This window comes from Amycolatopsis sp. NPDC003861 (assembly GCF_053605405.1).
The window spans coordinates 1-54,598 of the sequence record NZ_JBSGJD010000027.1 but is presented as its reverse complement, the minus strand read 5'-3'; the positions used below and the strand labels follow the sequence as shown (position 1 = coordinate 54,598).

At 72.4% G+C, this 54,598-nt stretch carries 47 protein-coding genes and 1 tRNA gene; 21 read left to right on the top strand and 27 right to left on the bottom strand.

Annotation, left to right across the window (positions count from 1 at the left end):
- Positions 1-12: 12 nt before the first annotated feature.
- From ACWEVN_RS10290 to ACWEVN_RS10280, 3 genes are read right to left on the bottom strand one after another with little or no spacing between them, the layout of a single operon-like run.
- Complete coding sequence (locus tag ACWEVN_RS10290) at positions 13-903, bottom strand: ROK family protein (RefSeq protein WP_310975516.1); 891 nt, start codon at positions 901-903, stop codon at positions 13-15.
- On the bottom strand, positions 900-3,713 hold the full coding sequence (locus ACWEVN_RS10285) for a glycosyl hydrolase 2 galactose-binding domain-containing protein (RefSeq protein WP_452051012.1): 2,814 nt from the start codon (positions 3,711-3,713) through the stop codon (positions 900-902). Before ACWEVN_RS10285 ends, ACWEVN_RS10290 begins: the two co-directional genes overlap by 4 nt.
- Complete coding sequence (locus ACWEVN_RS10280; protein ID WP_449685222.1) at positions 3,710-5,134, bottom strand: APC family permease; 1,425 nt, start codon at positions 5,132-5,134, stop codon at positions 3,710-3,712. The genes ACWEVN_RS10285 and ACWEVN_RS10280 overlap by 4 nt, the downstream gene beginning before the upstream one ends.
- Positions 5,135-5,270: 136 nt before the next feature.
- Here ACWEVN_RS10280 and ACWEVN_RS10275 point away from each other — a divergent pair, with 136 nt between their 5' ends.
- Positions 5,271-6,443, top strand: a complete 1,173-nt coding sequence (locus tag ACWEVN_RS10275) for an ROK family protein (protein ID WP_452051013.1) — start codon at positions 5,271-5,273, stop codon at positions 6,441-6,443.
- A gap of 22 nt (positions 6,444-6,465) precedes the next feature.
- Here the strand turns inward: ACWEVN_RS10275 and ACWEVN_RS10270 are convergent, their stop codons facing one another.
- The gene (locus ACWEVN_RS10270) at positions 6,466-6,696 is read right to left on the bottom strand and encodes a hypothetical protein (RefSeq protein ID WP_310975513.1); all 231 of its coding nucleotides are present in this window, start codon (positions 6,694-6,696) and stop codon (positions 6,466-6,468) included.
- Positions 6,697-6,780: 84 nt separating this feature from the next.
- On the opposite strand from ACWEVN_RS10270, the gene ACWEVN_RS10265 reads away from it, so the two are divergent.
- The 4 genes from ACWEVN_RS10265 to ACWEVN_RS10250 all read left to right on the top strand — a co-directional run bounded on the left by ACWEVN_RS10265 (position 6,781) and on the right by ACWEVN_RS10250 (position 10,837).
- Positions 6,781-8,268 (top strand): MFS transporter, encoded by a 1,488-nt coding sequence (locus ACWEVN_RS10265; protein ID WP_452051011.1) that lies wholly within the window; start codon positions 6,781-6,783, stop codon positions 8,266-8,268.
- A gap of 2 nt (positions 8,269-8,270) precedes the next feature.
- Positions 8,271-8,825: a TetR/AcrR family transcriptional regulator gene (locus ACWEVN_RS10260; RefSeq protein WP_449685220.1), complete on the top strand. Its 555-nt coding sequence runs from the start codon at positions 8,271-8,273 to the stop codon at positions 8,823-8,825.
- A 239-nt stretch (positions 8,826-9,064) separates the two neighbouring features.
- On the top strand, positions 9,065-9,616 hold the full coding sequence (locus ACWEVN_RS10255; protein ID WP_310975506.1) for a snapalysin family zinc-dependent metalloprotease: 552 nt from the start codon (positions 9,065-9,067) through the stop codon (positions 9,614-9,616).
- A gap of 108 nt (positions 9,617-9,724) precedes the next feature.
- Positions 9,725-10,837 carry an alpha/beta hydrolase family protein gene (locus tag ACWEVN_RS10250; protein ID WP_452051010.1) on the top strand — a complete coding sequence of 371 codons (1,113 nt, stop codon included), beginning with the start codon at positions 9,725-9,727 and terminating at the stop codon, positions 10,835-10,837.
- A 21-nt stretch (positions 10,838-10,858) separates the two neighbouring features.
- Here the strand turns inward: ACWEVN_RS10250 and ACWEVN_RS10245 are convergent, their stop codons facing one another.
- Complete coding sequence (locus tag ACWEVN_RS10245; RefSeq protein ID WP_452051009.1) at positions 10,859-12,742, bottom strand: RICIN domain-containing protein; 1,884 nt, start codon at positions 12,740-12,742, stop codon at positions 10,859-10,861.
- A gap of 138 nt (positions 12,743-12,880) precedes the next feature.
- Here ACWEVN_RS10245 and ACWEVN_RS10240 point away from each other — a divergent pair, with 138 nt between their 5' ends.
- From ACWEVN_RS10240 to ACWEVN_RS10230, 3 genes are read left to right on the top strand one after another with little or no spacing between them, the layout of a single operon-like run.
- Entirely contained in the window at positions 12,881-13,039 is a 159-nt protein-coding gene (locus ACWEVN_RS10240) for a ribbon-helix-helix protein, CopG family (protein ID WP_452051008.1), read from the top strand.
- Position 13,040: 1 nt separating this feature from the next.
- Positions 13,041-13,385, top strand: coding sequence for a VOC family protein (locus tag ACWEVN_RS10235; RefSeq protein ID WP_452051007.1), 345 nt, complete (start codon positions 13,041-13,043; stop codon positions 13,383-13,385).
- A gap of 1 nt (position 13,386) precedes the next feature.
- On the top strand, positions 13,387-14,262 hold the full coding sequence (locus tag ACWEVN_RS10230; protein WP_452051006.1) for a class I SAM-dependent methyltransferase: 876 nt from the start codon (positions 13,387-13,389) through the stop codon (positions 14,260-14,262).
- Here the strand turns inward: ACWEVN_RS10230 and ACWEVN_RS10225 are convergent.
- Entirely contained in the window at positions 14,216-14,845 is a 630-nt protein-coding gene (locus tag ACWEVN_RS10225; RefSeq protein WP_452051005.1) for a TetR/AcrR family transcriptional regulator, read from the bottom strand. The two genes, ACWEVN_RS10230 and ACWEVN_RS10225, sit on opposite strands and share 47 nt — an antisense overlap.
- Positions 14,846-15,002: 157 nt before the next feature.
- Here ACWEVN_RS10225 and ACWEVN_RS10220 point away from each other — a divergent pair.
- Positions 15,003-15,075: transfer RNA gene (locus ACWEVN_RS10220), tRNA-Ser, on the top strand.
- A 24-nt stretch (positions 15,076-15,099) separates the two neighbouring features.
- A complete protein-coding gene (locus tag ACWEVN_RS10215) occupies positions 15,100-17,325 on the top strand; it encodes a hypothetical protein (RefSeq protein WP_452051004.1) in 2,226 nt (741 codons plus the stop codon).
- Positions 17,326-17,367: 42 nt separating this feature from the next.
- Here the strand turns inward: ACWEVN_RS10215 and ACWEVN_RS10210 are convergent, their stop codons facing one another.
- Together ACWEVN_RS10210 and ACWEVN_RS10205 are read right to left on the bottom strand one after the other, a co-directional pair.
- Entirely contained in the window at positions 17,368-18,825 is a 1,458-nt protein-coding gene (locus ACWEVN_RS10210) for an FAD-dependent oxidoreductase (protein WP_452051003.1), read from the bottom strand.
- 1 nt (position 18,826) lies between these two features.
- On the bottom strand, positions 18,827-19,729 hold the full coding sequence (locus ACWEVN_RS10205; protein ID WP_452051002.1) for an AurF N-oxygenase family protein: 903 nt from the start codon (positions 19,727-19,729) through the stop codon (positions 18,827-18,829).
- A 107-nt stretch (positions 19,730-19,836) separates the two neighbouring features.
- Between ACWEVN_RS10205 and ACWEVN_RS10200 the strand changes: the two genes are divergently transcribed.
- Positions 19,837-21,384 carry an adenylate/guanylate cyclase domain-containing protein gene (locus ACWEVN_RS10200; protein WP_452051001.1) on the top strand — a complete coding sequence of 516 codons (1,548 nt, stop codon included), beginning with the start codon at positions 19,837-19,839 and terminating at the stop codon, positions 21,382-21,384.
- Positions 21,385-21,388: 4 nt separating this feature from the next.
- Here the strand turns inward: ACWEVN_RS10200 and ACWEVN_RS10195 are convergent, their stop codons facing one another.
- A complete protein-coding gene (locus tag ACWEVN_RS10195) occupies positions 21,389-22,402 on the bottom strand; it encodes a zinc-dependent alcohol dehydrogenase (protein WP_452051000.1) in 1,014 nt (337 codons plus the stop codon).
- Positions 22,403-22,473: 71 nt separating this feature from the next.
- On the opposite strand from ACWEVN_RS10195, the gene ACWEVN_RS10190 reads away from it, so the two are divergent.
- The 3 genes from ACWEVN_RS10190 to ACWEVN_RS10180 all read left to right on the top strand — a co-directional run bounded on the left by ACWEVN_RS10190 (position 22,474) and on the right by ACWEVN_RS10180 (position 26,720).
- The gene (locus tag ACWEVN_RS10190) at positions 22,474-23,082 is read left to right on the top strand and encodes a TetR/AcrR family transcriptional regulator (RefSeq protein ID WP_452050999.1); all 609 of its coding nucleotides are present in this window, start codon (positions 22,474-22,476) and stop codon (positions 23,080-23,082) included.
- Complete coding sequence (locus ACWEVN_RS10185; RefSeq protein ID WP_452050998.1) at positions 23,079-24,695, top strand: CocE/NonD family hydrolase; 1,617 nt, start codon at positions 23,079-23,081, stop codon at positions 24,693-24,695. Before ACWEVN_RS10190 ends, ACWEVN_RS10185 begins: the two co-directional genes overlap by 4 nt.
- A gap of 93 nt (positions 24,696-24,788) precedes the next feature.
- Entirely contained in the window at positions 24,789-26,720 is a 1,932-nt protein-coding gene (locus ACWEVN_RS10180; protein ID WP_452050997.1) for a DNA/RNA non-specific endonuclease, read from the top strand.
- Between the two features lie 12 nt (positions 26,721-26,732).
- Here the strand turns inward: ACWEVN_RS10180 and ACWEVN_RS10175 are convergent, their stop codons facing one another.
- Positions 26,733-27,389: a GntR family transcriptional regulator gene (locus ACWEVN_RS10175; protein WP_452050996.1), complete on the bottom strand. Its 657-nt coding sequence runs from the start codon at positions 27,387-27,389 to the stop codon at positions 26,733-26,735.
- Positions 27,390-27,436: 47 nt separating this feature from the next.
- On the opposite strand from ACWEVN_RS10175, the gene ACWEVN_RS10170 reads away from it, so the two are divergent.
- Both ACWEVN_RS10170 and ACWEVN_RS10165 read left to right on the top strand, forming a co-directional pair.
- Positions 27,437-27,859 (top strand): VOC family protein, encoded by a 423-nt coding sequence (locus ACWEVN_RS10170; RefSeq protein WP_452050995.1) that lies wholly within the window; start codon positions 27,437-27,439, stop codon positions 27,857-27,859.
- Between the two features lie 92 nt (positions 27,860-27,951).
- The gene (locus tag ACWEVN_RS10165; protein WP_449685204.1) at positions 27,952-28,692 is read left to right on the top strand and encodes a sigma-70 family RNA polymerase sigma factor; all 741 of its coding nucleotides are present in this window, start codon (positions 27,952-27,954) and stop codon (positions 28,690-28,692) included.
- A gap of 33 nt (positions 28,693-28,725) precedes the next feature.
- On the opposite strand, the gene ACWEVN_RS10160 is transcribed toward ACWEVN_RS10165, so the two are convergent.
- The 5 genes from ACWEVN_RS10160 to ACWEVN_RS10140 are packed head-to-tail and all read right to left on the bottom strand — an operon-like array spanning position 28,726 to position 34,181.
- On the bottom strand, positions 28,726-29,769 hold the full coding sequence (locus ACWEVN_RS10160; RefSeq protein WP_452050994.1) for an acyl-CoA dehydrogenase family protein: 1,044 nt from the start codon (positions 29,767-29,769) through the stop codon (positions 28,726-28,728).
- On the bottom strand, positions 29,766-30,680 hold the full coding sequence (locus ACWEVN_RS10155; RefSeq protein WP_452050993.1) for an acyl-CoA dehydrogenase family protein: 915 nt from the start codon (positions 30,678-30,680) through the stop codon (positions 29,766-29,768). The genes ACWEVN_RS10160 and ACWEVN_RS10155 overlap by 4 nt, the downstream gene beginning before the upstream one ends.
- Positions 30,677-31,807: an acyl-CoA dehydrogenase family protein gene (locus ACWEVN_RS10150; protein WP_452050992.1), complete on the bottom strand. Its 1,131-nt coding sequence runs from the start codon at positions 31,805-31,807 to the stop codon at positions 30,677-30,679. The genes ACWEVN_RS10155 and ACWEVN_RS10150 overlap by 4 nt, the downstream gene beginning before the upstream one ends.
- On the bottom strand, positions 31,807-32,652 hold the full coding sequence (locus tag ACWEVN_RS10145; protein WP_452050991.1) for an enoyl-CoA hydratase: 846 nt from the start codon (positions 32,650-32,652) through the stop codon (positions 31,807-31,809). Before ACWEVN_RS10145 ends, ACWEVN_RS10150 begins: the two co-directional genes overlap by 1 nt.
- Positions 32,649-34,181, bottom strand: a complete 1,533-nt coding sequence (locus ACWEVN_RS10140; protein ID WP_452050990.1) for a FadD3 family acyl-CoA ligase — start codon at positions 34,179-34,181, stop codon at positions 32,649-32,651. The genes ACWEVN_RS10145 and ACWEVN_RS10140 overlap by 4 nt, the downstream gene beginning before the upstream one ends.
- An 82-nt stretch (positions 34,182-34,263) precedes the next feature.
- On the opposite strand from ACWEVN_RS10140, the gene ACWEVN_RS10135 reads away from it, so the two are divergent.
- The 3 genes from ACWEVN_RS10135 to ACWEVN_RS10125 are packed head-to-tail and all read left to right on the top strand — an operon-like array spanning position 34,264 to position 37,327.
- Complete coding sequence (locus ACWEVN_RS10135) at positions 34,264-35,409, top strand: acyl-CoA dehydrogenase family protein (RefSeq protein WP_449685198.1); 1,146 nt, start codon at positions 34,264-34,266, stop codon at positions 35,407-35,409.
- Positions 35,406-36,167, top strand: coding sequence for an SDR family oxidoreductase (locus tag ACWEVN_RS10130; RefSeq protein ID WP_452050989.1), 762 nt, complete (start codon positions 35,406-35,408; stop codon positions 36,165-36,167). Before ACWEVN_RS10135 ends, ACWEVN_RS10130 begins: the two co-directional genes overlap by 4 nt.
- An 8-nt stretch (positions 36,168-36,175) precedes the next feature.
- Positions 36,176-37,327 (top strand): acetyl-CoA C-acetyltransferase, encoded by a 1,152-nt coding sequence (locus tag ACWEVN_RS10125; protein WP_452050988.1) that lies wholly within the window; start codon positions 36,176-36,178, stop codon positions 37,325-37,327.
- On the opposite strand, the gene fgd is transcribed toward ACWEVN_RS10125, so the two are convergent.
- The 8 genes from fgd to ACWEVN_RS10085 form a co-directional block, all read right to left on the bottom strand.
- A complete protein-coding gene (gene fgd, locus ACWEVN_RS10120; RefSeq protein ID WP_310975468.1) occupies positions 37,328-38,332 on the bottom strand; it encodes a glucose-6-phosphate dehydrogenase (coenzyme-F420) in 1,005 nt (334 codons plus the stop codon). It abuts the gene before it with no gap.
- Positions 38,333-38,335: 3 nt separating this feature from the next.
- A complete protein-coding gene (locus ACWEVN_RS10115; protein ID WP_452050987.1) occupies positions 38,336-39,391 on the bottom strand; it encodes an NAD(P)H-dependent flavin oxidoreductase in 1,056 nt (351 codons plus the stop codon).
- Positions 39,388-40,116: a CoA-transferase subunit beta gene (locus ACWEVN_RS10110; RefSeq protein ID WP_452050986.1), complete on the bottom strand. Its 729-nt coding sequence runs from the start codon at positions 40,114-40,116 to the stop codon at positions 39,388-39,390. The genes ACWEVN_RS10115 and ACWEVN_RS10110 overlap by 4 nt, the downstream gene beginning before the upstream one ends.
- The gene (locus ACWEVN_RS10105) at positions 40,113-40,976 is read right to left on the bottom strand and encodes a CoA transferase subunit A (protein WP_452050985.1); all 864 of its coding nucleotides are present in this window, start codon (positions 40,974-40,976) and stop codon (positions 40,113-40,115) included. The genes ACWEVN_RS10110 and ACWEVN_RS10105 overlap by 4 nt, the downstream gene beginning before the upstream one ends.
- A complete protein-coding gene (locus ACWEVN_RS10100; protein WP_452050984.1) occupies positions 40,966-41,706 on the bottom strand; it encodes an enoyl-CoA hydratase family protein in 741 nt (246 codons plus the stop codon). The genes ACWEVN_RS10105 and ACWEVN_RS10100 overlap by 11 nt, the downstream gene beginning before the upstream one ends.
- Complete coding sequence (locus tag ACWEVN_RS10095; RefSeq protein WP_452050983.1) at positions 41,706-42,575, bottom strand: SDR family oxidoreductase; 870 nt, start codon at positions 42,573-42,575, stop codon at positions 41,706-41,708. The genes ACWEVN_RS10100 and ACWEVN_RS10095 overlap by 1 nt, the downstream gene beginning before the upstream one ends.
- Positions 42,572-43,339 carry an SDR family oxidoreductase gene (locus tag ACWEVN_RS10090; protein WP_452050982.1) on the bottom strand — a complete coding sequence of 256 codons (768 nt, stop codon included), beginning with the start codon at positions 43,337-43,339 and terminating at the stop codon, positions 42,572-42,574. Before ACWEVN_RS10090 ends, ACWEVN_RS10095 begins: the two co-directional genes overlap by 4 nt.
- A 78-nt stretch (positions 43,340-43,417) precedes the next feature.
- Positions 43,418-44,545 carry a PucR family transcriptional regulator gene (locus ACWEVN_RS10085; RefSeq protein WP_452050981.1) on the bottom strand — a complete coding sequence of 376 codons (1,128 nt, stop codon included), beginning with the start codon at positions 44,543-44,545 and terminating at the stop codon, positions 43,418-43,420.
- 167 nt (positions 44,546-44,712) lie between these two features.
- Between ACWEVN_RS10085 and ACWEVN_RS10080 the strand changes: the two genes are divergently transcribed.
- Both ACWEVN_RS10080 and ACWEVN_RS10075 read left to right on the top strand, forming a co-directional pair.
- On the top strand, positions 44,713-45,390 hold the full coding sequence (locus tag ACWEVN_RS10080) for a TetR/AcrR family transcriptional regulator (protein WP_310975455.1): 678 nt from the start codon (positions 44,713-44,715) through the stop codon (positions 45,388-45,390).
- Positions 45,391-45,568: 178 nt separating this feature from the next.
- The gene (locus ACWEVN_RS10075) at positions 45,569-46,228 is read left to right on the top strand and encodes a cutinase family protein (protein WP_452050980.1); all 660 of its coding nucleotides are present in this window, start codon (positions 45,569-45,571) and stop codon (positions 46,226-46,228) included.
- A 52-nt stretch (positions 46,229-46,280) separates the two neighbouring features.
- Here the strand turns inward: ACWEVN_RS10075 and ACWEVN_RS10070 are convergent, their stop codons facing one another.
- Genes ACWEVN_RS10070 through ACWEVN_RS10055 form a run of 4 tightly spaced genes read right to left on the bottom strand, consistent with a single transcriptional unit; the run spans position 46,281 to position 54,491 of the window.
- A complete protein-coding gene (locus ACWEVN_RS10070; RefSeq protein ID WP_452050979.1) occupies positions 46,281-47,501 on the bottom strand; it encodes a lipase family protein in 1,221 nt (406 codons plus the stop codon).
- A gap of 19 nt (positions 47,502-47,520) precedes the next feature.
- The gene (locus ACWEVN_RS10065; protein ID WP_452050978.1) at positions 47,521-48,492 is read right to left on the bottom strand and encodes an alpha/beta hydrolase; all 972 of its coding nucleotides are present in this window, start codon (positions 48,490-48,492) and stop codon (positions 47,521-47,523) included.
- A 9-nt stretch (positions 48,493-48,501) separates the two neighbouring features.
- On the bottom strand, positions 48,502-50,079 hold the full coding sequence (locus ACWEVN_RS10060) for an acyl-CoA carboxylase subunit beta (protein WP_452050977.1): 1,578 nt from the start codon (positions 50,077-50,079) through the stop codon (positions 48,502-48,504).
- Positions 50,079-54,491 carry an acyltransferase domain-containing protein gene (locus ACWEVN_RS10055; protein ID WP_452050976.1) on the bottom strand — a complete coding sequence of 1,471 codons (4,413 nt, stop codon included), beginning with the start codon at positions 54,489-54,491 and terminating at the stop codon, positions 50,079-50,081. Before ACWEVN_RS10055 ends, ACWEVN_RS10060 begins: the two co-directional genes overlap by 1 nt.
- Between the last annotated feature and the right edge of the window lie 107 nt (positions 54,492-54,598).

Sequence of the window (54,598 nt, the reverse complement as noted above, 5' to 3'; positions counted from 1 at the left end):
CCACCCGGACGCCTACCCGCCGAGCGCCAGCGCCACCGCGCCCAGCAGCGCCGCGTCCTGGTCGAAGCGGGCCGCCACCAGCTCGGGCGGGAACGGCACCGCGTGCGCGAGGCGGTCCGCCAACGCCGGCAGCAGCACGTCCGCCGAGCGCACGAGCCCGCCGCCGACCGCGATGCGCTGCGGGTCCAGGGCGATCGCCAGGTTGGCCACGTGCATCGACAGCTCGTCGAGCGCGGCCGTGACCAGCTCCTTGGCCTCGACGTTCTCCTTGGCCAGCGCGAACAACTCCCCCGCGGTGACCGGGCGGCCGAGCAGAGAGCTCGCCCGGCCGCCCAGCCCACGCCCACCGACGGCTTCCTCGAGCGGCGCCGCTCCGCTCGCGAAACCCTCGGTGTCCTGCGGCGAGAGCAGGTTGTACCCGATCTCGCCGGCAGCTCCGTTGGCGCCGGTCAGCACCCGGCCGCCGACCAGCACCGCCGCCGCGATGCCGGTGCCCAGTGACAGGAACACCGCCGGGTCGGCCCCGGCCAGCGTGCCCCAGCGCCACTCCGCCAGCGCCGCCGCCTTCGCGTCCGTGCCCACCGAGATCGGCGAGGCCGGGAACTCGGCGGCCACCAGCTCCGCCAGCCGCAGCTGCTCCCACCCCGGCACGTTCGGCGCGAGCAGGATCCGGTCCGGCAGCACGATCCCCGGGCTGACGACGCCGATGCAGGCGGCCGTCGCGCCCTCGTCGGCCAGGAGGGCCCTGGCCGCGGCGAGCGCGCGCACCACCACCTGCTCGGCTCCCGCGTGCGCGTCGGTGTCCAGCCGGCGCGTCGCCAGCAGGGTGCCGTCGCGGTCGGCGAGCCCCAGCGCCACCTTCGTGCCGCCGAAGTCGATCCCGAGAATCCGGTCCTCGCTCACGCGTGCGCCCCTCCCGTCCCCCGCACCACGATCCGGCCGGTGTTGAAGCCGTCGACGCTGATCACCGGGGCCGCGCCGCGCAGGTCGGCGGCCCGGTAGGTGACGGTCAGCGTCTGCGACTGGCCCGGCCACAGCGTGATGTCGTTGTCGTCCCAGGTCGCGTTCGCGAGCTGGTTGTCCCCCGACGCTTCCCGCCCGTCCGGCGTGCCGCGGCGGACGTCGGCCCGCAGGAAGAACGCCGCCCCCGGCGTCTTCGAGGTGTTGGTCACCGTCACCGTCGTGACCAGGCCCGCACCGCTCGGGCGGGTCGAGGCCACCGCGCTGACCTGCGACTTCGGCAGGTTCTGCAGCGCCTGCAGGTTGCTGTACTGCGACAGCGTCGCCTGCGGGTTGCCCAGCGTCTTGGCCCAGTCGACGACGTCCTTCTGCGTCGAGAGCCAGTAGACGTTCCGGTCGACGACCTTCCCGCCCTGGGACACCTGCAGCTCGACGAAGTAGACCTGCGCGGGCGCCGGCGCCTTCGTCTCGGCCGGGACCTTCGGCTTCAGGACGCCCGTGCGCACGCCCTGCGAACCCAGCGAGAGACCCGAAGCCGTCTGGTCGTCGAGGACCTGGCCCGCGGTGTCGAGCACCCGGGCCCGCACCGAAAGCCCGGACTGCGTGGTGGCCCCGAGGTTGTCCAGGGTGACCGACCCGTTGTCGTAGCCGTAGATCGCGTGCAGCGGCTTGTTGGCCTTCTGGGCGCCGAAGTACGCGCCCGGCTGGTCGCCGTCGTCGTTGTAGAGCGACCACAGCAGCGTCGGCCAGCCCTTGTTCAGCTGCCAGTAGACGACGCCGGTGGCCGGGTTCGCCTTGTCCGTCGAGTGGTGCAGGAAGGCCTCGAACTGCGAGCGCGTGTTCTCGTAGTTCGCGATGTTGGCCAGGTCCACATAGGACTTGAGCGAGTTCCACTTCCCGTACCGCTGCAGGATGGACTGGTCCAGCGTGTACAACGTGCCGAACGCGTAACCGCCGTGGTCCGGCTCGAAGTTCGCGTGGTACTGGTTGTACTCCGGGTCCTGCCAGAGCTTCGCCTGCTCGGCGGGCGAGAGGAACCGCTTGATCGAATCGAGCGTCGGCACGGTGTGCCCGGCGCTCTGCTCGCTCGCGAAGCCCCAGGCGCCGCCGGCGTTCGTGCGGGAGGAGTCCTCGGGGTCGAAGTGCGAGCTGTCGTACCAGTAGGTCGGCGGGACCCAGTCGTACGGGCCTTCCTTCTCCCCGGACTGCCCGAGCGTCGGCGTGCTCTTGTACTCCGCCGAAGCGATCACCGGCACCTGGAAGTCGGCTTCCCCGAACGCCTTGAGCGTCTCGGACTCCTGGCGCGGCACCGGCTCGTTGTCGCTCCAGCCGTAGTTGAAGACGCTCGGGTGGTTCCGTTCCATCTGCGCGATCGTGTACGCCGAGTCGTGCATGATCCGGTAGTCGCGCTCGGTCAGCGTCGAGGCGTCCTCCGGCTGCCAGGCGTCACAGCACAGGAACCCGCCGATCACCAGCAGGCCGGCGCGGTCGGCCTGGTCGTAGAAGTCCTGCGGCATGTCGTGGCCTTCGAGCCGGACGCCGGACAGGCCCAGGTTCTTGATCAGCGCGAGCTGGTGGGCGGTGTCGGCCTTGTCGTACCGCAGGAACAGGTCCGGCGCGAAGCCGCCGCCGCGGAACACGAAGTCCTTGCCGTTGATGGTGAACTGCCGCGCGCCTTCGGGCAGCGGCGCGGACTTCCCGACCAGGCGCGAGGTCACCGTGCGGATGCCGAACGTGCTCTTCGACGACGTCGAGAGCACGCCGTCCTGCGAGACCGCGGTGGTCAGCGTGTACAGCGGCTGGTCGCCCATCGAGTACGGCCACCACACCTTCGGGTGAGCGATCTTCACCGGCGCGAACGCGACCGTCCGCTTGGTGTTCGCCGGGATCGTGACCCGCTGCTTGACGACGATCGGCGCGCCTGAGGGCGGGGTGACCGTCGCGGCGACGTCGCCGGTCTGCGCCGTGGCCGCGTTGTTGGTGACGTCCAGCTTCACCGTCAGCTTCGAGCTGGACAGGTCGGCCGCGTTGTCCTGCACGACGTGGGCGTTGTCGCCGGTCAGCGCGTCGGAGACCTGCAGGGTCGGCGGGAATTGGATGCCGGTGTCGTTGTCCGGCGGGATCTGGCCCCAGTCGACCTGGTCGAGGGTGTACATCTTCGTCGGGTCGTTCGGGTAGACCTTGATCGCCAGGGTGTTGCGGCCCGGCTTCACCTGCTTCGTGACGTCGAAGGTGTGCCCGGCGAACGCGCCGCTCACGACGTCCTTCGTGGCGACGAGCGTCCCGTTCACCCAGACGTCGCCCTCGCCGACGATGCCCGGGATGGTCAGCTTCGCGTGCTGCCCCGGCCGGATGTCCGGGGCGAAGTCGGTCCGGTACCACCACGGGTCGGAGAACGGCTTGGTGACGACAGGGCCGAGCTGGTCGACGTACCCGAAGCACTTGCGCATGTTGTCGGAGAAGAAGACGTCCGGGCACTTGCCGTTCTGCACCAAGGCGTTGATCTCGGTGCCGGGCGCGCCGGCGTCGTCCGGCTTCACCGGCAGCCAGCCGCGGGTGGCGTACCCCGGCGTGGAGACCTTGTCGCCGCCGTCCTTGACGCTCGCCGTGGTCAGCACCTGCCAGCCCTGCAGGCCGATCGTCGTCAGCCCGTGCGGCTTCGCGAGGTCCTGCTGCGCGGACGCCGGCGCGGCCACGCTCAGCACGCCGGGCACGAGGAGCAGCGCGGCGAGGACCGCGAGCTTCCGGGTCATGCCTGAGCCCCTTCCGGTTCGGTGGCGAAGGCTTCCTTGATTTCCTTGGGCCCGAACGGCCACGTGTTCTCGGCCTTGGCGTAGACGAGGTAGGCGATCGCGCCGACGGCGATCCAGCCCAGCGACAGCCAGATCGACAGCCATTCGGCCGACTTGTAGATGTACACCCAGCCGATGAGCGCGATGATCGTCGGCACCGGGTAGAGCCACTGCCGGTACGGCCGCCTCAGGTTCGGTTGCCGGCGGCGGAGCACGACGATCGCGGCGACCTGCGCCAGGGACTGGATGATGACCAGGGTCGCGACCGCCGCGTTGATCACCTCGGTCAGGGTGAACAGCGAGCCGACGATCGTGATGGCGCCCATGGTGAGCACGCCGGCGGTGGGCAGGTGCAGCTTCGGGTGCAGCTTGCCGAACACCGGCAGGAAGACCTTGTCGCGCGCGGCTTCGAAGGGCACCCGCGAGCCGCCCAGCAGCCCGGCGAAAACGGACCCGATCGCGGCGATCACGATCAGCACGGTGATGGCCTTGGCCGTCCCGGTGCCCCAGACCTGCTCCAGCACCGACGACGCGACCGACTTCGCGTCCTTCAGCTGGTCGAGCGGGATCGAGCCGAGCACGCCGACCTGCAGCAGGAAGTACAGGCCCATGATGCCGACGATGGAGAAGATGATCGAGCGGGGCAGCGTGCGGCCCGGGTTGCGCACCTCGCCGCCGAGGTAGGCGGAGGTGTTGTAGCCGAGGTAGTCGTAGATCGCGATGATCAGGCCGGCGCCGAGGCCGCCCCAGAAGGTGCCCTCGCCGGCCGAGCTGAACGCGCCGGGGGTGAAGGCGAACGCCTGGGCGCCGCTGAAGTGGGAGAACGCCGCGACGATCGTCGTCAGCACCGCGGCGAGCATGATCACGAACAGGACCGTCGTGAGCTTGGAGATCTGGCCGATCTTCCGGAACAGCGCCAGGATGATCACCAGGGTGATGCCGACGCCGATGACCTTGCCCAGCGGGGTCGTGCCCGCGTCGTCGGTGACGCCCGGGATCAGGTAGCCGAGGTACTGGACGAGGCCGATGATGCCGGTCGACATGATCAGCGGGATGAACAGCACCGCGCTCCACACGAACAGGAACGGCATCAGCCGGCCGGTGCGGTACTGGAACGCTTCGCGCAGGTAGAGGTACGTGCCGCCGGCACCCGGCATCGCGGCGCCGAGTTCGGCCCAGATCAGCCCGTCGGCCAGCGCGACGATCGCCCCGATGATCCAGCCGAACATCGCCTGCGGGCCGCCCATGGTGGCGACCATGGCGGGGATCGTGACGAACGGGCCGATCCCGCACATCTGGGTCATGTTGATCGCGGTGGCCTGCAGCGGGCCGATCTTGCGCTCCAGGGCGGGCGGCTCCCCGGAACGAGTGGGTGAACTCACGACGTGCCTCCGACTAGTAGTTAGTAAAGTTTCTTAACATAGAACGCCCCGAGCCGGAAGGGTTCGCGGATAAACTTGCGGCAACTCAGGAGGACGCGTGGGACGAAACGGGCCGCAGGTCGGGACACCGGCGCACATGCGGGCCTTGAACCAGCGCCTGGTCCTGGACCGGCTGCGCGCGCACGGCGAAGCGACGCGACCCCGCATCGCGGCCGACACCGGGCTGTCGAAACCCACGGTGGGCCAGGCTCTGCTCGACCTCGAGCAGCACGGCCTGGTCCGGACCACCGGGCGCAGCCTGACCGGCCCGGGCCGCGCGGCGGTCGTCTACCAGGCCGCACCGGACGCGGGTCACGTCGTGGGCGTCGACATCGGGCGGCGGGTCCTCCGGATCGCCGTCGCGGACCTCGAAGGCAGCATCGTCGCCCGGCTCGACGAGCCCAACCGGTGCCGTTCGGCGAGCGCGCTGGTGCGCACGGTCGGCGAATCCGTCGAACGGGCGGTGTCCTCGGCCGGCCTGAGCCCGCACGAGGTCGTCTCGACGGTGGTCGGCACGCCGGGCGTCCCGGACCCGGCGACGGGCACGGTGCACCGCGCGCCCAACCTGCCGGGCTGGGAACGGCGCGGGCTGCTGCACGAGCTCGTCTCGGCGCTGGCGGTCGCGGGTTCGGACGTGGAGGTGGAGAACGACGCGAACCTGTGTGCGGTCGGCGAGCACGCCCTCGGCGCGGCGCTGGACGTGGACGTGCTGGTGTGCCTGACCGTCGGCACCGGGATCGGGATGGGCCTGCTGGTCGACGGCAAGCTGTTCCGCGGCGCGCACGGTGCGGCGGGCGAGATCGCGGACCTGCCGCTGGATCCCCGGCCGTCGGGTGCCGGAGCGAGGCGCCCGGGACCGGTCGAGACGGCGGCGGCGGGCCAGGCGGTGCTGGCCGCGGCACGCGCCCGCGGGCTGGCGAAGGCGCGATCGGCGAAGGACGTGTTCCGCCTGGGCCGCGCGGGCGACGAGGTGGCGCTCGGCGTGGTCGAGGAGGAGGCGGAGAAGCTGGCGTACGTCGTCGCGTCGGTCACCGCGGTCCTGGACCCGCGCTTGATCGTGCTGGGCGGCGGCATCGGCGGCAACACGGACCTGCTGGCCGGACCGATGCGCCGGGCGCTGGCGGCGACGACCCCGGTGGTCCCGGAGATCGTGGCGGGCCAGCTGGGCGAGGACGCGGTCCTGGCGGGAGCCATCGCGACTGCTCTGGGGACGGCACGCGAGCTGGTGTTCGACCGCCGCGGCCTGAGCCGCGCCGCGGGCGACGCCTGAGGACCGTCGAGTCCACGGTGGACTAGTCCGACGGCCCCCGCAGGGTGAGCACGACCCGCAGCACGTACTCCACCGCCGTCGGGAAGGCCGCGCCGCGCAGCTCGCCGCGGTCGGCGAGGTTGCGGGAGGCGAACTCCAGTTCCCGGTCCGGCCCGCCCCGCCGGACGACGAGCGCGGCGATCTCCTCGAAGTCGAGGTCCGGGTGGTCCAGGCGCGTCAGGGCGAACTCGATCATCAGTTCCTCGGCCGTCACGTGCGCCTCCTCCAGCTGCCTCCAGCTTACCCGTGAGCGGCCTCACCAGGCTTACTGTACCGTCCAGACGGTATAGTAAGACGTATGACCGCCACCCTGCCGACAGGCACGCCCTTGAGCCCCCGGCGCCGCTGGGCCGCGCTGGGCGTCCTCGTCGGCGCCGTGCTGCTGCTCGCGGTCGACGGGACCGTGCTGTACCTGGCCGTGCCGTCACTGACCCGCGAGCTCGCGCCGACCGCCACCGAGATCCTCTGGATCGGCGACGTCTACTCCCTCGCCCTGGCCGGGCTGCTGGTCACGGCCGGGAACCTCGCCGACCGCTTCGGGCGCAAGAGGGTGCTGCTCGCCGGCACCGCCGCCTTCGGGCTCGCCTCGGCGCTGGCCGCCTTCTCCCCCACCGCCGGCGTGCTCGTCGTCGCGCGGCTGTTGCTCGGGGTCGCCGGGGCGACCATCATGCCGTCGACGCTGTCGCTCATCCGGACGCTGTTCGCCGACCCGCGCGAGCGCACCCGCGCCATCGCCATCTGGTCGGCCGGCTCCGGCGGTGGCATCGCGCTCGGCCCGCTGGTCGGCGGGACGCTGCTGGAGCACTACTGGTGGGGCTCGGTGTTCCTGATCAACGTGCCGATCGTCGTCGTCTTCCTGGTCCTGGGCGCCTGGCTGCTGCCGGAATCGCGCGACCCGAACCCCGGGCGGTTCGACCTGCTGTCGGCCGGGCTGTCGCTGACCGCGATCGTCCCGCTGGTCTACGCGGTGAAGCACGCCGTCAGCTCGGGTCCCGACGTCCAGGTGGGGGTCGCGGCCGTGCTGGGGCTGGTGTCCGGCTTCCTGTTCGTCCGCCGCCAGCGGCGGGCCGAGGCTCCCCTGATCGACGTCGCGCTGTTCCGCAACCCCGCCTTCAGCGGCGCGGTCCTGGCCGACTTCATCGCGGTCTTCGCACTGATGGGCCTGCTGTTCTTCTTCTCGCAGTACCTGCAGCTCGTCCGCGGCTTCTCGCCGCTGCAGGCGGGGCTCGCGGAGATGCCGGCGACGCTCGCCTCGATCGTCGTCATCGCCGCCGTCGGCGTGGTCGCCGGGCGGCTCGGGCGGGGCCGGGCCATTGCGGCCGGGCTCGCCGTCGCCGCGCTGGGCCTCGCGCTGATCTCGGTCGCCGAACGGGCACCGCAGTACTGGTGGCTGGGCCTGGCGCTGGTCCCGGTCGGGCTCGGCGTCGGGCTGGCGCTGACGCTGACCATCGATTCGGTGCTCTCCGCCGTCCCGAAGGACAAGGCCGGCTCGGCGTCGGCGATCTCCGAGACCGCCTACGAACTCGGGGCGGCCCTGGGCATCGCGCTCCTGGGTTCGGTGGTGAACCTGGTCTACCGCGCGTTCCTGCCGGCGGGTCCGGTCCCGCCCGCGGTCCGCGACTCCCTCGCCGGCGCCGCGGGCGTACTGGCCCCGGACTCGGAACTCGCCCGCGCCGCACGGGAGGCGTTCACCGGCGCCATGCAGGTGACGTCGCTCGCGGCGGCCGCCGTCACCGCCGTCGCCGCGGTGATCGCCTGGCGTACCATTCCGTCCGGAAAGGACTGAAGATGCCTCGCAAGGCCGGGCGCAGCCCGGAAGAGACGCGCCGCGCCCTGCTCGACGCCGCCGCGACGGTCATCCGCACCCGCGGTGTGTCGGCCTCCCTGGACGACATCGCGCGGGCGGCCGGCGTGTCGAAAGGCGGGCTGCTGTACCACTTCCCGGCCAAGGACGCGCTGGTGCGCACGCTGGCCCAGGACCTCCTGGACGAGTTCCGCTCCGAGGTCCACGCGGCGCTCGACCCGGCCGACACCGCCCCAGGCCGGCTGACGCGGGCGTACGTCCGGGCGTCGCTGGACACCTCCTACGACGAGGTCGCGGTCCGCGAAACCATCGCCCTGATCGCGTTGCTGATCTCGATCCCGGAGATCGCCGAGCTGGCCCGCGCGGACGCGCAGAGGTGGGAACGCGACCTCCACGACGACGGTCTCCCGCCCGACGTGGTCACCCTGGTGGTCGCGGCCGCCGACGGCGCGAGCACGGCACCGCTGTGGGGCGTGGGCATCGACGTGGCGGCCGCGCGGAAGCTGGAACAGCAGCTCCTCGCCCTCACTTTCCGGTGATCAGCACGTCGATCGCCTGCTCCCGAGTCGCCGGATCCCCCGCGGTCGAGGTCCCCGTCGTGGCCGCAGCTCCCGCCCGCACGGCGTGACCGGAGCCGTTGTCAACAGACTTCGGTACTGGGAAATCACCACTTCGCGAGCCCTACGTTAGTCGGCTCCGGCGAAGGTGTCTTCCGGGTAAATTTTCGACAGCGCGCGCAATTCCGGCAAATCCCCGTCCCCCCACGAGGAGTCTTCCGATGTCGAGGAAGTTCGCCCTGGCCGGCGCCGTTGCGCTCGCCTTGACCGTGACCCCGCTCGCCGCGGGGACCGCGTCGGCCGCCACCGAGCAGGAAGCCGCCGTCACCACGGTCTACTACAGCACCGCCAGCGCACCGACGTTCCGGTCGGTGATCAACGCCGGTGCCGCCAACTGGAACCGCAGCGTCACCAACGTCCGGCTCGTCGAGCGCAACTCCGGCGCGAGCCTGCGCTACACCGAGGGCAACGACCCCCGCGGTTCCTACGCCTCGACCAACGGGCACGGCAGCGGCACCATCTTCATCGACTACACCCAGGCCCGCCAGTACAACCCGACGCGGATCGCGGCGCACGAGACCGGGCACGCCCTCGGGCTGCCCGACCACTACTCGGGCCCGTGCTCCGAGCTGATGTCGGGTGGCGGCCCCGGCCCGTCCTGCACCAACGCGGTGCCCAACTCCGCCGAGCGCAGCCGGGTCAACCAGCTGTGGGCCAACGGGCTCGTCGCGACCAGCGCCGAGCGGGCCGTCGAAACGATCTACGGCTTCTGAACCGCTGACAGCTGTGGCCCGGGCCGGTGCCCGGGCCACAGCCCTGTCCGGGTCGATCTGGGTGATCATCCCGATGTCCCGCGTCCGCGCCGTCAATACGGTCAAAGGATGCGAAACACCCTTCTCACCGCCGGGCTCGCCGGTGTCCTGCTGCTGACCGCGCTCCCCGCGCACGCGGCCACCCGCCTCTCGTTGCCCGCCCCCACCGGTCCCTACGCCGTCGGCAGCGTCGACCTGCACCTCGTCGACCACGCGCGACCGGATCCCTGGGTCGCCGGGACGACCCGCGAACTCATGGTGACCGTCCGGTACCCCGCCCGCTCCGGCGGCGGCGCGAAAACTCCCTACCAAGCAACGGAAGCCGCTGCGGTCATCGCCGAGGAAGACGCGCGGACGCTCGGCATCGCCGCCGACCGGCTCGACTACACCTTCCCCACGCACGCCCGCACCGGGGTTCCCGCCGCCGGCGGGCGGCGGCCGGTCGTGCTCTACTCGCCCAGCGCCAAGTACCCGCGCTCGGTCGGCACCACGCTGCTGGAGCAGCTCGCGAGCGAAGGCTATGTGACGGTGGCGATCGACCACACGCACGAGCCCGCGGCGGTGGCGTTCCCCGGCGGCCGCGTCGAACGGCGGGTGCTGCCCTCCGGTCCCGATGCCGGCCGGCAGCTGATCGCGACCCGCGTCGCGGACACGCGGTTCGTGCTCGACGCGCTGGAAACCCTGGCCCGCGGCGGGAATCCGGACGCCGGGCACCGCCCGCTGCCCGCCGGGCTCGTCCCGGACGTCTCCCGCGCCGGCATGTTCGGCCACTCCGCGGGCGGCTTCACCACCGCCGAAACGATGGTGTCGGACCCGCGCCTGGACGCGGGGGCGGACCTCGACGGCAGCATGTCGTACTCCCAGTCGCACCGCGAGTACGGCCGCGCCGCCGACGAAGGTCTCGACCAGCCGTTCCTGCTGCTGAGCGCGGGCGACCACAGCGCGGCCTCCGACCCTTCGTGGCAGGAGTTCCTGGCCCACCAGCGCGGTCCGGTCCGCGCGCAGCACCTGCCGGACGGCGAGCACTTCAGCTACACCGACTACCAGGTGCTCCTCCCCCGCCTCGGCCTCGACCCGGCGGCGATCGCCCCCTTCGTCGGCACCGTGGACCCGGGCCGGAGCATCGCCACCCAACGCGCGACCCTGAGCGAATTCTTCGCCTGCCACCTCAAACGCCGGTGAAGCGGCGTCGGATGGCCGGCCTCAGCGCCGGGTCCACTGCTGGTTGGCGCCACCGCTGCAGGACCAGAGGATGATCTTCGTGCCGTTCGCGGTGGCCGCGCCGCTCGCGTCCAGGCACAGCCCGGACACCGCGTTGGTGATGGTCCCGTTGGCGTTCAGCGTCCACTGCTGGTTGCGCTGGCCGTTGCAGTCCCAGACGACGACCGCGGTGCCGTTCGCCGTTCCGCTGTCGTAGGCGTCGAGGCACTTGGTGCCGTTGACGACGAGCTGCCCGCGGGAGGGGATCCAGGTCTGGTTCGGGCCTGCCGCGCAGTCCCAGAGCTGGGTCTGGATCCCGTTGGTGATGCCGTTGTCGTCCACGTCGAGGCAGCGGCCCGACGGCACGCCGACCACCTCGGCACCGGCGGTGCCCGGGAGGGGCAGCACGGCGACGTCGGTGACCTTCGGCGGGGTGCCCGAGAACGTCAGGGAGTTCGTTCCCTTGCCCAGCGAAACCACCGCCGAGACGGTCTTGGCCGCTCCCCCGGTCGCCGGGAAGGCCACGACCGTCGGCTGCTGGCCGTTCACCGCGAGGGTGGCCGTCTGCGCGGTGGTCGAGCTGTAGGTGAAGGTCGCGACAGCCAGCCCCGTGGCGGCCGCGGTGATCGTCGAGCCGTGCGTGGCCGCCGCGTCGGTGCCCCGGACGGTCAGCAGCACCGAGTCACCGGCGGGGACGTCGACGCCGTAGCCGGTGGCGAAACTCCCGGCATCGCGTGCGCCCCAGACGTTCCGGACCTGCGCCGGGGCCGTCGTCAGGCCGAGGTCGGCCCACCGCACGTTCATCGTCGCCGCCGACGACGTCCGGTTCAGCAGCACCACCGCCCGCTTGCCGGAGCCACTGAGGACCTTCGAATAGACCTGGAGCCCGGCGGCGTCCTCGGCCACCTTGACCCCCTGCAGGCCGCGCGGGTCCTGGTCGACGGCGATGACTTCCCGGTTCGCCAGGATCGCCTTCGTGGCCGCGCTCATCGTCGCGAGGTTGTTGCCCGCCAGCAGCGGCGCGCCCGAAACCGACCACAGGCTCATCTCCGTGCGCGCCTGCGCGTCGGTGAGACCGGGCAGGCCGACGGTGAGCATGTCCGGGTCGTTGACGTAGCCAGTGTGCTGCGAAACCGGGTGCTGCGCCTGGTCGAAGTTGGTCAGCACCTGGCCCAGGTTCGCCGTCTGGCCGTAGAAGATGATGTCCGTGCTGGTGCGCCACATCGGGGCCGTGCCGGCGCCCCAGTTCCACGGGTTCTTCTTGCCCCAGTTGCAGATCGACAGCGTGAGCGTGCGCCCGGTCTGCGCGGTCGCGGCCTTGTTGGCGTCACTGATCGCCTGGTACGTGCTCTTCGGGTCGAGGCCTTCGGCGTCGCCGCCGCACCAGTCGACCTTGACGAAGTCGAAGCCCCAGCGCTGGAACTGCAGCATGTCCTGCAGGTAGTGGCCTTCGCTGCCGCTCCCGGGCGCCGCGGGCCGCCCGGTCGGGTAGTAGTAGCCGCAGCCGTCGCGGCCGGCGTCGGTGTAGATCCCGGCCTTGAGTCCCTTGCCGTGCAGGTAGTCCGCGATCGCTTTCATCCCGCCCGGCCATTCGGCGGTGTCCACGGTGATGTTCCCGGCGCTGTCGCGGGTGCCCTGCCACCAGCCTTCGTCGATGTTGACGTAGCGGTAGCCGGCGTCCTTCAGCCCGGCCGACACGAGCGCGTCGGCCTGCGCCTTGATGGTGGTGTAGTCGATCTTGGCGGCGAAGGTGTTCCAGGACGCCCAGCCCATCGCCGGCGGCGGGACGGCCTCCTCGGCGGCGGCCGGGCTCGCCGTGGCGGCTCCGGTTCCGGGGAGGACTCCGGCGACCAGCGCGAGCGCGGCCAGTCCGAGGCGCAGCTTCATGGAGGGCTCCGACTTCGTCGTCGAGAAATGTTAGCGCTAACAGAGACGAGGGGATTGTTGACCTCGCCGCGGTCCGGCGTCAAGGGGCCGGAGGGCGGGACTTGCGGTGTTAGCTTGCTAGCATGCTAGCCTCGCGGTTTGGGCGATGACGACGTCAAGCAGTTCAACGTGTACCTGCCGATCGGGCTGATCCGGGAGGTCAAGCACCGAGCCATCGAGACCGGGCAGTCACTGTCGGCGCTCGTCGCCGAAGCCCTGCGTGCCTACCTGGCGACCGATCCCGAAGAGGAGCACTGACATGACGACCGAGGGCATCGAGGCGATGTACCTGGAGACGCACAACTGGGGCAAGGCGGCCAAGTTCTTCCAGGCCCTGGGCTACGAGATCGACTTCGCGACCGACCACAACTCCGGGCAGCTGCGCAACGGCGCCGGCCCCTGGCTGTTCATCGCCGAGGTCCCCGAAAGCCAGGAGCCGCGGATGCGGATCGTGTTCAAGGTCCCGGACGCGGACAAGTTCGAGGCGGACGACATCGTCGAAGTGGTCACCCCGTTCGAAGAAACCCATTACGGGACCAGGGAAATGACCGTCCGCGACCCCGACGGGCGCACGTGGACCCTGTCGGCGCCGGGCGCGGCCTGACGTGGCCGTGCCGGACAGCACGGCGGTGCGAACCGCGCTGTGGCGGGCGTTGCACCTCGCCGTCGATCCGCCGCCCCACGTGTTCGCCGACGACCTGGGCCTGCGGCTGGCCGATCCGGGCGACGGCTGGCGGCAGCGCGACGACATGGACCCGGCGACCGCCGGCCGCTACCGCGCGGGCATGGTGGCCCGCGCGCGGTTCGTCGAGGAGCTGGTCGCCGAGCAGGCCGCCCGGGGGGTCGGCCAGTACGTGATCCTCGGGGCCGGCCTGGACACTTTCGCCCAGCGACGTCCGGAAATCGCGGCCCGGCTGCGAGTGTTCGAAGTGGACCAGCCGGGGCCGCAGGCCTGGAAACGCGACCGGCTGGCCGAACTCGGCCTCGGCGTGCCGGACTGGCTGCACTTCGTGCCGGTCGACTTCGAGACGGCCTCGTGGTGGGATCGGCTCATCGCCGCGGGCTTCGCCCCGGACGAACCGGCTATCGTCGCCTCCACCGGCGTCAGCATGTACCTGACGAAGGAGGCGAACGCGGCCACGCTGCGCCGGATCGCCGGGTTCGCCCCGGGCTCCACGCTCGCGATGACGTTCCTGCTGCCGGCGGACCTGCTCGACGGCGGCGAACGCGCCCGCCACGAGGCCACCGCTCGCCGGGCGGAGGCGGCGGGGACGCCGTTCGCCAGCTCCTTCTCCCCCGGCGAAATGCTGGCGATGGCCCGCGAAGCCGGGTTCCGCGACGTCGGCCACGTCTCGGGCGCCGAGCTGGACGAGCGGTACTTCGCGGACCGCGCGGACGGGCTGCGGATCGTGCGGGGCGAGGAATTCCTCGTCGCTACGGCCGGGGCTGCTGCCCCAGGTACGCCCGCAGCATCGTCTTGACCGGCTCGAGCAGTTCGGTGGCACCGTCGCCGCGGAAGGCCTCCTGGATCACGGCGTCGGCGGCGAGGAACGCCGTGCGGCAGGCCACCGCGGCCTCGTAGTCGTCGCGCAGGAGCTCCTGCGCGACGAGGATGCGGTGCACGCCGGTGGCCATCACGCGCTTGTGCGCGATGTCGGCCTCCCGGGTTCCGTCGGTCAGGCCGCGGCCGAACCAGAGCGCGCGGAACCCGGGTTCGGCGCGGTAGAGCCCGGCGAAGGCGTCGACGAGCAGGCCGACGGGGTCCTCCCAGGTCTCTTCGGCCGCTCGCTCGGCGAACGACGTCATGAGGTCTTCCAGGCGGGCGAGGTAGACCTCGCCCAGCGCCTCGGCGATGGCGTCGCGGTCCGGCAGGTACTGGTACAGCGCACCGACCGACACGCCGGCTTCCGCGGCCACGCGGGTGGTGGTCAGCGCCTCGACGCCCTCCGCGGCGAGCAGGCGGTCGGCGGCGGCCAGCACCTGGGCCAGCTTCTGCCGGGACCGCGCCTGGCGGGGCACCCGGCGCAGGCGGACGCCCGCTTCGATCGGCTCCGGGCCGGTCATGCGGCCTCCAACCTGAACGTGACTTTGATTCGTATTTATTCTAGCCCGGCTGGAGGCCCGCCGCAGCCCGGAGTGAAAAGTCGGTCGCGCCGGGCACCGCGGCGGATTACCGTTGCCGCTGCGGGAAATCGCCCGGCGTGCTCGGCGGTCCCCGCAGCTTGGAGTAGTTCAGCAGGCAGAACACCCGGCTCGAATCCGGGAAGGCGCAGGTTCGACCCCTGCCTCCAAGTCCGGTTCCACCAGGGGGAGTCCACATGGCACAGGAGGCGTCACCCGGTTACGCCTACGGGCAGCTCGAACGAGCGTTGCGCACCGCTTCGTCCACAACGGACGGGCCGGTCCGCCGCCGCGCCCTCGCCAAGGCCGGCCGGTGGCAGGCGGTGCTGGCCGGCATGGCCGACGGGTCGCTGACGGTCGGCTCGCGGACCCCGGTCACGGACACCCCGGCGTGGGTCACCCTCGAGGTCGCGCACGGCGGGTTCGCCACCGGCCGGTACCTCGCCGAGCTCCCGGTGCGCCCGGAGGAGCTCGCCGCCGTCCCGGCCGGCGCGCCGGGCCGCACCGACCGCGAGCGAGTCAACCTCGGCCACCTCACCGACGCCGGGCTCGCGGCTCTCCGCGCGGGGCTGGCCACCGAGGCCTACCGCGTCGAACTCCCGGAGGACGCCGCGCTGCCGGTGCTCGCCTGGCTGCTCGACCACGGGCACGCCGAGGCCGCCCTCGACCTGGTCGCCGAGGTGCGGCCGCTGCTGCCCCGGCTGCGCCTGGCCCCGCTGCCCGGCGCGGCCCCGTGGCCGTCCGGTGCGCTGGTGCGGCTGGCCACGGTCGGCGAGGTCCGCGCGACGCTGCGCTCGACGAGGACCAAGCCCGCGATCGCGGCGATGCTGGAAACGCTGCGGGTGTGGCACCCGCTGTACGACCGGCTGGTCGCCCTCTGGGCGGAGACGGTCGAGGGCGACCTGCCGCGGCTGGGCGAGGACGGCGTCACCGGTGGCTGGCCGTGCCGGACGTGGCCCGAGGGATGGGGCGCCCGGCGGGCGCAGTGGCTCGTGGACTACGCGACGGCGTGCGCGCGGCACCCGGCCTCGACGTCCCACACGCACCCGAAGAGCAACTTCGCGCGGCTGGCCCGGGCGCTGCGGCTCTGCCGGTTCGCGAGCGCGGAGCTCACCGGCCGCGACGTCGGCTGGATCCGGCGGGCGCTGGCCAACACGATCACCAAGCACGGCGAGCCGGGGTCGGAGCGGCGGGCCGCGCTCCGGTCGGTGCAGGCGGCGGTGGCCGCGCGCCCGACGCACGCCGAGCTCGCGGTCGTCCTGGCCGGCCGGCTCGACGCCTACCCCGGCGACGGCGGTCTCCCCGCGCTCGACCCGGTCGTCGCGGACGCCGTCCCGCCGCACCTGGTCGCGAAGGTGGCCCGCGCACTGGAGGCACCGGTCGAGGAGCTGGTCGCGCGCGGGGTGATCACCTCGGGCGACGTCCTCGCGGTGGTGCTGCCGCAGATCACGGCGCAGCTGATGGCGGCGAACGTCGAGGACGACCGGCTGGCGGCGTTGTACGCGCAGACGTACGCGGCCTTCCGCCGTCGCCGCGGGCTGTTGCTGCTCGACCTCGAGCAGCAGGTCCGGTTCGAGGAGCTGCCGTGGATCCGGGTGCTGGAGCCGTTCCGGGCCCGGCGTCCCGACGTCGCCCGGGCGGCGCGGCAGACGCTGACCCAGACGGTGCTGCTGGCGCTCGGCTCGTTCCCGCAGGCGATCCTGCCGAACACGCTGCTGCGCGAGCTCGGCGCGCTGGCCAAGCAGGCGGGTCTGCCGATGCCGCTGCTGGAGGAGCTGGCGGCGGACATCTTCGTGGGCACGTTCACCGACAAGTGGCGCACCGCGGCGGCGGCCACCAGCCGGATCATGGCGGGCACGCTGTACGCGCGGTACTACGACCTGCCGGCCGAGTGGCCGGCGCCGCCGCGCAAGCTGCTGCGCCGCACGGCGGACGACTTCGCGGCGGTCTGCGAGGCCCGGGCGGGCCGGCGACGGCGGTCGGTGGCGGGCAACGGGATGGTGATCGAGCAGAGCCAGATCCTCACCACGCACAACCTGGCGGTGCTCGTGGAGACCCTGGGGCTGCGCTCGCGCCTGGGTCCCGACCTGGCCGGCCAGGTGTTCACGTGGGTGGTGCGCCGCCTGGCCGGAGAGCGGTACTGGAGCCGGCAGCTGATCAAGAACGTCGCCTACGCGTGGCGGCAGGCGGTCTTCTTCTTGAGCTTCTGCCCGGAGGAAGACCAGCGGGCGGCGGTGGCTCGGCTGCGTGAACTGGTGACGCAGGCGGGGGTGGCCGAACGGTTCGGCCCGGCGGTGACGGGGCTGGCCGCGGTGGTCGAGGGCGCGAGGTTCTTGCCGGACGGCACGCTCCCGGACGGCCCGGGACGCCGGCTGCTCGGCTGGACGACCGGCCCGCACTGGTGCCGCGCCCGCACGGCCTGAAGCGGCCGGAAACCGGTTCCCACCACGGTTTCCGGCCGCCGCTCAGGCGCGGCCGAACAACCGCGCTCCCCTGCGCCGCACCGGCAGCCGCCCGGCCACCGCGTCCTCCAGCAGCGACCCCACCGTCTCCCGCGCACACGCCTTGTTCGCGCCGATCCCGCCCGACGGCCCGCGCTTGATCCAGCCCGCGACGTACACTCCCGGCCGCCCGGACACCCGGCCCGCCGAGTTCGGCACGATCCCCGCCTCGTCGTCGAACGGCAGCCCCGGCACCGGCGCCCCGCGGAACCCCGCCGCCCGGATCACGCGGCCTGCCGGGATCTCGGCGCCGTCCGCCGTCACCACCGCGCGAACCTCGGTGTCGCCGTCGAAGGCCAGCGGCGCCGAGTGGAACCGCAGCACGATCCGGCGGCCCTCCGGCGGTGGCGAAGACCAGTCCACCCGCTCCCGTGGCACCCCCTGCAGCCACGCCGCCTTGTCCCCCGGCTGCGCGCCGTCGATCGCGGCCGCCACCCGCGGGTCGTCGTCCACCACCAGGCCACCGCGGGCCGCCAGGGCCAGCAGTTCCGGCCGGGTGTACGCCGCCGTTTCCGGGCCGCGGCGGGCCAGCAGGACCACCTCGCGGACCTTGGCCGACCGCAGCCGGGCCAGCGCTTCCGACGCGATCGGCGTCTCCGCCAGCGCCTCCGGGTCCGCCGTCAGGATGCGAGCGATGTCCAGGGCGACGTTGCCCGTGCCCACCACGACCACGCGTTCGGCCGACAGGTCGACGGCGTCCGGCTCGACGTCCGGGTGGCCGTTGTACCAGCCGACCACCGTCGCGGCCGGCAGGCTGCCGGGCAGGTCCTCCCCCGGGATACCGAGCCGCCGCGCCTCGGTCGCCCCGACCGCGTAGATCACCGCGTCGTGGCGCTCCGCCAGCTCGGCGCCGGCCGAGACGCCGAGCCGCAGGCGCAGCCTCGGGTGGTCGTGGAACCGCGCGAACGTCTCGCCGATCTTCTTCGTCGACGGGTGGTCGGGCGCGACGCCGTAGCGGATCAGGCCGCCGGCCGTCGCGAGGCGGTCGATCAGCGTCACGCGGGCGTTCGTGTGCAGCAGCAGGTCCTCCACCGCGTACATCCCCGCCGGTCCGGTGCCGACGACGGCGACGTCCAAGGGCGCGAAGTCGCTCGGCAGCACCCGCGTGAACGACGGCGGGGCCCAGCGGTGGAAGTTCGGCGCCACCGAGACGTCGGCCAGCACGTCCCGGCCCGCGTAGTAGTTCGCGTTGATCTGCTCGTACGCCCGCAGCGGCCCGGTCAGGTCGCCGGCCGGGAAGATCGCGTCCACCGGGCAGGCATCGGCGCAGGCACCGCAGTCGATGCAGGTGGCCGGGTCGATGTACAGCAGGTCCGTCGTCCCGAAGTCCGGCTCGTCCGGCGTCGGGTGAATGCAGTTGACCGGGCAGACCGACACGCAGGTGGCGTCGGCGCAGCAGGTCTGGGTGATCGCGAAGGCCATGTCAGATCAGGTTCGCTCGTTTGTAGAACCACAGCGACGGCTTGGTCAGCAGCCCGGCCGAGTGCAGGAACTCCATCAGCCCGGAACAGCTCGAGCGCAGCATCGACTTGTGGTGCTCGTTGGCCTTCGCCTCGCGCCGCGCCCGCTTGCCGTCGAGCCCGGCGTTCTCGTAGACCTTGCCGTTCACCATGCTCGTCACGATGAAGTACGACGCGATCGCGACGACCAGGCCGTTGACCTGCCGGCGCAGCCACCCCGCGCCGCGCAGCCGCTCGCGGGTCTCCTCGCGGGCGAACTTCATGTGCCGGGACTCCTCGACGACGTGGATGTTGTTGATGGTGCGCACGAACGGCACCACCCGCTCGTCGCGCATCCAGTCGCGCTGCATCACGTCGAGGACCTCTTCGGCCACGAGGATGGCCGCGTAGGCGGCTTCACCGGTCGCCGTGGCCTTGAAGACGCGGCCCAGTTCGACGACGAACCGGCGCGGCCGGTACGCCGGCGCCCGCAGTTTCGCCGCGCCGCGGGCGAACATGATCGAGTGCCGGCACTCGTCGGCGATCTCGGTCAGCGCCCACTGGAACGCCGGGTCGGTGGGGTCCTTGGCGTAGAAGTCGCGCAGCACCATCTGCTGCAGGATCATTTCGAACCAGATCCCGGTGCTCGCCACCGACGCCGCCTCCTGGCGGGTCAGTTCGCGTTGCTGCTCCGGAGTCAGGTCCGCCCAGTAGGAGGTGCCGTAGAGCGTGCTCCACTCCGGACTCGCGCCGTGGTAGCCCGTGTCCAGCGGCGTCTCCCAGTCGACTTCCTTGACCGGGTCGTACGACAGCTGCTCCGACGAGTCGAGCAGCCGCCGCGCCACGGTCTCCCGGTCCGACACGCCCGATTCGCTGATGCTCGTCACGACCGACCTCCTCGTCAGGTGTTACCGAAGTTCACTGTTACCAACCGTAACACATACTTACGGCACCCGTCTCCGGGCAATTCAGTGAACGACCGTACACTCAGATGGTGATCCCAGGACGCTCCCCCGCGGAGCCGTTCGGCTCCGGCCTGCTCGGACCGCTGGACCAGCACGCCACCGCGTTGCGCCGGCGCGTCCAAGGCCTGCTCACGGCCGCGTTGATCGCCACCAACGTGATCGGTGCGCTGGTCGTGGTCGGGCTCGCGGTGCTGCTGATGCCGGCGCCCGGGATGTCCGGTGAGCTCGTGCGCGTCACCGCGGTCGCAGTACCCGTGTACGTCGTTTCGGCGGTCGTCATCGGCACGCTGTGGGGCACCCGCGGCGCCCTCCGGACCCTGCGCTGGGCGGCCGACGGACGCCGGCCGACCGACGCCGAACGCGCCGCGAGCCTGCGCGTCCCGCTGCGGCTGACGGCCGTGCAGGCGGTGCTCTGGGGCCTCGCGACGCTGGTCTTCGCCGGGCTGGCGGCGCTCGTGCAGCCGGAGGTCGTGCTCACCGAGTTCCTGGTGGTCGCGTTCGCCGCCGTCGTCGTCTGCGCGATCGCCTACCTCTTCGGCGAGTTCGCCCTCCGGCCGTACGCGGCGCTGGCGCTGGCGGGCACCACGCCGCCGCGCCCGGTGAACGGCGGCGTCAACCGGCGGATGCTGCTGTTCTGGTGCCTCGGGACCGGGGTGCCGGTGGCCGGGCTGGTGGTCACCGCGGTGCTGGCGTGGGTGCGCGGCGACGTCTCCACCACGAAGCTCGCCGTGTCGGTGATCGCGCTCGGGCTGGTGGTGCTGTGCTTCGGGCTGCTGGTCACGGTGTTCACCGCCCGCTCGGTGGTCAACCCGATCTCCTCGGTGCGCGACGCGCTCGGGCGGGTGCGGGCCGGCGACTTCACCGTCGAAATCCCGGTCTACGACGGCACGGAACTGGGCCTGCTGCAGGCCGGGTTCAACGACATGACGGCCGGGCTGGCCGAGCGCGAACGGCTGCGCGACCTGTTCGGCCGGCACGTCGGCCACGAGGTCGCGGTCGAGGCGATGCGCACGTCGACCGAGCTCGGCGGCACGGTCCGGACGGTGTCGGTGCTGTTCGTCGACCTCGTCGGGTCGACGGCGCTGGCCGCGAGCCGCCCGCCGGAGGAGGTCGTCGGCCTGCTCAACCGGTTCTTCGCGGTGGTGGTCGACGAGGTGGATCGCCACCACGGGCTGGTGAACAAGTTCGTCGGCGACGCCGCGCTGGCGGTGTTCGGGGCGCCGGCGCCGCTCGGCGACCACGCCACCTGCGCGCTGGCCGCCGCCCGCGCGATCGCCCGCCGGCTGGCCGCGGAGGTCCCGGACGGCCCGGCCGGAATCGGCGTGGCGACGGGGGACGCGGTCGCCGGCAACGTCGGCGACCCCCGCCGGTTCGAGTACACGGTGATCGGCGACCCGGTCAACGAAGCCGCGCGGCTGACGGAGCTGGCCAAGAACGCACCCGGCCGCTTGCTCGCCTCCTGGACGGCGGTCGAGGCCGCGGCCGCGGAGGAAGCGGCCCGCTGGACGGCGACCGAAGACGTCACCCTGCGCGGCCGCACCCGCCCGACGACGCTCGCCTCACCACGCCCCGGCTGACCGGTCAGCGCCGCGGGTCGATGTGCACCTTCGGTCCCTCGCCGCCGACCCGCTGCCCCGCGAGCACCGCGCCGGCCTGCTCGAGGCCGACCGTCGCCGCCACCAGAGGGCGCGGGTCGACCGCCCCGCTCGCGTATGCGGCGATCGTGTCGGCCAGGCCGGGTGACGCGGACAGCACCCCGACCGCCGTGACGTCCTTCAGCACCAGCACGCGGGTGTCGAGCTCGCTCGGCCGGCCGGACAGTCCGATGTAGACGATCCGGCCCGCGGGCTCCACCAGGTCCGCGGCGAGCGCGGGCGAGCCGGGGGCCCCGGTCGCGTCGACCACCGCGTCGAACGGCAGGTCCGGCAACGTCTCCCGGGTCCAGACGTGCGCGAAACCGAGACCGCGGGCGAACTCGAGGGGGCCGACTCCGAGCAGGTGCACCTCGGTGCCCGCCGCCCGCAGGAACAGGGCCGTGAGCAGCCCGATCGTCCCCGGCCCGAGGACCAGCGCCCGGTCGCCGGTGCCGGTGCCGGCCGCGCGGGCCGCGCGCAGGGCGTTGCCGCCGGGTTCGACCAGGGCCCCGAGCACGGCGTCCACCGCATCGGGCAGCGCGTGCAGCGACCACGCGGGAACGGCGAGCCGCTCCGCCAGCGCACCGGCCCGGCCGCCGCGGATGCCGACCTCCTGCCGGTTTTCGCAGGTGTGCTGGTGGCCCTTCCGGCAGCGGCGGCAGGTCCGGTCGCCGAGCATGGTGTCGCCGGTGACCCGGCGCCCCAGCCAGGCGGGGTCGACGCCGTCGCCGATCGCCGAGATCGTGCCGGACCACTCGTGTCCCAGCCGCATCGGGTACGCCGCGTGCCCCTGGTGCAGGTAGGTCATGTCGCCGGTGAAGAACTCGACGTCGGTGCCGCACACCCCGGCCCGCTCGACGTCGACGACGACCTCCCCCGCGGCGGCCTCCGGGACGGGCACCTCCTGCACCGAGCACTCCCGCGGACCGGTGAGCACGAAGGCCCGCATCGTCGAAGACATGGCGGCATCCTCGCACGGAGCCGAATCCCGAACACTTGCCATTTTCTTGACACCTGTCCATTATCGACGCCGTGACCGGCGACTGGACGACCGAAGCACCCGCCAAGGACCGGCGGGTCCGCCGGTCGCGCGCGGCCTTGCTGCGGGCCGCGGTCGAGCTCGTGTCCGAACGCGACTCCACCGCCGTCCCGGTGTCCGAGATCGCCGAGGCGGCGGACGTCAGCCGTCAGGTGCTGTACCAGCAGTTCGGCGACCGCGACTCGCTGCTGCTGGAGGCCGCGCTCGACCTCGTCCGCCGCGAACTGCTCGGCGAGCTCGGCGGCCTCGCCTCGGCCACCGGCGAGCACGCGTCACTGCTGGCGCTGGGCCGGCACTTCGCCCGGTACCGGCGCTTCTACCGGGCGCTGCTGACCGGGGCGTCCGCGTTCGCCCTCAACAAGGCGCTGACCGGCCTGTTCCTCCCGGTCAACCGGGAGAACCTCGGCCGCGCCCTCGGCGGCCGGCTCGACGCCGACGGCCTCGAGGACCTGGCCACCTTCCTGACCGGCGGGGCGGGGGCGGTCGTCAACGCGTGGGTCGTCGACGGGCCGGACCCGCTCGACCCGGAGGAGTTCGCCGGCCGGCTGCTGCGGATGCACTCGGTCGTCACCGCGATGATCACGAAGGAGGCCGGCCGATGATCAGCCGTCTCGTCGAACGCCTGCTGAAGCTGCCCGCGCCGGCCACCCGGCGCCTCGCCGTCCGGCGGGACCTGCGCGTCCCGATGCCCGACGGCGTCGAGCTGCTCGCCGACCGGTGGGCGCCCCGCACCGGCGGGGACGGGCTGCCGCTCGCGCTGGTGCGCACGCCCTACGGCCGCCGGGGCGTGTTCGGCGCGATCCTGGCGCGGCCGCTGGCCGAGCGCGGGTTCCAGGTGCTGGTCCAGAGCACGCGCGGCGGCTTCGGCTCCGGCGGTGTCTTCGACCCGCTGCGGCAGGAACGCGAAGACGGCCTCGCGACGCTGGACTGGGCGGTGCGGCAGCCGTGGTCCGGCGACGCGATCGTGCTCGTCGGCGCCAGCTACCTGGGTTACGTGCAGTGGGCGGCCGCCGATCGCCTGCCGCCGCAGGTGAAGGCGATGGTCCCGCAGGTCACCGAATCCGGGCTCACGCTGGAATTCCTGCGCGAGGACGGCCTTTCGCTGGAGACGCCGTTCGGGTGGGGCGTCCAGGTCGCGGTCCAGGAACGCCGGTTCGCGCTGCTCCGGCAACGCGCCCAGGCGAAGAAGCTCGTGCAGGCGCTGAACACGCTGCCGCTCGCCCAGGCCGACGTCGTCGCCATCGGCCACCGCTCCGACTACATCCAGGACGTCCTCACCCGCACCGAACACCACCCGCGCTGGGCGGAGGTCGACCACCGGCACCGCGTCGCGGACGTCACCGTGCCGGTCAGCTCGATCGCCGGCTGGTACGACATCTTCCTGCCCGGCCAGCTGCGCGACTTCCGCACGCTGCAGGACGCGGGACGGCGGCCGCGCCTGACGGTCGGGCCGTGGACCCACGCCGGCCGCTCCGACCTGCTCGGCAGCACCGGCGAGACGCTCCGGGAGACCCTCGCGTTCGCGCTCGCGCACGCCCGCGGCGAAGAACCGCCGGAGCGGGCGCCGGTCCGGCTGTTCGTCATGGGCGAGGAAGCCTGGCGCGACTTCGCTTCGTGGCCGCCGGAAGGCTATGCGCCGCAACGGTTCCACCTGCACGCCGACGGCCTGCTGGCCACGGCCGTGCCCGGGGAGTCCGAACCGGACCGCTACCGCTACGACCCGGCCGACCCGACCCCCGCGGCCGGCGGCGTGCGGATGGCCCCGGACGCCGGCCGGGTGGACAACGCGGCCCTCGAAGCCCGCGCCGACGTCCTCACCTACACCACGCCGGTGCTCGGCGAAGACGTCGAGGTGATCGGGGACGTGCAGGCGGAAATCTGGTTCCGGTCGAGCCTGCCGTTCGCCGACGTCTTCGTCCGGCTCTGCGACGTCGGCCCGGACGGCCGGTCGGTCAACGTCTGCGACGGCCTCACCAGCCTGCGCGAGGCCGGCGAGCCGGCCGCCGCCACCGTCCGGATGTGGCCGACGGCGCACCGGTTCCGGCGCGGGCACCGGATCCGGGTCCAGGTCTCCAGCGGCGCTTTCCCGCGCTACGCCCGGAATCCCGGCACCGGCGAGCCGCACGCCACCGCCGTCACCCTGCGCGCCGCGGACCAGGAGGTCCACCACGACCCGGCCCACCCGTCGGCGATCGTGCTGCCCGTGCTGAACTGAAAAAGAACTCCTGGCGACACGCCGGAATTCGGGTAACGCGCCTTTCGGCCGGGCGACTAACGCGGTGTTTCCGGCTCGCTTTCGGGAGGCATCGTGGACGTCAGGACGGACCGGCAGGCCGAGCAGGAGCGGGCCGCGGCCGCGCGCGCCGCCGAGCGCACCGGGCCGCGGCAGGCCAAGATCGCGTTGCTGCGCAAGCCCGGCGGGATCGCCGAGGCCGACGAGCCGAGCCGGGTGGCGACCCGGATCGACCGGCTCGGCCGCTACTACCCCGACGTCCGGCCGGTGAGCCCGGCGGCGATCGCGGCGGGCGACCCGGCGGCGATGACGGCCGCGGGCGCAATCCTCGAACGCATCGTGCTCACGAACGACCTGCTCGGCGTCGGCTACCTCGAAGGCGGTGTCACGGCTGCGGCCGCCGTCGGCCGGGTGAACATCCGGAACGCCCAGGGCCGGCTGATCGGCTACGGCACGGGCTCGCTCGTGTCGCCGGAACTGCTGCTCACCAACCACCACGTGCTGCCGGACGCCGAGGCCGCCGGGTTCAGCGCCATCGAGTTCGACTACCAGGACGGTGTCGACGGCCTGCCCAAGCCTGTGCGGGCCTTCCCCCTCGACCCCGGGCGGTTCTTCGCCGCCGACCGGTCCCTCGACTTCGCGCTCGTCGCGGTGAAGGCGACCGCGGAAGAACTGCGCCCGTTCGGCTTCAACCGGCTGATCGCGAGCGAGGGCAAGGCGATCGTCGGCGACTTCGTCACCATCGTCCAGCACCCCGGCGGCGGCAAGAAACAGGTCGCGCTGCGGGAAAACCGGGTCATCGACGTGCTCGACGAGTTCCTGCACTACGAAACCGACACCGAACCGGGCTCGTCCGGCTCGCCGGTGTTCAACGACCAGTGGGAGGTCGTGGCGCTGCACCACGCGAGCGTCCCGGCGGCGGGCCACGCGGAGTACGGCGGGTACCTCAACGAAGGCATCCGGGTCAGCAAGCTGCTGAAGTTCCTGCGGGAGCAGCCGGTCACCCCGGCGCAACGGGTGCTGCTCGACGGGCTGGCCACCCGCCCCGAGCGGGCCCTGCCGCCCGACGGCTCTTCGGGCGGCACCTCGCCGGTGCTGACGCTCGCGATGCCGTTCGACATCCGGCTGCGCGCCGAACCGCTGACCGGGCGGATCGACCCCGACTACACGAACCGCGAGGGGTACGACCCGGCCTTCCTGCCCGGGCACACCGTGCCGCTGCCCGGCCTGTCCGACACGCTCGTCCCGCTGGCGGCGGTCAACCGGCAGGCCACCGGCGAGCCGCGGTACGTGCTGCCGTACCACCACTTCAGCGTCGTCGTGCACCGGGAGCGGCGCCTGGCGATGTTCACCGCGGTCAACATCGACGGGCGGCTGAGCCGGGCCCTGCGGCGCGAAGCCGACCACTGGTCGCTCGACCCGCGGGTGGCGGTGACCGAGCAGATCGGCGAGGAGCTCTACCGGGCCAACCCCCTCGATCGCGGGCACCTGGTCCGCCGGCTCGACCCGGCGTGGGGCGCGACCGAGCCGATCGCCCAGCTCGGCAACGACGACACGTTCCACTTCACGAACTGCTCGCCGCAGCACCAGGACTTCAACCAGAACAAGACGACGTGGGCCGGGCTCGAGGACTACGTGCTGAACAACGCGGACAACTTCGACCTGAAGGTCAGCGTGGTGACCGGCCCGGTGCTGGCCGCCGACGACGACCGGTACCGGGACGTCCAGCTGCCGCGCCAGTTCTGGAAGGTCGTCGCGATGGTGAAGAAGGACGGCACCCTGTCGGCGACGGCGTACCTGCTGAGCCAGGAGGAACTCATCCACGGCCTGGAGACGGCGACCGAGTTCGACTACGGCGCCTACCGCACGTACCAGGTGCCGGTCCGCCGGATCGCCGAGCTGACCGGCCTGTCGTTCGGCGACCTCGAAGCCGCCGACCCGCTCACCGGCCTGGAATCCACGAGCCAGGCGCAGGAGGTCCGGAGTGCGGCGGACCTGATGCTCTGACGACGTTTCGCGCTAGGACGTCCGTCCACTGAGGACGTCGAAGGCGTGGCGGCGGTGCTCGGCGAACAGCGTGAGAGCCGCCTCGCGGTCGCCGGTGCGCAGGGCGGTCACGAGTTCGCGGTGCTCCGCGGGGATGCCGGTCAGGTAGCCGTCGGTGGCGACGCCGATCCGGGTGAGCAGGAACAGGTGCACCTGCGAGCGGATCGCCTGCCAGGCCTCGCGCAGCCGGCGGTGCCCGGCGGCCGCGTAGACCGCGTCGTGGAATTCGAGGTCGCACCGGACCATCTCGTGCTCGTCGAGCGCGCGTTCCATGCGCCGCACGACGGCGTCGATCGCGGCGAGGTTCTCCTCACCGGCGCGCTCGAGGACCAGCTCGACGGCCAGCTGCTCGAGGGCGGCCCGCAGGCTGTCCAGCTCGGTGACGTCCTCGTCGGTCAAGGCGGTCACCGTGGCGCCGCGGTGCCATTCGCTGCGGACGAGCCCTTCGCGCTCCAGCTTGAGCAGCGCCTCCCGCACCGGCCCGCGGCTGACGCCCAGCGCTTCCGCCAGCTCGACTTCGCGCAGCTGGCTGCCGGGGGCGTAGACACCGTCGAAGACCGCGTCGCGGATGCGGTCCGCGACCTCGTCGGCCAGCCCGCGGCGCCGGGCGGGAACCACCGAACCACTCATGTCGTAATGTTAACATCCAGACAAGATCCTCGGTGAAGGGAGTTCCCATGACCCTGTCCATCCCCCGCTTCCACCTGGCGATGCCGGTGGACGACCTGGCCGCCGCCCGGCGGTTCTACGGCGAGGTCCTCGGCCTCGAGCAGGGTCGCAGCGCGGACACGTGGATCGACTGGAACCTGCACGGCCACCAGTTCGTCACGCACCTGGCCCCGGCCGGCCCGCAGCGCGTGCACAACCCGGTCGACGGCCACGACGTGCCGGTGCCGCACTTCGGCCTGGTCCTCACCGTCCCGCAGTTCCACGCGCTCGCCGACCGGCTGCGGGCGGCGGCCACGGAGTTCGTGATCGAGCCGTACGTCCGCTTCGAGGGCCAACCCGGCGAGCAGTGGACGATGTTCCTGCTCGACCCGGCCGGCAACGCCCTGGAATTCAAAGCCTTCGCCGACGACGCGCAGGTGTTCGCGGTCTGAACCGCCCGATGCCCGGATAATCGCCGGGAGGGGAGTTCCACCCGATCGGGCCGACCGGTGGTCACGGCCCGTTCCCTGGGTACCCGCGCGCCATGGAACCAGCCGACGACGTGCCGGACGCCGTGCTGCTCGCCGCGTTGAGGGCCGGGGATCTCGACGCCGCCGGACGGCTCTTCCGCCGGCACGCCGAGCCGCTGCGGCGGACCGCCGGGGCGTGGGCGCGGCAGCCCGCCGAGCGCGACGACCTCGTGGCCGAGACGTTCGCCCGGGTGCTGACGATCGTGCGCGCCGGCGGCGGACCGCGCGGCGACCTGCGGCCGTACCTCGTCGTGACCCTGCGCAACCTGGCGGCGCGGTGGAGCAAGCAGCGCACCCGGGTGGAGCTGCGGGCCACCGTTCCGGAACCGGCCGGCCGGGGTGCCGACGAGCTCGCCCTGCTCCGGTCGAACGCCCGGCTCGTGTGGTCGGCCTACTGCACGCTGCCCGGCCGATGGCGGACGGTGCTGTGGCGGACCGAGGCCGAGGGCGGCACCCCGACGGAGGTGGCGCCCTCGCTGGGGCTGTCGCCGAACAGCGTCGCGGCGCTGGCGATGCGGGCGCGGGAAGGTCTGCGGCAGGCGTACCTGCAGGTCCAGGTGCCCGAGCCGGACGAGCCGGCCTGCCGCGAACCCCGTCGCCGGATGGGCGCCTGGGTCCGCGGCGCCCTGCCGGCCCGCCGGGCGGACGCGATCGCCGGGCACGTCGCCGCCTGCCCGGCGTGCCGGCGGATCGCGGGTGGCCTGGACGAGGCGAACCGCGAGCTGCCCGGCTCGGCCGCCCGCCTCACCGGCTGAGCCGGGAACCGTCCGTGGGCGCGGCTGCCTGGGTCACCGGCGCAACCCCGAGCCGCCGAAGAGCAACGCCGTCCCGTGGGCGCGCTTGAAGTACAGGTGGGCGTCGTGCTCCCAGGTGATCGCGATACCGCCGTGGAGCTGGATCATCTCCGCCGCCGCGTGGGCGAACGCCTCGCCGCACACGACCTTCGCGGTCTCGACCGCTTCGGCGTCGCCGTCCACCAGAGCCGCGTACAGCGCCGAGCGGGCCGCTTCGACGTGGACGTGGACGTCGGCCATCCGGTGCTTCAGCGCCTGGAACGACCCGATCGGGCGACCGAACTGACGGCGTTGCTTCGTGTACTCGACCGTCAGCTCCAACGCCCGCGCGGCCGCCCCGACCTGCTCCGCGGCGACGGCGACCGTCGCCGTGTCACGCAGCTCCCGCAACTGTCCGGCGAACCCGCCGGCGTCGAGACGGCGAGCCGGTGTCGAAGCGCACTCGACCACCGCGAGCCGCCGGCCCGGGTCCAGGCTCGTCACGCGCGTGCGGCGGACTTCTGCGAGCGGCACTTCGAACAGGCCGGCGCCGTCGTCCGTGCGGGCCACGGCGAGCAGGACGTCGGCGAGATCGCCGTCCAGGACGTAGTGGGCGCGGCCGTCGAGCCCCGTGTCCGACGCGCGCAGGGCCGGCGTCCACCCTCCGTCCCCATCGGACCACGCCACCGCCGCCAGGGTGGTGCCCGCGGCGATGCCCGGCAGCAGCCGCTCGCAGGCCTCGTCGTTGCCGGTCCGCAGCAGCGCCTGCGCCGCCAGCACCGCCGAACCCAGCATCGGGGCGGGCGTCAGCGTCCGGCCGAGTTCCGCGAGCACGACGCACGCCTCGGCCAGGCCGGCACCCGCGCCGCCGTACTGCTCCGGGATCGTCAGGGCGGCGACACCGATCTGCTCGCAGAGCGTCGACCACAGCTTGTCGTCGTACCCCAGCGGCGACGCCATCGCGGCCCGCACCGCCTCCGGCCCCGACCGGCGCGTCAGCAGCGCCCGGACGGCGTCGCGCAGCGCGCGGGCTTCCTCGGTTTCCAGCGGATCGGTCATCGCAGGACCCGCGCGCGGTGGAACGCCCCGGTCCCCCACGCCCCCACCAGAGCCCGGACCTTGGTCAGCCGGAGGCCGAGGTCGTGCTCGGCCGTGTACCCGATGGCGCCGTGCACCTGCAGGGCGGTCCGGGCGGCGAGGTGGGCGGCGTCGCCGGCCATGACCTTCGCCGCCGAGACGTCCCGGGCGGACGTCTCCTTCGCGACGGCGGCGCCGTGCAGCAGCGGCCGGGCCAGTTCGAGCCGGGTGGCGACGTCGGCGAGCAGGTGCTTGATCGCCTGGTACTCGCCGATCGCCCGGCCGTACTGCCTGCGCTGCTTCGCGTACGCCACCGACGTGTCGAGGAGCCACTGCCCCGCCCCCAGGAGCTGCGCGGCCACGGCCAGGACTCCGCGGTCGAACGCGGCACCCCCGGTCGCCGGCTCGGCCGGGACCCGGAACAGCCGCCGGGCCGGATCGATCGAGCGCACGAGGTCGCCGGCTCGGGTGAGCTCGGCACCGGTGAGGTCGAGGACGATGCCCGCGATGTCGGCGTCGAGGGCCAGGGGGACCTCCGGCGGCGCGACGACGGTGGCGACGAGGTCGCCTTCGGCGAGGGAGGTGAGCCGGTGCCCGGTCAGCAGCGCCGGGGCGACCGCGGCCGACTCGACGACCGGGCCCGGGACGGCGTGGTAGCCGAGCGCTTCGCAGGCGACCACCAGGTCGACCGGGCCGGCGCCGAGGCCGCCGTGGTCCTCGTCGACCAGCAGCGCGAAGACGCCGACGTCGGCGAGCGCGCGCCAGAGCTTGAGGCCGCGGTCGTGGTCCCCCGCGGCCCAGGCCCGGGCGGCGGCCGCGGTGTCCGCCCCGCCGAGCAGCTCGTGCAGCGTCGCGGCGAACTGGCGCTGCTCCGGCGAGAGCTGGAACCTCATCGGCGGGCCTCCCTCGGGAGTTTCAGCAGCCGTTCGGCGATGGTGTTGCGCTGGATCTGGTCGGTGCCGCCGTAGATCGGGCCGGCCAGGGAGAACAGGTAGCCGTTCACCCACGTCTCGGCGGTCTCGGCTTCCGGCCCCAAGACGTCGAGCGCGGTTTCGTGCAGTTCGACGTCCAAGTGGGACCAGAACAGCTTGTTCACACTCGACTCCGGCCCCAGCTCTCCCCCGTCGGCCAGCCTGCTCACCGTCCCGAACGTGTAGAGCTGATAAGCCCGGGCGCCGATCCAGGCGTCGGCCACCCTGTCCCGGGTGGACAGAGGCTCGCCGCTCGACCGCCAGAGGTCCACCAGCCGGTCGGCCGCGGCGAGGAACCGGCCCGGGCTGCGCAGCGACAACCCGCGTTCGTTGTTCGCGGTGGTCATCGCCACCCGCCAGCCCTGCCCCACCTCCCCGATCACGTCCGCGTCCGGCACGAACACGTCGTCAAGGAAGATCTCCGCGAAGCCCGGCTCACCGTCCAGCTGCGGAATCGGCCGCACGGTGACCCCCTCGGCCCGCAGATCGACCATGAAGTACGTCAACCCGTGATGCCGCTGCCCTTCCGGATCGGTGCGGAACAGCCCGAACGCCCGATCGGCGAAGCTCGCGCGGGAACTCCACGTCTTCTGCCCCGACAGCAACCAGCCGCCCTCGGTCCGCACCGCCGTGCTTCGCAACGCGGCGATGTCGCTGCCCGCCTCCGGCTCGGACCAGGCCTGGGCCCACACCTGCGCGCCGGTGGCCATCGCGGGCAGGATGCGGTCGCGCTGCTCCTGCGTGCCGTGGGCGAACAACGTCGGCCCGAGCATGAAGATGCCGTTCTGCGACACCCGACCCGGCGCGCCCGAGGCGTAGTACTCCTCCTCGAACAACAGCCACTGCAGCATCGAGGCGTCCCGGCCGTGGTACTCCCGCGGCCACGACACGACCGACCACCGCGCCTCGGCCAGCTCGGCCTCCCACTCCCGATGGGCCGCGAAACCGTCCGCGGTGTCCATCGACGGCAAGGAGCGAACGTGGGAAGCCAGCCACTCCCGGGCCTCGCTGCGGAAGGCTTCCGAGGCCTCGTCGATGTCGAGGTCCATCAGGTCCCCTTGTTCGCATCACGCATCGACCGCGCCGACTGCCCGCCGAGCGAATCCTCGGAAGTCTCCGCGTTGTGGGCGTGCGCGAAGTGGTGCAACCCGAACACCGAGTCCATTCCGGACCGCAACCCCATCAGGTCCTCGGCCTGGTTGACCGCCTTCTTCGCCAACGCCAGCCCGAACGACGGCATCCCCGCGATCTTCTCGGCGAGCTCCTGAGTGCGCTCTGCCAGTTCCGCACGCGGCACGATCCGGGTGACCATCCCCCATTCCTTCGCCTGCTGCACTGTGAACCGCTCCCCGGTGAACAGCACTTCCTTCGCCGCGCGTGGCCCCAGAACCCACGGGTGCGCGAAGTACTCCACGCCCGGAATCCCCATGCGCACCACGGGATCGGCGAAGAACGCGTCGTCCGAGGCCACAATCAGGTCGCACACCCACGCCAGCATCAGTCCACCGGCGATGCACGCGCCCTGCACACTGGCGATCATCGGCTTCGGGATTTCCCGCCACCGGCGGCACATCCCCAGATACACCTCGGACTCACGCGCGAACCGCTGATCACCGCCGGCACGGTCGGTGTGGTCCCACCACAGCACCGCCCGCCGGTCGAACGGCTGGTCCGCATCCCGGCCGGGACTGCCGATGTCGTGCCCCGCCGAAAAGTGCTTCCCTTCGCCCGCCAGGACGATCACCTTCACCTCGGGATCGTTCACCGCGTCCCGGAACGCGTCGTCGAGCGCGTACGTCATCGCCGAGTTCTGGGCGTTGCGGTACTCCGGCCGGTTCATCGTCACCACCGCGACCGGCCCCCGCCGCTCGGACCGGACCACCGTTTCACTCATGCCGTCTCCTCGGTCAGCAGCCGCTTCAGCACCTTGCCGGAAGCGTTGCGGGGCAGTTCGCCGAGAAACTCGACGAACTTCGGGTTCTTGTAGTTGGCGAGCCGTTCGCGGCAGAAGGCGAGGACCGCCTCCTCGGTCAGCCCCGTTCCGACGACGAACGCCTTGCCAACCTCGCCCATCCGTTCGTCCGGGACGCCGACCACGGCGACGTCGCGGACGCCGGCCAGCTCGGTCAGCGCGCTCTCGACCTCGGCCGGGTAGACGTTGAAGCCGCCGCAGATGTACATGTCCTTGAGCCGGCCGGTGATGGTGAGGTTGCCGCCGGCGTCGAGTTCGCCGACGTCGCCGGTGTGCAGCCAGCCGTCCTCGTCGATCGCCCCGGCCGTCGCCTCGGGGTCGTCGAGGTAGCCGAGCATCACGTTCGGCCCGCGCAGGACGATCTCGCCCGGCGAACCGTGGATCGCCACTTCGAAGCCCGCGGTCGCCCGGCCCGACGTGCTCGCGATGAGCTCCGCGGAGTCGCCCGGGCGGCACATCGTCACCATCACGGCTTCGGTGAGGCCGTAGGCGGTGAGCACGGTCTCGAACCCGAGCTCGGACCACATCCGGCGGACCAGCGACGCCGGCACGCTGGCCGCCCCGGTGACCGCGAGCCGCAGCGACGACAGGTCGCCCTTGCGCGGCTCGTGCAGCAGGGACTGGAAGACCGTCGGCGCGCCCGGCAGCACGGAGATCCGCTCCCGTTCGATCACCTTGAGCGCCTCGCGGACGTCGAACACCGCCTGCGGGACGATCGTGGCACCGGTCAGCAGGCCCACCATGATCCCGGCCTTGTAACCGAAGCTGTGGAAGAACGGGTTGATCACCAGGTACCGGTCGTCCGCGGTGACCTGGCCGCAGTCCGCCCACGCCGCGGCGACCTCGACCGTCTGGCGGTGCGCCGAGAGCACGCCCTTGGAGCGGCCGCTGGTGCCGGAGGTGAAGAGGATGTCGCTGACGTCGTCCGGGCCGACGGCGTCCGCCCGCGCCTCGGCGTCGGCGGGCGGCACCTGCTCGGCCCGGGCCAGGAACTCGGCCCAGCCCAGCGTGCCTTCGACCGGCCGGTGCGGCTCCTGCAGCGGCACCCGGACGACCGTGGCGAGGTCCGGCAGTGCGGCGCCGGTGTCCCGGATCGCGGCGTGGCGGTCGGTGCCGAGGAAGTCGGCGGCGACGACGAGCGCCTTGGCCCGGCCGCGGACGAGCAGGTCCACGGTCTCGGTGGCGGTGAAGCGGGTGTTGACCGGGATCAGCACCGCGCCCGCGTAGAGGGCACCGAGGGCCGCGGTGACCCAGTGGTGGGTGTTGGGGAGGGCGATCGCGACCCGGTCGCCCGCCTGGACGCCGCAGGCGGCGAACGCCCGCGCGACGGTTCGAACACGTTCCAGAAGCTGGTCGTAGCCGAGCCGCACCGAGCCGTCGACCAACGCCTCCGCGGACCCGAACTTCGCGGCGGCATCGCGGACGACGGCCGGGATCGTGGTCTGTCCCACCACAGCCTCCTCTGGACCGACAAAGTAGAACGTGTTCTCATTACCCTAGGTGCCGGACCGGCCCGGCAGCAAGGAGGCGTGCGTGGAACCGTCGCGATTCCGCAGCGAGGTCGCGGACTGGCTCGCCGCCAACCTGACCGGCGAGTTCGCCCGGCTGCGCGGCCTCGGCGGGCCGGGGCGCGAGCACGAGGAGTTCGACCTGCGCCTGGCCTGGGAACGCCACCTCGCCGCCGCGGGCTGGACGTGCGTGGGCTGGCCGGTCGAACACGGCGGCCGCGGTCTGTCCCTGGCGGACCAGGTCGCGTTCCACGAGGAGTACGCCGCTTCCGGTGCGCCCGCGCGGGTCAACCACATCGGCGAGCAGCTCCTCGGCCCGACCCTGATCGCGTTCGGCACCCCGGAGCAGCAGCAACGGTTCCTGCCCGGGATAGTCGCCGTCGAAGAACTCTGGTGCCAGGGTTACTCCGAACCCGGTGCCGGCTCGGACCTCGCCGCCGTTTCGACATCCGCGGTGCTGCGGGACGGCGAGTGGGTGATCAACGGCCAGAAGATCTGGACGTCACTGGCGCACGTGGCCGGCTGGTGCTTCGTGGTCGCCCGCACCGAACCCGGCTCCCGGCGCCACCACGGCCTGTCCTACCTCCTGGTGCCGCTGCGCCAGGACGGCGTCACCATCCGGCCGATCCAGCAACTCACCGGCACTTCGGAGTTCAACGAGGTCTTCTTCGACGACGCCCGCACCCCCGCCGACCACGTCGTCGGCGAGCCGGGTGAGGGCTGGAAGATCGCGATGGCGACCCTGGGCTTCGAACGCGGGGTCTCCACGCTGGGGCAGCAGATCGGGTTCCGCCGCGAACTCGACGACATCACCGCCGAAGCGAAACGCCTCGGCACCTACGACGACCCGCTGCTGCGCGCCGACCTCACCCGCGCCCGCATCGGCCTGCGCGTCCTGCGCGCCCATGCTCTGCGGACGCTCGGACAGGCGGCCGGACCGGAGGTCGCCGTCGGGAAGCTGCTCTGGGCCCAATGGCACCGCGGGCTGGGCGAACTCGCCATGCGGGCCCGCGGCGCCCGATCCCTCACCTCGGACGGCCCCGAACTCGACGAGTGGCAGCGGCTGTTCCTGTTCACCCGCGCCGACACCATCTACGGCGGGTCGGACGAGATCGAACGCACCATCATCGCCGAGCGCGTGCTCGGCCTACCCCGAGAGGCCCGCCCGTGATCCCCCAGTACCCACCCGGCCACGACCTCCTCGCCGGAAAGGTCGTCGTGGTCACCGCCGCGGCAGGCACCGGGATCGGGTCGGCGGTCGCGAAGCGCTGCCTCGAAGAAGGCGCGAGCGTGGTCATCAGCGACTGGCACGAACGGCGGCTGAAGGAGAAAGCCGCCGAACTCGGCGACGTCCACGCCATCCCCTGCGACGTCACCCAGGAAGACCAGGTCCAAGCCCTGATCGACGGCGCCGTCGAGCACTTCGGCCGCCTCGACGTCATGGTCAACAACGCCGGGCTCGGCGGCACGAAGTCGGTGCTGGACATGACCGACGAGGAGTGGTCGAAGGTTCTCGACATCACCCTCACCGGCACGTTCCGCTGCACCCGAGCGGCTCTGAAGCAGTTCGTCGCGCAAGGCGGTGGCGGGGCGATCGTCAACAACGCCTCCGTGATCGGCTGGCGTGCCCAGGCCGGGCAGGCCCACTACGCCGCCGCCAAGGCCGGGGTCATGGCCCTGACCCGCTGCTCGGCCCTCGACGCCGCCGAGCACGGTGTCCGGATCAACGCCGTCGCCCCCAGCCTCGCCATGCACCCCTTCCTCGCCAAGGTCACCAGCGACGAGCTCCTCGATGACCTCACCAAGAAGGAGGCGTTCGGCCGCGCCGCCGAACCTTGGGAAGTCGCCAACGTCATGGTCTTCCTCGCCAGCGACTACGCGAGTTATCTCACCGGCGAAGTCGTCTCCGTCAGCAGCCAGCACCCCTAGGAGCTCCCGTGCCCGAAGCCTTCCTGCTCGACGCCGTCCGCACCCCGGTCGGCCGGCGCGGCGGCGCACTGTCCGGGTGGCACTCGGCCGACCTCGGCGCGCACGTCATCAAGGCCGTCGTCGAGCGTGCCGGCGTCGACCCGGACCTGGTCGAAGACGTCATCCTCGGCTGCACCGACACCCTCGGCCCCCAGTCCGGCAACATCGCCCGCACCGCCTGGCTCGCGGCCGGGTTCGGGGACCACGTGCCCGGCGTGACCGTCGACCGGCAGTGCGGGTCCAGCCAGCAGGCCGTCCACTTCGCCGCCCAAGCCGTCATGTCGGGCACGCAGGACCTGGTGCTGGCCGGGGGTGTGCAGAACATGAGCCGCATCCCGATCAGCGCGGCGATGCTGGCCGGCCGTGAGTACGGCTTCGAAGACCCGTTCTCCGGCTCGAAGGGCTGGCAGGAGCGCTACGGCAGCGCCGAGATCTCGCAGTTCCGCAGCGCCGAAATGATCGCCGAGCACTGGGACATCAGCCGCGCGGACATGGAGGAGTACGCGCTGCGCAGTCACCAGCGGGCCGTCGCCGCCATCGACGAGGGCCGGTTCGACGCCGAGATCGTCCCGGTCGAGGACTTCCGGCACGACGAAGGCCCGCGCCGGGACACGTCCCTGGACCGGATGCGCGGGCTGAAGCCGCTGAGCGAGGGTTCGCGGCTGACAGCGGCGGTGGCCAGTCAGATCTCCGACGGCGCGAGCGCGGCGCTGCTGGCGTCCGCGTCGTTCGTCGACGAGCACGGCCTGCGGCCGCAGGCCCGGATCCACCACCTGTCGGTGCGCGCGGCGGACCCGGTCTGGATGCTGACCGGGCCGATCCCGGCAACAGCTCACGCGCTGCGGAACGCGGGGCTCACGGTCGACGACATCGACCTGTTCGAGGTCAACGAGGCGTTCGCCAGCGTCGTCCTGGCGTGGCTGGACGAAACCGGCGCGGACCCCGGCCGGGTCAACGTGAACGGGGGCGGGATCGCCCTCGGCCACCCGATCGGGGCCACCGGCACCAAGCTCCTCGCCACGCTCCTGCACGAGCTGGAACGCCGCGGGGGTCGTTACGGGCTGCAGACGATGTGCGAGGGCGGCGGCACCGCCAACGTCACCATCATCGAGCGGCTCTGATCAGCCGAGGGCGCGCAGCTTCGGCAGGACGTCCTCGGAGAACTGGGTCAGGAAGCGCTCCTGGTCGTGACCCGGGCCGTGGAAGACGAGGTGGTTGAGCCCGGCGTCGAGGTACGGCTTGATCTGGGCCACCGCCTCGTCCGGGTCGGACGCCACGATCCAGCGCTTGGCGACCTGCTCGATCGGCAGCTCGTCGGCCAGCCGTTCCATCTCCTCGGCCGAGGACACCGTGTGCTTCTGCTCCGCCGTCAGCGACAGCGGCGCCCAGAACCGGGTGTTCTCCAGGGCCTTCTCGTGGTCGCGGTCGTAGGACATCTTGATCTCGATCGTCCGGTCGACGTCCTCGACGGTCTTTTCGGCCGCCTCCGCGCCCTCCTTGACGGCGGGCATCAGCTTCTCGGTGTAGAGGTCCATGCCCTTGCCCGACGTGCAGATGAAGCCGTCCCCCGACCGGCCCGCGTACTTCGCGACCACCGGGCCGCCCGCGGCGACGTAGATCGGCACCGGCTGCTCCGGCCGGTCGTAGATCTTCGCGTTCACCAGCTGGTAGTAGTCACCTTCGAAGTTCACGTTGTCGCTGGTCCACAGCTCGCGGATCAGCTTGATCGACTCCCGCAGCCGGGCGAAGCGCTCCTTGAACTCCGGCCACTCCCGCCCGGAGACGGCGATCTCGTTCAGCGCCTCGCCGGTGCCGACACCGAGGATCATGCGGCCGTTGGACAGCAGCGACATCGTCGCGAACGCCTGCGCGATCACCGCCGGGTTGTACCGGAACGTCGGGGTCAGCACGCTCGTGCCGATCTGCACCCGCTTCGTCCGCTCGGCGACCGCCGGCATCCAGGCCAGCGCGAACGGCGCGTGGCCGCCCTCGTGCCGCCACGGCAGGAAGTGATCGGACACCCACACCGAGTCCAGGCCCACCTCTTCGGCGCGCACCGCGTACTCGACCAGGTCCCGCGGCCCGAACTGCTCCGCAGACGCCTTGTACCCGACCTTCAAAGCCACCGCTCATCCTCCCGTTTCCCGGCCGAGCCGCCGCAGGATCTCACCCGCCTCGGCCACTGCGCCCTCGACGATCTGCGCCACCGTGGGCAGGTCGTGGATCATGCCCACCACCTGTCCCGACGCTAGCACTCCGGCGTCCGTCCGGCCGTCGACCAGTCCCGCCCGCAGCAGCATCGGGGTGTTGGCCGCCATGACCAGCTGACTCCAGGTCAGATCGTTGCCGTGCTTCATCGCGAAGCCCTCTCGCAGCATCGCAACCGGGGACAGTCCGGTGATATTCCGGAAGCGCAGGGCATTGCGGGCGGCTTGGGCGAGGCCGCGGATCCGGCCGGTGCGTTCGAGCTTGTCGACCAGCTCGGTGCGCAGGACGCGGTGCGGGAGGCCGTCGACCCGCTTGGTGACGACCGTCCCGGTGAGACCCTGCCCGAGGTAAAGGCGCTTGACCTCGTCGGGGACGGTGCTTTCCTTGCTGAGCAGGAACCGGGTGCCCATCGCGACCCCGGCCGCGCCGTAGGCCAGTGCGGCGGCGAGCCCGCGGCCGTCGAAGAACCCGCCCGCCGCGACGACCGGGATGCCGACGGTGTCCAGCACGCTCGGGAGGAGCAGCGTGGTGGCGACGCCCCCGGTGTGCCCGCCGCCTTCGCCGCCTTGGACGATGACGGCGTCCGCGCCCCAGGCGGCGACCTTTTCGGCGTGCCGGGCGGCCCCGACCGACGGGATCACGACGATCCCGTGGTCCCGCAGTTTCGCGATCATCTCCTTCCGCGGCGCGAGCGCGAAGGAAGCGACCTTCACACTCTCGCGGATCAGCAGGTCGACGCGCGCACCGGCGTCGGCCGCGTCGGCGCGGAGGTTCACGCCGAACGGCTTCTCCGTGCGCTTCTTGACCGCGGCGATCGCCGCTTCCAGCTCGGCGAAGGTCATCGTGGCGGAGGCGAGGATGCCCAGCGCGCCCGCTTCGGCCGTCGCCGACACCAGCCGGGGACCGGCGACCCAGCCCATCCCGGTCTGCACGACGGGGTGCTCGACCCCGACCAGCCGGGTGAGCGCGGTCTTCACGCCGGAACTTCCTTATCCCGCAGGTTGTTCGGGTCGATTTCGCGGATCAGCCGCAGTTCCTCTTCGGTCGGCTCGCGGCTGGTTCCGGCGCCGGAGAAGTCGATCGCGAACGCGGTCGCCGCCGACACCTCTTCCCGGGTGACGCCGGGGTGCAGCGACACCGCCCTCAGCGCGTGGTCCGGGCCGCCGAAGCCGAACACCCCGAGGTTGCTCACCACCCGGTGCACGTCGTGGTACTTCTGCGCCGACGCACCGGCTTTGGCCGCGTTGTCGTAGCCGACCCCCGACACGACGTCCACGCTCTCGACGAACACCCGGGTGCTGTGCCGGGGTACCCAGTAGCTGGTGCGGTGGTTGATCGTGTTGCCCGGCGCGCCCCGCACGCCCAGGAGCTGCTTCTTCGGGCGGGCGTGGTCGCCGATGGCGGAGATGTTCTGGTTGCCGTACCGGTCGATCTGGTTGGCGCCCATCACGACGTGCCGGCGGCCGTGCGGGACGATCGTGTCCAGCATCGTGCGGAACGGCTGCCAGCCCTCGACGACGCCGTCGGCGGTGACCAGGTGGGCTTCGCCGTCGGACAGCAGGAGGTCCGGCTCGAAGGTCAGCCGGGCGAGTTTGGCGCCCAGCTGCGGGACCAGGCCCATCGGGCTGGCCAGGATTTCGCCGTCGCCGCGGAAGACCTCGGCCATGGCCACCACGACGATCTCGGCCCGGGTCGCGCTCATGCCGCCTCCGCCTCGAACTTGTCCACTTCGGACAGATACCGCGTCTCGTCCCCGGAGAGGAACCGGTCCACGAACCCCGGCCACGTGTCGAGATCCTTGGCGCAGGCCGCGTAGTGCCGCTGGAACCGCTCGTCGCGGCCGTAGTCCGGCACCGCCGTGGTGAAGTGCGCCCCGCGCGGGGACTCCACCACCCCGGCCACCGCACCGCGGTTGAGCAGCAGCGACTGCACCGGCCCGCCGGAGGTCAGCTCGGCCGTCTCCACCACCTTTTCCACCGACACGAAGCACCGTCCGGCCGCCAAGGCGAACAACTGGTCGAAGTACGGGTCGGGGCCGAGGTACTGGGCGTTGCCGCGGGCGTCGGCCCGGTTGAGGTGGACCAGCGCCACGTCGAGGTGCTGCGCGGGGACCGCGACCAGCTCTTCGCCGTCGTCGTAGGGCGAACGCACGGTGCGCAGGTACGGGTTGGCGCGCATGACTTCGGACCCGAGCCCCGCCCGGGTGGGCAGGAACGGCAGCCGCTGCATCGCCGCCGACAGGGCCGTGCCGAACATGCCCTCGTCGTACTCGGTCACCTCGATCGCCCCGGTCTCGCGAGCGCGGCCGAACCACGGGTCGTACGGGATCGAATCCAGCGTGACGAACCCGAACACGACTCGCTTGACCTTGCCCGCCGCACACAGCAGGCCGACGTCCGGGCCGCCGTAGGAGACGACGGTCAGGTCCTTCACCGGCGTGCGGAGGATGGCGCGGACCAGGGCCATCGGCTTGCGCCGGGAACCCCAGCCGCCGATCCCGATGGTCATGCCGTCCTTCAGCTCGGCCGCCACCTCGTCGACGGTCATGCGCTTATCGGCCATTCAAGAACTCCTCGCGAGCCTCATCGGACGCGCCGAGCAGGTTGAGTTCGAAGGTGAACCCCTGCTCGAAGCGGTAGCTGCGGTGCACCTGCTGGGTGTCGATCCCGTTCAACGCCTCTTTCGCCGCCCGGATCACCCGCGGATCCTTCTTCGCGATGTCCCGCGCGACTTCCAGGGCCGCCTCGTCGAGATCCGCCCGCGGCACCACCTGGTAGACCGACCCGTGCGCGTGCAGTTCGGCGGCGGTGATCTTGCGGGCGGTGAAGTACAGCGTGCGCATGAGGTGCTGCGGCACCAGCCGGGCGAGGTGCGTGGCCGCCCCGAGTGCACCCCGTTCGACTTCCGGCACCCCGAACGTCGCCTCTTCCGAAGCCACGATCACGTCGGCGTTGCCGACCAAGCCGATCCCGCCGCCGAGGCAGAACCCGTGCACCGCGGCGACCACCGGAACTTCGCAGTCGTAGACGGCACCGAAAGCCGCATAGCAGCCGCGGTTCGCGCCGACCAGGGCGTCATAGCCCTCGCTGCGCTGGATCTCCTTGATGTCCACGCCGGCGTTGAACCCGCGGCCTTCCGCGCGCAGGATCACGACGTGCACGTCCGGGTCGCGGCCGGCCTGGGTGATCGCGTCGGCGAGGTCGAACCAGCCTTGGACCGGCAGCGCGTTCACCGGCGGGAAATCGACGGTGACGACCTCGATGTGCCCGTCGCGTTTCGTGAGGATGCCCATCAGCTCGCTCCGTAGACGGGTTCGGGCTCGGGCGCCTGCTCGAGCAGGTCCTTCACCACCGGGCCCAGCTCGGCCGGGTCCCACCGCTCGCCCTTGTCCACGACCGGGCCGTGCCGCCACGCCTGGGCCAGCGAAACCTTGCCGCCCTCGACCTCGAACACCCGCCCGGTGACGTGCCCGGACTCTTCGCTGCCCAGCCACACGACCAGGGGCGAGACGTTCTCCGGCGCCATCGCGTCGAAACCTTCGTCCGGCCGGGCCATCGACGCGAAGACGCCTTCGGTCATCCGGGTGCGGGCGGCCGGCGCGATCGCGTTCACGGTGATGCCGTACCGCGCCAGCTCCGCGGCGGCCACCACGGTCAGCCCGGCGATCCCGGCCTTCGCGGCCGAATAGTTCCCCTGCCCGACGCTGCCGAGCAGTCCGGCACCGGAACTCGTGTTGATCACCCGGGCACTCGGCGTCCGGCCCGCTTTGGCCTCGGCCCGCCAATGCTCCGCCGCGTGCCGCAACGGCGCGAAATGGCCCTTGAGGTGCACTCGGATCACCGCGTCCCACTCGTCCTCGGCGAGGTTGACCAGCATCCGGTCCCGGAGGAAGCCCGCGTTGTTCACCAGTACGTCCAGGCGCCCGAAGTGCTCGACGGCCGTGCCGATCGGTTCGCGCGCCCCGGCCCAATCGGCCACGTCGGAAGTGTTCGCCACCGCCCGCTCACCGATGGCCTCGACGACTTCCGCGGCCGCGTCGGCGTCCACGTCGTTCACCACCACCGACGCCCCTTCGGCCGCGAACGCCAAGGCGTGCGCCCGCCCGATGCCCCGCCCGGCACCGGTCACCACGACCACCCGGCCCTGGCACAACCCGCTCACGAATCCTCCCGATGGTTGACGTCGGCCGCGGCGAGGAACGCCGGGACCTCACCTCCGCCGTGCACGCGCAGCGTCGCGCCGGAAACGTAGGAAGCCAGCCCGGAAGCCAGGAACGCGGCGCAGTGCCCCACCTCTTCGGGCTCGGCCAGCCGGCCCAGCGGCACCGTCTTCCCCACCGCCTCGACCGCCGCCTCACTCCCGTAGTGCAGGTGCGCCTGCTCGGTCCGCACCATCCCGACGTCGAGCGCGTTGACCCGGACTTTCGGCGCCCACTCCACCGCCAGGCTCGCCGTCAGGTTGTCCAGCCCGGCCTTCGCGGCGCCGTAAGCCGCGGTTCCCGGCGAGGGACGGGTGCCGCTGACGCTGGAGATCATCACGATCGAACCGCCGGTTTCCTGCCGCTGCATCACGGCGTTGGCGTGCTGTGCGACCAGCAGTGGAGCCAGCAGGTTCAGCTGGACGACCTTCTCGTGCAGGCGCGGCGACGCCTCCGCGGCCGACACATACGGCGCCCCACCCGCGTTGTTGACCACCACGTCCAGGCGTCCGTGCCGCTCGACGATCCCCTCGACCAGCGAGGCGACGTGCGTCTCGTCGCGGACATCGCACGCGACGAACTCCGCCGGGGTCGGCGCCTCCCGCCGCGCGCACACCACGACCCGGGCACCGTGCGCGAGGAACACGTCGGCGATGCCCCGGCCGACGCCGCGGACGCCTCCGGTGACCAGGACCACCGTCCCGGCCAGGCCCAGCTCCGTCTTCACCGGCACACCACCTTCCGTCCCCAAAACTAGAACATGTTCTCGCTGGGGACAAGGTCGGGAGGCGAGCCGGGAAGCCTCCTACTCCTCGGGCGGGGAGAACTCGTTCCGGGCGATCCGCAGCCCGGAGGCACGCAGCGCGGCCTGCATGGCGAACCGGGCGTCGGGATCGTCGAGGCGAGCACCGAAGGCCTGCTTCAGCTGGCGCACGCGGTAGCGGACCGTCTGCGGGTGCACCGAGAGGTCGACCGCGATCTTCTCGGAGTTGCCGCCGTTCTGCAGCCAGGACAGCAGGGTCTCGCCCAGCCGGCGGCGCGTCCGCTCCGGGAACTGCCCGAGCGGGGCCAGCTCCTGCCGGGCGACCTGCTCGGCCAGCGGCGAGTCCGACAGCAGCCACAGGTCCGTCAGGTGGTCGGTGCACCACGTCACCGGCGTGTCCGGAAGCGATCCGTCCGCCACCAGCCGCAACGCCGTCCGCGCCCAGCGCAGCGAATGCGCCGCCGCGCCGAGGTCGGTCGGCGGCCCGACCGCGACGCGCGTGCCGAGCCGGGTCAGGGCCCGCGCGTCTACCGGGGCGGGGAGCAGCAGGTAGGGCTGCGGGGGATCGAGGTCGGCGAGGACGTCGGAGCCCCACGTGGTGCTCACGGTCGTTTCGGCGGCGACCGCCGCCACCTCGCGGGGCACCGGCCAGCCCGCCGCGTCCGCGAGTTCGGCGAGGACGGCGTCCGGGATGGTGCCCGGCCCGGTCAGCAGGCGCAGCAGCCGCCGGCGCAGGCCCGACCGCGTGCCCTCGATCTCCGCCCACGCCTCGCGGTGCCCCCGGCTCGACATCCGGGCGAGCTCGTCGGCGTAGCCGAAGAGCATCTCGGCCAGCTGCGCCATCACCGCGGAGGACAGCCGGTGCCGCCGGCCCAGCCGCATGATCCAGCGCCAGCCGACCCGGGTGCCGACGCGGTAGGCCGCCTGCAGGTCGTCGAGGGTGCGTCCCTCGCGCGCCTCCCCCGCGCCGAGCCGGCGGCACGTCTCGAACAACCGGTCGCGGGAGGCCAGCGGATCCTCGACCAGGTCCACGAAGAGCTCGACGGCGCACTCGACGCCGTGCCGGGTCCTGCGCCCGTAGAAGCCGTCCCCCGTCCGGGCGTAGACGGGGACCGCCCGCAGGATCTCCCGGACGATCCCGTCCACGAGTGCCGGGAGCGCCGGACGCATCAGGGCGGCCAGCTCTCTCCGCCGGACAACTTCTTCGACGGCATCGCGGGGAGCCGGGACGGGTTGCCGAGCACTGTCGCGGGGCACCAGGGTTCCTCCACCGGAAGGCGGCGACGGACCTTGCTTTACCGGACAGTAAAGCAAGGAGGTCCGTACAGTACACCTCCATGAGCCGGCAGAGTCCTCCTGATCGATCCAGCGCTCGCCGCAGCCCGGCCGCCCGGCCCACCGACGACGAGCTGCTCGACGCCGCCCGCGCCGTGTTCGCCGAGCGGGGCTACGCCCAGGCCACGATGGGCCTGATCGCCGACCGCGCCGATTCCACCAAGCCCACCCTTTACGCGCATTTCGGCGACAAAGCCGCCCTTTTCCGCACCACAGTCCGCCGGGAGGTCGCCGCGTTGCGCGCCTGGGTGATCAGCGCGTACGAAACGGCGAACGCGCGCCCCCTCGAAGAGCGCGTCCGGCTCTCGGTGATGGCCATGTTCGGCTACGCCGGCGCCCACCCGGAAAGCTTCCGGCTGCTGTTCGACTCGGCCGTCGACGAGATGTCGAACGAGCGCCGCGCGCTGGCCGACTCCATCGCCACCCACGTGATCGGGCAGGTGCGCGACCACCTGCGCACGCACGGGCGCCCGGCCGGCCCCGGCGCGGACCTGCTCGGCGAGATGATGGTCGGCCTGGTCGGGCGGGCCGCGATGCACGTGTCCCACTCCCCCGGCCTCGACCCGATCGCCGCCGGGGAACTGGCCACCGGGTTCGTCATGGCCGCGCTGCGCGGGCTGGATCCGGCGCTGCTGGACCGCCTCGACACCCCGCGCCCGGCCGGGCAGTGCGCCACCTGAGCGTCCACATCGGACCGTTTGTCACCGGCTGAACAATTCCCGGCGTTCCGGGGAACCACCTCTTGCCGGGTCCGGCAACCACTGCGACGCTGCGAATCACCGCAAGCGACGCACGCATTTCCGTCCCCCACGGAAAGCGCTTGCCGACCCCTTTTCCCACAACGAGGTGTGATCAGCCATGATTCGCGTCCCCAAGAAACGCCTGTTTTCCGCCGCGGCCGCCGTCGGACTCGCCGTCGCCGGGCTCACCGTGGCCGCCGCGCCCGCCGCTTCGGCGGCGCCGTGCACCGACATCGACGTCCCAGTGGCGCGCGGCACCGGCGAACCCGGCACGCTGGGCCTCATCGTCGGCGACCCGGTGTTCTCGGCCGTGCAGAACCGGTTGCGCCCGCGGTCGGTGAGCAGCTACCGCGTCGACTACCCGGCCGACCTCGGCCAGCCGGCCTCGGTGCAGAAGGGCAACACCGACCTGGTCGACCACGTGCGGACGCAGGCCGCGGCCTGCCCGTCGCAGCGGTTCGTCCTCGTCGGCTACTCCCAGGGCGCCAACGTCGTCGACAACTCGATCGGCATCAGCAGCGCCGGCGCGGTCGTCGGCGGCCCGATCGCCGCGACCATCCCGGCGGACCTGGCGCCCCGGATCGCGGCGATCCTGTTGTTCGGCAACCCGATCCGCGCGATCGGCCGCTCGGTCACCGGCACCTACCAGAGCCGCACCAAGGACTACTGCGCCCTGGGCGACCCGATCTGCCAGGCGGGCGGCTTCAACATCCTGGCCCACCTGAGCTACGGCGGCGACGCCAACGACGCGGCCGCCTTCGCCGCGGGCAAGGTCTGACGGAACGCGGGTGGCCGCCTCGGGTCCCCCCGAGGTGGCCACCCGGATTCCCTCAGCAGTTCGCCGGGGCCGGATCCCCGTTGAACCGCTTCACGATCCACTGGTGCGCGTCGGCGTTGCCGGCGAGGATCCCGCTGGCGTGGTCGGCCAGGTAGGTGGTCCACTGCTCGCGCACCCCGGCCGCGCAGTACGCCCGGTGCAGCGTTTCCGCCTGCGGGGTGTTGACGATTTCGTCGATGCTCGCGTGGTACTGGAACACCGGCACCCGCGGCGGGTGGGCGCCCAGCTTGTTCTGCGCCAGCCGCGCCTGCCACACCGGGGTGTCCAGCGGGTTCGACGTCGTGTAGTCGCTGATCTTCTTGAACGGATAGTTCAGCAGCAGTTCCGCGACGCACGCGTTCTTCTTGGCGTCACCCAATTGCTGCCGGCCGGTGTCGTTGAGGAAGGAATCGAGCCGCAGATCCGGGTACGCGGCGTCGAGCCCGACCGCGGCGAAGGCCAGGAACCCGAAGCCGAGGTACCCGTCGAGGCCCTTCGCGACTTCGGTCAGGTCCGCCGGCACCCCGCCCGCGACGACGCCGACGACGTTCAGCTCCGGCGCGTACGCGGGCTGCTTCTCCCCGGCCCACATCGATCCACCGCCGCCCTGCGAATAGCCCTGGAAGATCACCTTGGCGCTCTTCGAAAGCCGGGCGGACGGGAGGTCCTGCGCCGCCCGCACCGAGTCGATCACGACGGGGCCCATGGACTGCCCGGTGATGTAGGTCGGCACAGTCGTCGGCGAGTAGCCCTCGTAGTCGGTCACCGCGACCGCGTAGCCGCTGGACAGCGAGTCGTTGATGGCGGGCTGGTCGTACAGCGTGCCGCGTTCCATCGCCTTGGACGCCGTGCACTTGAACGCCGGGCCCTGCGTGCCGACCGCGTAACCGACGATCGGCGCCTTGGCCGGGTCCACGCCCTTCGGCACGAGGATGGTCCCGGTCACCGCATTGCGGTTCCCGAGCGCGTTGGTCGACAGGTACATCACCTGCCAGGCGTCCGCGTTCAGCGCGTTCAGCAGCGGCACGGTGGGCCGCCAGCGGATGACGTCACCGGGTTTCCCGGCCGGCAGCGGGGACGGCGGGGTGTAGAAGGAGTCGTCGAACGGCCCGGGCAGCAGCGGCGCCGCCCCGGCGGGCGCACTCGCCACCGCGACACCCAGCGCCACCAGGCAGCAGGTCAGGAGCGCCGAAAGCACAGCGCGACATCGGGCAGGCTTCACCACAACCTCCATCGGGGAAAGGGGACTGCGCTCAGGCCGGGAGACCCAGCGCGCCGGCCAGCACCGGCCAGGACTGGTGCAGGGCCCGCTGCCAGTACGGCCAGCTGTGGGTGCCGGCCCCGTAGTAGTCGACGGTCACCGGGATGCCGGCGGTCCGCAGGCGGTCGGTGAAGCTGCGGGACGACATCTCCGCCGTCGACTCCAGGAAGTCCGCCTGGTTCGGCGGGTCGAGCGGCCCGGTCTGCCCGTTGCCGCAGGAGACGTAGAGCGCGGTGCCGCGCAGCTGGTCGATGTGGTCGTACGGGTTGTTGGCCGTCCAGATCGTCTTCAGGCCGAACGCGTCGCCCCAGAGGTCGAGGTAGTTGAAGAACCCGCCGCGCGCCAGGATGCCGATGATCCAGACCGGCAGCCCCGGGTACAGCGTGTTCGGCACCCCGCTGTAGGACGCGGCCGCGCCGAACATCCCCGGGTGCTTGAAGGCGTACGCCATCGCGCCGTACCCGCCGATCGACAGCCCGGCCACCGCCCGGCGCGTGCCGCCACGGTAGCCGCGCTCGACGATCTGGCGCACTTCGGCGGTGTGGAAGGTGTCCCAGTCAGGGGTGTTCCGGAGACCGAAGTTCCACCACTTCGTGTACATCCCGGCCGCCCCGTCGGTCGGCATCACGACCAGCGCGTCCTTGGTCGCGGTGAACGCCTTGACGTCGGTGAACTGGTCCCACGAGCGGTAGTCGACCGGTTCGCAGCAGCCGTGCAGCAGGAACAGCACGGGCCAGGTCCGCGTCGGCTGCGCCGCCCACCCGGACGGCACGATCAGCCGCACCATCCCGGTGGTGCCCAGGGCGGGCGAGCTGATCTGCAGGTCGACCGTCCGGGCGTCCACCCAGGTCTCTTGGACGACCTTCGCGCCGTCGTCGGCCACGGCCGGGCTCGCCTGTGCGGGTGCCACGGCACCGCCGAGCAGGAGGACGACGGACAGCGCCAGCAAGGCGATCCGCTTCATAGGGGCTCCTCAAAGGGGGATGTTTCCGTGTTTCCGGGCCGGCAGGCTCTGGCGTTTGGTGCGCAGCATCCGCAGGGCCCGCGCCACCTGGAGGCGGGTCTGCGACGGCGTGACGACCTGGTCGACGTACCCGCGTTCGGCCGCCAGGTACGGGCCGCCGTGGCGCTTGCGGTACTCGTCGGTGAGCCGGCGGCGGGCCGGCTCCCGCTCCTCCGGCGGCAGCCCGGCCAGCTCACGCCGGTAGAGCACGCGCACCGCGCCTTCGGCGCCCATCACCGCGATCTCCGCGGTGGGCCAGGCCAGCACGACGTCGGCGCCGAGGTGCTTGGAGCCCATCACCGCGTAGCCGCCGCCGTAGGCCTTGCGGACCACGACGGTCACCTTCGGCACGGTCGCTTCGGAGTAGGCGTAGATCAGCTTGGCGCCGCGGCGGATGATCCCGCCGCGTTCCTGGCCGGTGCCCGGCAGGTAGCCGGGGACGTCGGCCAGGGTGAGCAGCGGGATCGAAAACGCGTCGCAGAAGCGCACGAACCGGGCGGCCTTCTCCGACGCGTCGATGTCGAGCACGCCGGCCTGGTGCCGCGGCTGGTTGGCGACGACCCCGACGGTGTGGCCCTGCACCCGCCCGAACCCGCAGAGCATGTTGGCCGCGAAGCCGCTGTGCACCTCGGTGAACTCGCCGTCGTCGACCAGCGCGGCGATCAGCTCGGTCATGTCGTAGGTCTGGTGCGGCGAGTCGGGCACCAGCCGGTCGAGCGCGAGGTCGGTGGCAGTGAGGCCGGCGCTGGTGTCGTCGGCGTACGCGGGCGCGGGGTCGAGGTTGTTCGCGGGCAGGTACCCGAGCAGCGTCTGCACCCAGTCGACGGCGTCCTGTTCGTCGACGGCCCGGTGGTGGGCGTTGCCGGCGACCTCGCTCTGCACGGCCGCCCCGCCGAGTTCCTGCGCGGTGACGTGCTCCCCGGTGACGGCCTGCACGACGTCCGGGCCGGTGACGAACATGTGCGAGGTGTCGTCGACCATCACGGTGAAGTCGGTCATCGCCGGCGCGTAGACGGCACCGCCGGCGCACGGGCCCATGATCATCGAGATCTGCGGGATGACCCCGGAGGCGTGCGCGGTGCGGCGCCCGAGTTCGGCGTAGTAGGCCAGCGAGACGACGCCTTCCTGGATCCGCGCGCCGCCGGAGTCGTTGATCCCGACGACCGGGCAGCCGATGGTCATGGCCAGGTCCATCAGCTTGAGCACCTTCTCGCCGGAGACCTCGCCGAGGCTGCCGCCGAAGACGCTGAAGTCCTGGGAGAACACGCAGATCTGCCGCCCGTCGACGGTGCCGTGCCCGGTGACGACGCCGTCGCCCCACGGCCGGTTCGTGTCCATCCCGAACTCGCCGCACCGGTGCCGCGCGAACTGGTCGGCCTCCACGAAGGACCCGGGGTCCAGCAGCAGCGCGATCCGCTCGCGCGCGGTCAGCTTCCCCTTGGCGTGCTGCCGGTCGACGGCCTTCTTTTCGGCGATCCGGACGGCTTCGTCCTGCCGGGCGGCGAGATCGGCGATCCGGAACGCGGTGGTCGGGGTGAGCTCGTCCATCACCGCACCACCGCCCCGAGCCGTTCGGCCAGCACCGCCACGTGCGGTGGATCGATCATGGACACGTGATCACCGGGAACCCGGACGACTTCGAGGTCACGGCAGTGCTCGTCCCACCCGAGGGCGTCGTCGGCGCGCAGGTACCGCGGGTCCAGTGCGGTGGTGAGCGGGTGCGGTTCCTGCGCGCGCAGCAGGACCACACGCCCGTCGTAGGGTTCCGGCGTGTACCGCTCGGCCACCCGGGCGTCCACATAGGACTCGTGTTGGTGTTTGAGGACACCGGCGCCCATGTCCGGCACCTGCTCGGTGAGCTTGGCCATGACCCGGTGGATCTGGGCGTCTTCGTCGAGCTCCGCCAGTTCCTCGCGGGGCACCTCGAACGGGACGCCGTAGGTCCGGGAAATGTGGTCGGCGAACCGGTCGAAGCGGTCCAGGAGCTGGTCGGCCGGGGCGCCGGTGGCGGGCAGCGGCAGGATGGTGTCGATGAGGAAGACGAGTTCGGCGCCGTTCAGCCGACGCGCGGTCTCGTAGGCGAGGCAGCCGCCGAACGACCAGCCGCCCAGCCGGTAGGGGCCGTGGGGCTGGATGTCCCGGATCAGTTCGGCGTACCGGGCGGCTTTGCCTTCGACGGTCTGCTCGTCGTCGAGGCGCTCGAAAGCATAGACGGGCCGGCCTTCGGGGAGCAGCCGGGCGAGTTCGCGGTAGACGCTCGCGGTGCCGCCGGCGGGGTGGAAGAGGAAGACGGGCTCGTCGCCGACGCCGTCCCGGAGGAGCCGCACCGGGCCGCCACCGTGGCCTTCGAGCTCGGCGCGCAGGAGATCGGCCATCGCGGCGATGGTGGGCGTGGCGAAGAGCCGGTCTTCGCCGGGGACGTCGGTGAGGTGTTCGGCGAAGGCGGCCCTGAGCTGCCGGGCCTGGGCGGGGTCGCCGCCGAAGCGGTCGTGGACGCCCGGTTCGGGACCGCCGAGGACGGCTCGCCAGTGCCGGGCCACCCACCGCTCGGCGGGATCCCGCGGCCCGGTGACGACCGGCGCGGCAGCCGGCGCAGCCGCCCCGAAGCCCGCTTCCTCGGCCAGATGCGCGGCAAGCTCCGCCAAGCTGGCTCCCCGCAGCAACAGCGGAATCGGCAACGGCACCCCGAAGTCCCGCTCCACCGCGCCGCGAGCCCGCATCGCCGAGAGCGAATCCAGCCCCAGCCGCGTGAGCGGTACCGTCCGGTCGACCTCCGCCAACCCCAGCAGGTCCGCGATCAACCCCGCCAAGTGCGCGGCGATCGCCTCGCGGGCCGCCTCCGGGGTGGCCGAGCGCAGTGCGTCCAGACCGTCCCAAGTGGACGTTGAGGCCCCCGGCGAGAAGAGCGCGAAGAACGGCCGCTCCCCCAGCCGCGGGAACAGCTCCAGCACCGTTCCCGAGTCCACCCGGGCCACCCCGGTCGCCGCCCGGTCCCGCGCCAGCACGAATTCCAGGGCCGACAGCGCTTCCTCGGTGCCGAGCGGCTCCAGCACCGGGTTGGCCGACCCGGCCGCCGCACCGACCTCGCCCCACGCGCCCCAGCCGATCGTCGCCGCCGGGAGCCCCTGGGCGCGGCGCCAGCCGACGAGCGCATCGGCCCACGCGTTCGCCGTCGCGTACGCGGCCTGGCCCGGTGATCCGAACAATGCCGCCGCCGAGGAGTACACCAGCCACCAGTCGAGGTCGTGCCCCGCCGTCGCCTCGTGCAGCCGCCACGCGCCCAGCGCCTTCGGCCGCCAGACCGCGTCGAGCGCGTCGCCGTCGAGGCTGATCGCGGCGCCGTCGGCCAGGACACCGGCAGCGTGCAGCACCCCGCGAAGCGGCACGCCTCCTTCGACGGCCGCCGCGACCAGGCTTTCGGCCGTGCCCGGGGCGGCGATGTCGCCGGGCACCACGCGGACGTCGAGGCCCAGCCCGGGATCGGCGGCGTGCCTGCTGTTCAGCACCAGCCGCGTCGCGCCGCGCGCGGCCAGCCACCGCGCCGCGGCCAGGCCCAGGCCGCCGAGGCCGCCGGTGATGATGTAGGCGCCGTCGCGGACCGGCTCGCGCACCGGGTCGCCGAGCGCAGGACGGCTCAGCCGCCGCGTGTACCGGACGCCGTGGCGCCAGGCGACTTCGTCGTCCGGCCCGTCCGCGCGGACCTCGTCCCGCAGCCGGTCCAGCCCGTCGACGTGGCTCACCCGCAGTTCGGGGTGCTCGAAGGCGAGCACGCGCACGAGCCCGCGCAGCGCGGCCAACGCCGGATCGCCCCGCTCGCCGGGCTCGATGGCGTGCGCTCCGGAACTCACCAGCCACAACCTGGGCGTGACGGGCAGTTCGGCCAGCTCGGCGACGACCCCGGCCAAGGTCTCGACCAGCCGCGCCCCGCGCGCCGGATCGGGCTCCGCCGCGGCGCCGAGCAGGGCGAGGACCGCGGCCGGCTCGCCGTCACGCAACAGTTTCGCGAGCTCGGCCCGATCGCCGAGGCGGGTGGTCCGGACGTCTTCGCCCGCGAACTCGCGATCGTCGTCCGAAAGCACGATCCAGCGCTGCTCGCGGGGGCGCCCCCCGTTTTCCACTCTACCGGCCGGCACCGACAATTCCGGGGCGGCGGGCAGCGGCGTCGGCTGCCAGGCCGCCTCGAACAGCAGCCGGGCCAGCGCCGCGTCGCGGTAGGGGCGGCAGTAGACGTCGCGGAATTCGACCAGGACGACGTCGTCGGCGTCGACCAGCTGGACGCTGCCGAGCACGCCGTCGCCGGACTCTTTCAGCACCGCGTCCACCCGCACGCCGCGGCCGGGGTCGCCGGCGACCACCACCTCCCCCACGCTGAGCGGCAGGTAGAGCGCGTCCGCCTCGCCGACGGCCGCGGCCAGCGCGTGCAGGCAGGCGTCGGCGAGCGCGGGGTGCAGCACGTACGCGGGATGACCGGTGTCCGGCTGCGCGATCGACGCCGACGCGCGCCCGGGCGCGGCGGTCACCCTGCGCAGGCCGCGGAACGCCGGGCCGTAGGACTGCCCCAGCTCGGCCAGCGCCCGGTAGACGTCGACCGGTTCCCCGGCGGTTTCCCCGAACGGCGCCGACGGTGTGCCGCCGGTGCCGATCCGCGCGGTCGCGTGCCGGGTCCACTGTCCGGTTCTCGTGTGGACACTCAGCTCGCTGCCGCGGAGCGTCGTGGTCACCTCGGTGTGGTCGCCGAGCGGGAGGACTTCCTGCAGTTCGAGGTCCTGGACGCGGCCGCCCGGACCGGCCGCGGCGAGCGCGAGTTCGAGGAAACCGGTGGCCGGGAACACCGGGACGTCCCGGACGGTGTGGTCGGCCAGCCACGGCAACGCGGCCGTGCCGACGTCGCCGCGCCACAAGTGCCCGCCGCCGGGGTCCTCGATGTGCACGCCGAGCAGCGGGTGGGCGCCGCCGGCGCGGACGGTCCGGCGCGGCCAGAAGCGCTCGTGCCGCCAGACCGGACCGGGCAGCTCGACCGGCGGCGTCTGCGGCCGGGCGGCCAGCACGCCGGGGTGGCCGAGGACGTGCAGCCGGGCCAGGCTGGTCAGGAACGCCGTCCGCTCGTCGATCCGTCGGCTCCCCGAGGGCAGGCCGAAGACGCCGGACTGCTCGAGCGCGGCCAGGGCCACGGGGTGCGGCGAGATTTCGACGAAGACGGTGTGCCCGTCGGCGGCCGCCGCGGCGACGGCCTGGCTGAACCGCACCGGGCGGCGCAGGTTCGCCGCCCAGTATTCGACGTCGAAGGCGGGCGGCTCGTCGTGAACACTGCTGTAGCACCGGACTTTCGGTGTTGCGGGGGTCAGCCCCGCCACCGCTTCGCGGAACGGGCCGAGCACCGGCTCGACGGCCGCGGAGTGCCCGGCGCCCCCGACCGGGAGCCGCCGGGCGAGCCGGCCGAGGCCTTCGGCGTGCGCGACCACGGCTTCGACGTCGTCGGCGGCCCCGCTGATCGTGCACTGGGTGGGCGAGGCGTAGACGGCGATGGTGATGTCGGGGAATTCGGCGAGCTCGGCGGCCGTGAGTTCGACGACGGCCATCGCCCCGCCACCGCGCTCGTCGAGTTCGGCGAGCAGCCGCGCCCGGGCGGCCATGACCTTCAGGCCGTCGGCAACGTCGAGCGCCCCGGCCACGACGGCCGCGGCCACCTCACCCATCGAGTGCCCGAGCACGGCGGCGGGCACGACCTGGTGCGCCCGCCAGAGAGCGGCCAGGGCGAGCTGCACGCCGAACAGGGCGAGCTGGGTCGCGGCGAGGTCGGGCAGGTCGTGCTCGAGCGCGTCGCGCAGCGAGAACCCGGCTTCGGCGCGGAAAACCGGGTCGAGTGCCTCGATCTCGCCCCGGAACGCCGGTTCGGCGCGCAGCAGCTGACGTCCCATCCCGGACCACTGCGAGCCATAGCCGGAGAAGACGAAGACCACGCCAGCGTCACCCGAGCTCGCACCCGCCTCGAGACGCCCCAATGTGGCGTTGGGTGCCGGCGGCCAGGTCTCGCACAGCCTCGACCCCCACGTCGCGGCTCTCCCCC

Excerpts from the sequence above, each read along its gene's own strand:
- ACWEVN_RS10285 (WP_452051012.1), bottom strand. The coding sequence starts at position 3,713 with ATGACCCGGAAGCTCGCGGTCCTCGCCGCGCTGCTCCTCGTGCCCGGC.
- ACWEVN_RS10275 (WP_452051013.1), top strand. The coding sequence starts at position 5,271 with ATGCGGGCCTTGAACCAGCGCCTGGTCCTGGACCGGCTGCGCGCGCAC.
- ACWEVN_RS10265 (WP_452051011.1), top strand. The coding sequence starts at position 6,781 with ATGACCGCCACCCTGCCGACAGGCACGCCCTTGAGCCCCCGGCGCCGC.
- ACWEVN_RS10260 (WP_449685220.1), top strand. The coding sequence starts at position 8,271 with ATGCCTCGCAAGGCCGGGCGCAGCCCGGAAGAGACGCGCCGCGCCCTG.
- ACWEVN_RS10255 (WP_310975506.1), top strand. The coding sequence starts at position 9,065 with ATGTCGAGGAAGTTCGCCCTGGCCGGCGCCGTTGCGCTCGCCTTGACC.
- ACWEVN_RS10250 (WP_452051010.1), top strand. The coding sequence starts at position 9,725 with ATGCGAAACACCCTTCTCACCGCCGGGCTCGCCGGTGTCCTGCTGCTG.
- ACWEVN_RS10245 (WP_452051009.1), bottom strand. The coding sequence starts at position 12,742 with ATGAAGCTGCGCCTCGGACTGGCCGCGCTCGCGCTGGTCGCCGGAGTC.
- ACWEVN_RS10235 (WP_452051007.1), top strand. The coding sequence starts at position 13,041 with ATGACGACCGAGGGCATCGAGGCGATGTACCTGGAGACGCACAACTGG.
- ACWEVN_RS10225 (WP_452051005.1), bottom strand. The coding sequence starts at position 14,845 with ATGACCGGCCCGGAGCCGATCGAAGCGGGCGTCCGCCTGCGCCGGGTG.
- ACWEVN_RS10215 (WP_452051004.1), top strand. The coding sequence starts at position 15,100 with ATGGCACAGGAGGCGTCACCCGGTTACGCCTACGGGCAGCTCGAACGA.
- ACWEVN_RS10210 (WP_452051003.1), bottom strand. The coding sequence starts at position 18,825 with ATGGCCTTCGCGATCACCCAGACCTGCTGCGCCGACGCCACCTGCGTG.
- ACWEVN_RS10195 (WP_452051000.1), bottom strand. The coding sequence starts at position 22,402 with ATGTCTTCGACGATGCGGGCCTTCGTGCTCACCGGTCCGCGGGAGTGC.
- ACWEVN_RS10185 (WP_452050998.1), top strand. The coding sequence starts at position 23,079 with ATGATCAGCCGTCTCGTCGAACGCCTGCTGAAGCTGCCCGCGCCGGCC.
- ACWEVN_RS10175 (WP_452050996.1), bottom strand. The coding sequence starts at position 27,389 with ATGAGTGGTTCGGTGGTTCCCGCCCGGCGCCGCGGGCTGGCCGACGAG.
- ACWEVN_RS10170 (WP_452050995.1), top strand. The coding sequence starts at position 27,437 with ATGACCCTGTCCATCCCCCGCTTCCACCTGGCGATGCCGGTGGACGAC.
- ACWEVN_RS10165 (WP_449685204.1), top strand. The coding sequence starts at position 27,952 with ATGGAACCAGCCGACGACGTGCCGGACGCCGTGCTGCTCGCCGCGTTG.
- ACWEVN_RS10160 (WP_452050994.1), bottom strand. The coding sequence starts at position 29,769 with ATGACCGATCCGCTGGAAACCGAGGAAGCCCGCGCGCTGCGCGACGCC.
- ACWEVN_RS10155 (WP_452050993.1), bottom strand. The coding sequence starts at position 30,680 with ATGAGGTTCCAGCTCTCGCCGGAGCAGCGCCAGTTCGCCGCGACGCTG.
- ACWEVN_RS10150 (WP_452050992.1), bottom strand. The coding sequence starts at position 31,807 with ATGGACCTCGACATCGACGAGGCCTCGGAAGCCTTCCGCAGCGAGGCC.
- ACWEVN_RS10145 (WP_452050991.1), bottom strand. The coding sequence starts at position 32,652 with ATGAGTGAAACGGTGGTCCGGTCCGAGCGGCGGGGGCCGGTCGCGGTG.
- ACWEVN_RS10110 (WP_452050986.1), bottom strand. The coding sequence starts at position 40,116 with ATGAGCGCGACCCGGGCCGAGATCGTCGTGGTGGCCATGGCCGAGGTC.
- ACWEVN_RS10105 (WP_452050985.1), bottom strand. The coding sequence starts at position 40,976 with ATGGCCGATAAGCGCATGACCGTCGACGAGGTGGCGGCCGAGCTGAAG.
- ACWEVN_RS10100 (WP_452050984.1), bottom strand. The coding sequence starts at position 41,706 with ATGGGCATCCTCACGAAACGCGACGGGCACATCGAGGTCGTCACCGTC.
- ACWEVN_RS10085 (WP_452050981.1), bottom strand. The coding sequence starts at position 44,545 with ATGCGTCCGGCGCTCCCGGCACTCGTGGACGGGATCGTCCGGGAGATC.
- ACWEVN_RS10080 (WP_310975455.1), top strand. The coding sequence starts at position 44,713 with ATGAGCCGGCAGAGTCCTCCTGATCGATCCAGCGCTCGCCGCAGCCCG.
- ACWEVN_RS10075 (WP_452050980.1), top strand. The coding sequence starts at position 45,569 with ATGATTCGCGTCCCCAAGAAACGCCTGTTTTCCGCCGCGGCCGCCGTC.
- ACWEVN_RS10070 (WP_452050979.1), bottom strand. The coding sequence starts at position 47,501 with ATGGAGGTTGTGGTGAAGCCTGCCCGATGTCGCGCTGTGCTTTCGGCG.
- ACWEVN_RS10065 (WP_452050978.1), bottom strand. The coding sequence starts at position 48,492 with ATGAAGCGGATCGCCTTGCTGGCGCTGTCCGTCGTCCTCCTGCTCGGC.
- ACWEVN_RS10060 (WP_452050977.1), bottom strand. The coding sequence starts at position 50,079 with ATGGACGAGCTCACCCCGACCACCGCGTTCCGGATCGCCGATCTCGCC.